Raw genomic sequence first — 56,319 nt, 5'->3', positions numbered from 1 at the left:
CAACACATTGGTATCGGTGGTGTCTTCGTTGCCTTCCACGGTCAAGCGGAAGCGCTGGTCTTCGCTCGGTGCATAGACCAGCTTGCTGAGCAGGCTGCGGCCGTCGCGGTCCTGCGGATTGGACGCGGTACGGGTGTCGTTGTCGCTGCGCACCGTGCCCTTGTTGTCCGTTTCCTGGCCCTGGTGGTGGTTGACGTTGACCAGGCCGCTCCAGTGGTCGCCACCAAAGGCGGCGGTGGCACCGCCGAGCAGGCCCTTCCACTCACCGTCGTAGCCGAACTTCAGTCCGAAGTAGCTGTTCTTGCCGTCCTTGAGGTAGTCGGCCGGGTCCTTGGTGACGAACGCCACCACGCCGCCCAGCGCATCGGAGCCGTACAGCGAGCTGGCCGGGCCGCGCACGATCTCCACGCGCTTGAGCGTATCGAGGTCGGTGAAGTTGCGGTTGGAACTGGCGAACGAACCGATGTCGAACCGGGTCGGCATGACGATGCCGTCGGTCTGGATGCGCACGCGGTTGCCGTCCAGGCCACGGATGCGGAAACCATCCAGGCCGAAGCGGGTCGCGCTGCGGGTGACCGACAGGCCCGGCTCGTAGCGCACCAGATCCTTGATGTCCTGCACCAGGTGCCGGTCCATCTGCTCACGGTCGATGACGTCCACGGTGGCCGCCACGTCACTCACGGCCCGCTCGGTGCGGGTCGCGGTGACCTGCACCCGGTCAAATTCGCGCGCGTCGGGCGCAGCGGCGGCAGCAGCGTGGGCGGACAGCGGCAACGCCATCCAGACAGCAAGACACAGGGCGGTATGGCGGGTCATCGGGTTCATTCGGTCAGGCAGGGGAACCCCCGGTTACCGGCACACCCGGAAGGTGCACGCGGTAGACCGAGGGGGAGAGAGCGGGAGCGGACGGGTCGCCCACCCTGTCGGCGCTGCCGGCAGGAGGGAGGGAGGCGGGCGACCAGGCCGCGATTACTTGGTCAGGATCAGCTTGTCGTTGCTGGTGTGCCGCAGGCGATAGAAGCGGTCGCCGTGCTGGATCAGAATTTCACGACGGCCCTTGAGCAGGGCTTCACTGTCGATGACCTCTTCCGGCGGAACGACGCGGACCGGTCGATCGCGGAGGGTCAGCGTTTCGGGGCGCAGCAGTACAGGTTGAGCATTCATGAGCATCTGGACTCGTGCGAGGGACGAGTTAAATGATAATGATTCTCAGTTGACAATCAACAACCATTCTCAATTTCATTGATGAGATTAATGATCGAATTCTGAAATTCTATAGATTTCATCTATTGAAAGATGGGGGCACACGGCTTCTGTAGAGTCGAGCCACGCTCGACTGCTCTCGCGCCGTCGCCTGGAAATGCCCGCGCTACGTGCGGAGTCGAGCATGGCTCGACTCTACAAAGGCCCGACCAACCTGGAGTCGAGCGTGGCTCGACTCTCCAAAGGGTTGTCAGGCGAAGACGGCTTCGACCTGGGCCCAGCCGGCCGCGTCGACCTGCTCCAGCACGTCCAGTGCCTGCAGGTTCTGCAGCAGCTGGCTGACCCGGCTGGCGCCGAGGATCACGCTGGAAACGTTCGGGTTGCGCAGGCACCAGGCAATCGCCAGCGTCGCCGGGGCATGGCCCAGCGCGCGTGCCACCTCGCTGAAGCGCCGCACCTGGCCCAGGCGGGCCCCGGCGTCGGCCCCCAGCACCAGGTCCTGCAACCACTCCATGCCTTCCCGCCCCAGCCGCGCATCGGCCGGGATGCCCTGGTCGTACTTGCCAGTGAGCAGGCCCGAGGCGAGCGGCGAGAAGATGGTGGTGCCCAGGCCGGCACCCGCATACAGCGGCGCGTACTCGACCTCGACCCGCTCGCGGTGCAACAGGTTGTACTGCGGCTGCTCCATCGACGGGCCCTGCAGGTTGCGCGCCTCGGCGATGTCCAGCGCCTGCTGGATCTGCGCCGCCGACCACTCCGAAGTGCCCCAGTAGAGGATCTTGCCCTGCCGTACCAGGGTATCCATGGCGTGCACGGTCTCGGCGATCGGCGCGTCCGGATCCGGGCGGTGGCAGTAATAAAGATCCAGGTAGTCCACCCGCAGGCGCTTGAGCGCGGCATGGCAGGCGTCGGTCACGTGCTTGCGCGACAAGCCGCGCTGGGTCGGCCGCGGGTCCTTGGCACTGCCGAAGAACACCTTGCTGGACACGCAGAAACCGTCGCGCGGCAGTCGCAGGTCGGTGATCACGTCGCCCATGACCTGTTCGGCACGGCCGTTGGCATAACCCTCGGCGTTGTCGAAGAAGTTGACGCCATGATCCCAGGCGGCGGCCACCAGGTTGCGGGCCTCGTCGCGCGGGATCTGGTCACCGAAGGTCACCCAGGCGCCGAAGGACAAGGCGGAAATCGGCAGGCCGGTAGAGCCCAGGCGACGGTATTGCATGCGAATCTCCTGCTGCGGGCCCGCATCCGGGCCGGGATCGAACCCCATTCTACCCGCCGCCGCCAGCCGCAAGCCCTTGCCGTTGCTGGCCTGATCGGTACCGTTGGCCGCGCACAGGCTGCTTTTTCTTGCCCCGGCCCCTGCCCTGCACTAGGCTTCCCGTTTTTCGCGACGCCCCAGGGGAGTCACTCACATGGTCGAAGGTTTGGGCAGGATCGGCTTCGGCCTGTTCGGGTTGGCGGTGCTGATCGGCATCACCTGGTTGTTTTCCAATAACAAGCGCGCGGTTGACTGGAAGCTGGTTGCCACCGGTATCAGCCTGCAGATCGCCTTTGCGGCGCTGGTGATCCTGGTCCCGGGCGGGCGCGACGTGTTCGACGCGCTGGGCAAGGGCTTCGTCAAGATCCTCAGCTACGTCAACGAGGGCTCGGGCTTCATCTTCGGCTCGTTGATGGACACCAAGAACTACGGCTTCATCTTCGCCTTCCAGGTGTTGCCGACCATCATCTTCTTCTCTGCGCTGATGGGGGTGATGTACCACCTCAACATCATGCAGGGCATCGTGCGCGTGATGGCCTGGTCCATCACCAAGGTGATGCGCGTGTCCGGTGCTGAAACCACCAGCGTCTGCGCCAGCGTCTTCATCGGCCAGACCGAGGCGCCGCTGACCGTGCGCCCGTACATCGCCAGGATGACCCAGTCCGAGCTGCTGACCATGATGATCGGCGGCATGGCCCACATCGCCGGCGGCGTGCTGGCGGCCTACGTGGGCATGCTCGGCGGTGGCGACCCGGCGCAGCAGGCCTTCTACGCCAAGCACCTGCTGGCGGCCAGCATCATGGCCGCCCCGGCCACGCTGGTCGTGGCCAAGCTGCTGATCCCGGAAACCGGCACCCCGCTGACCCGCGGCACGGTGAAGATGGAAGTCGAGAAGACCTCCAGCAACATCATCGACGCGGCCGCCGCCGGCGCCGGTGACGGCCTGAAGCTGGCGCTGAACATCGGTGCGATGCTGCTGGCCTTCATCGCCCTGATCGCGCTGCTGAACGCCCCGCTGACCTGGATCGGCGATGTGACCGGCCTGGCCGCTGCCATCGGCAAGCCGACCAACCTGTCGACCATCTTCGGTTACGTGCTGGCCCCGATCGCCTGGGTGATCGGCACCCCGTGGGCCGATGCCACCACCGTCGGTTCGCTGATCGGCCAGAAGGTCGTGATCAACGAGTTCGTGGCCTACACCGAGCTGTCGCAGATCGTGAACGGCCAGATCGCCGGCGTGAGCCTGTCCGAGGAAGGTCGCCTGATCGCCACCTACGCGCTGTGCGGCTTCGCCAACTTCAGCTCGATCGCGATCCAGATCGGCGGCATCGGCGGCCTGGCCCCGGAACGTCGCCACGATCTGGCCAAGTTCGGCCTGCGCGCGGTGTTGGGCGGTACCATTGCCACCTTCATGACGGCGACCATCGCCGGCGTGCTGACGCACTTCAGTTGAACCCTTGGTTGAGAAAAGATTCCCTATGAGCAGCAGTGTCGTTGTCGTCGGTTCCTTCAATGTCGATCACGTGTGGCGGTGCGAGTCGCTGCCGGCACCGGGTGCGACCATTGCCGGCCGTTACAGCACCGGCCCCGGTGGCAAGGGCTTCAACCAGGCCGTGGCGGCCTGCCGCGCCGGTGCCGACACGCACTTCGTATGCGCGCTGGGCGACGACGCCGGTGGTGCCACCGCCCGTGAGCTGGCCGCGCAGGATGGATTCGCGCTGATCGCCGAGGCCAGCAGCGAGCCGACCGGCACCGCCGGCATCTACGTCGATGCCCGTGGCCGCAACACCATCGTGATCGGACCGGGTGCCAACGCCGCGCTGAGCACCGACTTCCTGCAACAGCAGCAGGCCCTGCTGACCGGCGCCAAGGTGGTGCTGGTGCAGCTGGAATCGCCGGTGCAGACCATCGAAGCGGCACTGGCCACGGCCCGCGAGGCCGGCGTCACCACCGTGCTCAACACCGCACCGGCCGACGCCCCTTCGACCATCGGCCTGCTCAAGCTGGCCGATGTGATCACCCCGAACGAGACCGAGTTCGCCGCCCTGCTCGGCCGCCATGTCGGTGAGCGCGTGGATGCCAACGACGTCGCCGCGCTGGATGGTGCCAGCCTGCATGCGCTGTGCCGCAAGCTGGTCGGCAACGGCACCGTGGTGGTGACCCTGGGTTCGGTGGGTGTGTTCGTGTCGCATGCCGACGAGAACCTGCGCGGCGATACCCAGCCGTACTACCGCGTGGGTGCCGAACAGGTGCAGGCGATCGACACCACCGGTGCCGGTGACGCCTTCAACGGTGCGCTGGCAGCGTCGCTGGCGCAGGTGGCCGACGCCCCGTTCGCCCGCCACGTGCGCTTCGCCAACCAGTTCGCCGGTCGTTCGACCGAGAAGGAAGGCGCTGCGGCGGCGATGCCGCGCTTCACCCCGGCCGACGTGGAAGTGAAGTAGATCCACGCCATGCGTGGATGGGAAGGCCCGGGTGCGCTGGCATCCGGGCCTTTCTTTTGCCCATTGTCCAGCTCTGCGACCGCCTGCCGCATTGCCCTCACCCCGCCCCTCGCCGAACATCCGCGCAGCTTCTCTGCACGGGCAGGACATGAACGGATTCCCCTGGTTGCTGGTTGCCGCCGCCGGCAGTGCCATCGCAGCCTTGCTGCATATCGGCTGCATTGCCTTTGGGGCACCCTGGTACCGGTGGTTCGGCGCTGGCCAGCGCATGGTCCGGCTGGCACAGGCGGGGCATTGGTGGCCACCACTGATGACCGCCGGCATTACTGCCGTGCTGGTGGCCTGGACGCTGTACGCGCTGGCAGCCGCAGGCTGGCATTCGCCGCTGCCGGCCAGCCGTCCGGTGCTGTCGGGCATCGCCCTGCTGTTGCTGGTGCGCGCGGCGATGGGCTTCGGGCTGGCGCTGCTCCGGCCCGGCTACAACGGCCGGTACTTCTGGGTAGTCAGTTCACTGGCCTGCCTCAGCCTGGGGCTGGCCTTCGCGTTGGGTACCCGCCAGGCCTGGCAGAGCCTGGGGTAGCCGCCTACCATCGCCCGCCCTTGGGGGCGGCGGAAGCAACCGTCAAGCATCTGTTGATGCCGGTACGGCATGAGCTGGGTGCGGATCGGCCTGAACCGGAACGCCCCCGACACGGCCGTACCGCCGCCCGCGCCCTACAATGGGCGCATGCAGATCGGCCCGTACACCATTGCCCCCAACGTCGTGCTGGCGCCCATGGCCGGCGTTACCGACAAGCCTTTCCGCCTGCTGTGCAAACGGCTGGGCGCGGGACTGGCCGCCTCGGAAATGACCATCAGCGACCCGCGCTTCTGGACCACGCGCAAGTCGATCCATCGCATGGACCATGACGGCGAGCCGGCACCGATCAGCGTGCAGATCGCCGGCACAGAGCCGCAGCAGTTGGCCGAAGCCGCCCGCTACAACGTGGACCACGGCGCGCAGATCATCGACATCAACATGGGCTGCCCGGCCAAGAAGGTGTGCAACGCCTGGGCCGGTTCGGCACTGATGCGCGACGAACAGCTGGTGGCGCGCATCCTCGAAGCGGTGGTCAACGCGGTGGACGTGCCGGTTACCCTGAAGATCCGTACCGGTTGGGACTGCGACCACCGCAACGGCCCTCTGATCGCCCGCATCGCCGAGGACAGCGGCATCGCCGCACTGGCTGTGCACGGCCGCACCCGCGACCAGCACTACACCGGCCAGGCCGAGTACGCCACGATCGGCGAGATCAAGGCCGCACTGCGCATTCCGGTGATCGCCAACGGCGATATCGATTCGCCGCAGAAGGCCGCCTACGTCCTGAAGGAAACCGGCGTGGATGCAGTGATGATCGGCCGCTCGGCACAGGGCCGGCCATGGATCTTCCGCGAGGTGGCGCATTACCTGGCCACCGGCGAGGAACTGCCGCCGCCGTCACTGGCGGAAGTGCGCGACATCCTGCTCGGCCACCTGCATGCACTGCATGCGTTTTATGGCGAGCCGCAGGGCGTGCGCATCGCGCGCAAGCACCTGGGCTGGTACGCCAAGGATCGACCGGAGAATGCCGCCTTCCGCGCGGTGGTCAACCGTGCCGAAGACCCGCAGAGCCAGATCGCGCTGACCACCGAGTACTTCGACCGCCTGATCGCCGGGGAACCGGCGTTGTCTTCGGCGGCCTGAGCGCGCCAGCCCCTCGTAACCCGCCCGACTGCCTTGATCCGTAGAGTCGAGCTTGCTCGACTGGCTTTCTGAACAGTCGAGCACGCTCGACTCTACGCGCCCCTTCCATTGATCACGCTCGACGCTACAAGAGCCCGCCCCCATGACCCCGCCGATTTCCTCCCCGACCTACCTGCACGGATTCTCCGGCACCGAGCAGCAGCGCCTGATGACCCAGGCACGGCTGCTGGAATCGAGCATCTTCGGCCAGATCGACTACAGCGGCGCGCGTCGCCTGCTGGAAGTCGGCAGCGGCGTCGGCGCGCAGACCGAAATCCTGCTGCGCCGCTTCCCCGATCTGCACGTGACCGGCGTGGACCTGAGCGAAACACAGCTGGCCACCGCGCGCGAGAACCTGGCGCGCACACCGTGGTGCAGCGACCGCTACACCCTGCAGCAGGCCGACGCCGGCGAGCTGCCGTTCGAAGCACGCAGCTTCGACGCGGCGTTCCTGTGCTGGGTGCTGGAGCACGTGCCGTCACCAGCACGCGTATTGAGCGAAGTGCGCCGCGTGCTGGCCCCGGGTTCGCCGGTCTACATCACCGAAGTGATGAATGCCTCGTTCCTGCTCGACCCGTATTCGCCGCATATCTGGCGCTACTGGATGGCGTTCAACGATTTCCAGTACGACCACGGGGGCGACCCGTTCGTCGGCGCCAAGCTGGGCAACCTGCTGCTGGCTGGCGGCTTCCGCGATGTGCACACCGAGATCAAGACCATCCATCTGGACAACCGCGAACCGGCACGCCGCAAGACGATGATCGCGTTCTGGGAACAGCTGCTGCTGTCGGCTGCCGACCAGCTGCTGCAGGCCGGATCGGTGGACGAAGAAACCGTGGAAGGCATGCGTCGCGAGTTCCGTCTGGTGCAGAACGACCCGAATGCGGTGTTCTTCTATTCGTTCGTGCAGGGCCGCGCCACGGTGTATTGATTCGGTGGAGCCACGTCATGCGTGGCTGCCTTCGCCGATGCCCCCGCCATCCACGCATGGCGTGGATCTACGGATGCGACACTGCACCGCCGATGGAGGCAGTAGAGCCACGCCATGCGTGGCTGCCTTCCGATGCCCGCACCATCCACGCATGGCGTGGATCTACGGATGCGACACTGCACTGCCGATTGAGGCAGTAGAGCCACGCCATGCGTGGCTGTCTTCGCCAATGTCCGCGCCATCCACTCATGGCGTGGATCTACGGATCAATGCACGGCGCTGTGGTCGGCCGCACCCGGCTGTGCTGCCGGCTCCTGCCAGATCCGCTGCCACATCGCGGCCAACCGGCGTCCGACGTCGGCGCGTGCAGCCGGGCTGCTGTAATCCACCCGCACCTGCTCGGGCGTGATCGCCCGCCACTGCCCATCAGCCTGCTCGGCCACCGTGAAGTTGAAGGTGTAGTCCGGTTCCAGCCCCATACGCAGGTCGCTCAGCACCAGCCGGCCGTCCACCACCTGCGCACGCATGAAGCCACGATTGAACCACGTCAGCTGCTGCACCGCCGGGATGGCCTGCGCTTCGCGCAAGGCCTGCACATTGGATGCGTGGCCTTCGAACTGCATCGGCCCGTGGTCGGCCACCAGCGAGCGGTCGCCCACCACGTAGCCGTTCGGCGTCATTGCCACCACGCGCCACAGCAGGGTGTTGAATGGCATCGGCACCGAGAAGCGCGGCGCATCGCCCAGGCCCATCGCCACCAGGCTCTGCTGGGCAGCACGGTCGACCTGCGCCTTGGCGATCAGGCCCCAACCCAGGTACGCACTGCTGACCAGCAACGCCACACCCAGCACCTTGCCAGCCCAGGGGCGGGCGCGACCAAACCAGGCCAGCACGCAGCCCAGCAGCAGCCATACCGTGTAGCCGAGATCGATGATGAAGACACTGGAACCCATGGTCGGGTGTGGGCGCAGCGGCCACCACAGCTGGGTGCCGTAGACGGTGAACGCATCCAGCATGGGATGGGTGACCAGCGCCAGCTGGATCGCCCAGAACCAGCGCACCGGTGACTGGGCGACGCGGCCATTGCCGAAGCGCTTGAACAACCACCAGATCAGTGCCGCCACCCAAGGCAGCACCAGCAGCGAGTGGCTGAAGCTGCGGTGCTCGATCATGTTCGCCACCGGGTCGGCGGCGGTGAAACCGAGCCACAGGGCGTCGAGGTCCGGCAGGGTGCCGAGCGCGGCACCGGCCAGCAGGGCCGCACGGCGATGTCCGGGCGGGGCGATGACAGCAGCGACGGCGCCGCCGAGCACGATCTGGGTCAGGGAATCCATGGGCCGATGCTAGCGGCTTGCGGGCGTGCCGTCTTGATGGCACAGCCGCTCGCGCTCTTTTGTAGAGTCGAGCCATGCTCGACTGCTGTACGCGGGGCAGTCTGAGAAGAGCAGTCGAGCATGACTCGACTCTACAAGAGTGGGTCAAGCCGCTTGCTTGATGCGCGCGCCCGGCAGTTCCACCAGGGTCTGGCCATTGTGGTCGAGCAGGCGCAGCGCGCCATCATGGTCTTCGGCCAGCGCGGTCAGGCTCTCCACCCAGTCGCCGTCGTTGGCATAGACCAGGCCATCGTGCTCGATCAGCGCGGCGCGGTGGATGTGGCCACAGACGATGCCATCCAGTCCGCGCCGCCGCACGTCGTCCAGCCCGGCCTGCACGAAGCGCTCGATGTAGCGTTCGGCCGCACCGCTGCGCTTCTTCAGGAACTCCGACAGCGACCAGTAGCGCATCCCCAGCCGCCGCCGCACCGCATTCAACGCCTGGTTGCCGGTCAGGATGCGGTAGTACAGCCAGTCACCGAACTTTTCCTGCAGGCCACCGAAGTGGGTCACGCCGTCGTACTCGTCCCCATGCGCAACGAGCAGGCGACGGCCATCGGCGGTCACATGGATGGCGCGACGGCGCACCTGCATCGCTGGGAGCATCAGCCCGCACACGTGCCGCAGTGACGCGTCATGGTTGCCGGGGATGTAGACGATCTCGGTCCCGGCACGGCGCAGCGCGTGCAGGGCCTGGATGACTTCGCTGTGCGACTGGCGCCAGTTGGCGCGGCGATGCGCCATCCACCACAGGTCGATGATGTCGCCCACCAGGTACAACCGTTCGCAGCGCAGCTGCGAGAGGAACCGCGCCAGCTCGGTGGCATGGCAATGACGTGACCCCAGGTGCACGTCGGAGACGAACACTGCGCGCCGGTGCGGCGACAGGTTCGCCAGCGCGCTCATGCCGGCGTCCCCGCGTCGCGCAGGTAGCGTTTGCGCTTGTTCGGCCTGATCGCGCACAGGTCCACTTCAATCAGGCCGTCGATCGAATCACTGAAGTCCGGGTCGACACCGAAGGCAAGGAAACGGGCGCCACCGGGTTCGCACAGATCGGTGTACTGGCGATACAGCGTCGGCACGCCGGTGCCGAGTGCGGCCAGGTTGGCCTTGAGCACATCGAACGCGGCACCTGCATCCAGCTCGCCGAAACTTGGCGGCGCGGCGAAGTACTGGAACGGGCGGTTCGATTCGGCCAGGCCGGCGGTACCGCTGTAGTAGCGCTGGTAGTACGCCACCAGCTGCTCGCGTGCATCGCGTGGCAGCGCTGCGCTGATCGACACGGCGCCGAACAGGTAGCGGATGCCGGGCCGGCACTGCAGGTAGGCGCCGATGCCCTGCCACAGGTAGTCCAGGCTGCGGCTGCCCCAGTAATCAGGCACCACGAAGCTGCGGCCCAGTTCCAGGCCTTCGGCGATGTGGGTGATGGCGTCGTCGGAATAGCGGAACAGCGACGCGCTGTAGAGCCCGGACAGGCCGTGCCGGGCCAGCGCGTGGGCACCACGCATGATCCGGTAGGCGCCGGCGATGCGCTGCGCGGCGGCGTCCCATATCACGATGTGTTCGTACCGCGGGTCGTAATCATCCAGATCGCGGCTGCGCCCGGTGCCCTCGCCTACCTGGCGGAAGGTCAGCTCGCGCAGGCGCCCCAGCTCCAGCAGCAGCGGCGAATCGGCGGTACAGGTCGCCAGCAGGATCTGCTTGCCGTCGGCGGTCTGGCCCAGCTGGGTCTCCGCGGCGATGCCTGCGGCCACCTGTGAAGGCGGCACCGGGGACGCCAGCGGCTCGGGGCCTGCTACAGCAGCTGCATCGCCCGCCGCCCCATTACGGCCCAGCGCATACAGCGCGCGGCGCACCGCCAGCAGCTGTGCGCCCGGGTCGCCGCCCTTGCCCAGCTGCATCGGCTCACCGATGCTCAGCCGCAGCGGACGGCCACGACGGGTGAACATCTCGCGCGCCAGCAGCGCGGTGCCCGCCGGCTTGAACAGGGTCGAGGCGCCGTAGAACAGCGCCGAGTTGCGCGCCTCCACCCGCACCGGCAGCACCGGCGCGCCAGCGGCACGGGCAAAGCGGACGAAACCGCGCTGCCACCGGCCATCACGGATGCCGCGCAGCGACAGCCGCGAGACCTCGCCGGCCGGGAACACAATCACGCACTGCTCGGCGGCCAGCGCCTCTTCGACGGCATGCAGGCTGCCACGCTGGGCCTTGCCACCGAGGATGCGTACCGGCAGCAGCAGGTCCTGCAGTGGCGCGATTGCCCCCAACAGGTCGTTGGCCACGATCCGCACGTCACGGCGGATGCGGCCGACCGCGTCCAGCAGGGCGAGGGCATCCAGTGCCCCGGAGGGATGGTTGGCGACGATCAGCAGGCGGCCGGTGGCCGGGATCCTGGTCAGCGCGGCCGGGTCCACCTGGTACTGGCCGTCGATGAACTCCAGGCCGGCGGCGACGAAGCCGAAGCCACGCAGGCCTGAGCTGCGCTGCAGGAAGGCTTCGATCTGGTCCAACCGCGACCAGCGACCGACGCTGCGCAGCAGTGGCCGCGCCAGTTGGCCCCGGCGGCCATGGAACCAATCGGGGAAGCGTTGCTGGAGACGCTGTTCAAGTTCCTGCATGGCGGATCCACTCATGCCCGGCGGCCGGATTGGCCGACAGCCTGCGCCCGGCAGGCGGCAGCCAGATGGCGGTTTTTGGGCAGAACGATGACGGCCGCACAGCCGCTGCCGGGCGTTGTGGCCCGCGCAGTCGGGGCCGGTAGCCGCGCGCTGCGTTGTCACGCTGGTGGAACACTGGACCTCGAGGCTGAGCCCCAATCCCGGCCGGACGGCCCCTGCCGGGCCTACGCGGGCTTAACCACCGGCAACCGGTACAGGTTCACAATGCACAGGCGGCGCACCCCGTGTATCATTCGCGCCCATCTTTCCATCCGAATCAAGGGATATTACGCCTGATGTCCAGCTATCTCTTCACCTCCGAGTCGGTCTCCGAAGGCCATCCGGACAAGGTTGCCGACCAGATCTCCGATGCGGTGCTGGACGCGATCCTGACCCAGGACCAGCGCGCCCGCGTGGCCTGCGAGACCATGGTCAAGACCGGTGTTGCCATTGTGGCCGGTGAAATCACCACCAGCGCCTGGATCGACCTGGAAGCGCTGACCCGCAAGGTCATCACGGACATCGGCTACGACAGCTCCGACGTCGGCTTCGACGGCGCCACCTGCGGCGTGCTGAACCTGATCGGCAAGCAGTCGCCGCACATCGCCCAGGGCGTGGATCGCAAGAAGCCGGAAGAAATGGGCGCTGGCGACCAGGGCCTGATGTTCGGCTATGCCACCAACGAGACCGACAGCTACATGCCGGCCGCGATCCACCTGTCGCACCGCCTGGTCGAGCAGCAGGCCAAGATCCGCAAGAAGAAGAACTCGCCGCTGTCGTGGCTGCGCCCGGACGCCAAGAGCCAGGTCACCCTGCGCTATGAAAACGGCGTGGTCTCGGCCATCGACGCCGTTGTCCTGTCGACCCAGCATGCCCCGGGCATCAAGCAGAAGGACCTCATCGAGGCCGTCCGCGAAGAGATCATCAAGCCGGTGCTGCCGGCCAAGTGGCTGCACAAGGGCACCAAGTTCCACATCAACCCGACCGGCAAGTTCGAGATCGGCGGCCCGGTGGGCGACTGCGGCCTGACCGGCCGCAAGATCATCGTCGACACCTACGGCGGCTGGGCCCGTCACGGTGGTGGCGCCTTCTCCGGCAAGGACCCGTCCAAGGTCGATCGTTCGGCTGCCTACGCGGCCCGCTACGTCGCCAAGAACGTGGTTGCCGCCGGCCTGGCCGACCGTTGCGAAGTGCAGGTCTCCTACGCCATCGGCGTGGCTGAGCCGACCTCGATCTCGGTCACCACCTTCGGCACCGGCAAGATCAGCGACGACAAGATCGAGAAGCTGATCCGCAAGCACTTCGACCTGCGCCCGTACGGCATCATCAAGATGCTGGACCTGGTGCACCCGATGTACCAGCAGACCGCGGCTTACGGCCACTTCGGCCGCAAGCCGAAGGAGTTCAGCTACCTCAACGGCGAAGGCGAGACCGTCAACGCCACGGCCTTCTCCTGGGAGAAGACCGACCGCGCCGCCGCCCTGCGCGCCGATGCGAAGCTGAAGTAAGAAACACGAAGGGCCGCGCAAGCGGCCCTTCTGCTTCTGGTAGAGCCGGCCGCTGGCCGGCTTTTTCATGGCCTCCGGGAACAATCGCGTGGTTGCCGGCCAGCGGCCGGCACTACCGGTTGCCGATACAATCGCCCCATGTCGACCGAACTGAAAACCCACCAGCTGTCCATGACCGTGCTGATGTCGCCGGAGATGGCCAATTTCTCCGGCAAGGTCCACGGCGGCGCCATCCTGCGCCTGCTCGACCAGGTCGCCTACGCCTGCGCCAGCCGTTACGCCGGCAGCTACGTGGTCACCCTGTCGGTGGACCAGGTGATGTTCCGCCAGCCCATCGCGGTGGGCGAGCTGGTCACCTTCCTGGCCTCGGTGAATTACACCGGCACCTCGTCGATGGAGATCGGCATCAAGGTGGTGGCCGAGGACATCCTCAAGCGCAGCGTGCGCCATGCCAACAGCTGCTTCTTCACCATGGTGGCCGTGGATGAGGAAGGCCGGCCAACGCCGGTGCCGTCATTGCAGCCGGTCACGTCGGACGAGAAGCGCCGCCAGGCGGCCGCATTGATCCGCCGCCAGCTGCGCCAGGAAATGGAGCAGCGCCATCTGGAACTGCTGGCGTCGAACCCGCCGTCGCCGGAAGAGTGAGGTAGTGCCGGCCGCTGGCCGGCAACCTCGCGCGTGTTGCCAGACATCATGAGGTTGCCGGCCAGCGGCCGGCACTACCTTTTCGAATTCGCCGGGCCATGCCCGGCGGATGCGGATCAACCGGTGTTCTGCACACCCTGCGAAACACCGTTCACGCAGGCCACCAGTGCGCGCAGCAGGTCGTCATCCTCGCGCCCGCTGGCTCGCCAGCGCTGCAGCAGATCCACCTGCAGCACGCTGATCGGATCGACGTAGGGATTGCGCAGGCGGATCGAAAGCGACAGCCGCGCATCGTGGTCGAGCAGCGTCCGCTGGTCCATCAGCGCCAGCAGCCAGTGCCGGGTGAGTTCCAGTTCGCGCTGCACCTGCGGGAAGAAACGCCCGTGCAGGTCGCCCGACAACAGCGAGAACTGCTCGGCAATGGTGATATCACCTTTGGACAGCACCATCGCGATGTCATCGAGGAAGGTACGGAAGAACGGCCAGTCACGTGCCATCTCGCGCAGGGTCTGCTCGTGACCAGCATCGACCGCCGCCTGCAGGCCGCTGCCCACGCCGTACCAGCCGGGAATGACGGCACGCGCCTGGCTCCAGGCGAACACCCACGGAATCGCGCGCAGGTTGCCCAACGCCGCGTCCTGGCCGAGCCGGCGCGACGGACGCGAACCCAGCGTCATCCGCTCGATCACGTCGATCGGCGTGGCCGTGCGGAAGTAGTCCATGAAGCCAGACTGGCCGACGAAGGCGCGGTACACCTCGCTGCTGGAGCCAGCGACCACATCCATCACCGGTCGCCACTCATCCTCGCGGGGTTCGGCAGCCCGCGGGCGGAGGCTGGCGCGCAAAACCGCACCCGTAGCCTGTTCCAGCGAGCGCAGCGCCAGCGCACGGATGCCGTATTTGCGATGGATCACCTCGCCCTGCTCGGTCACCCGCAGGCGGCCATCGATGCTGCCGCGCGGCGACGCATCCACCGCGTGCGTGGTCTTGCCACCACCACGGCTGATCGAACCACCACGGCCATGGAAGAAGGTCAAGCGGATGCCGGCCTCGGCTGCCACCTCCAGCAGTTCCACCTGCGCACGCTGCAGGCCCCAGCGCGAAGCGGCGATGCCACCGTCCTTGCTGCTGTCCGAATAGCCCAGCATCACCATCTGCACGTCGTCGCGTGCGTGCAGATGCGCACGGTACACCGGGTCGGCCAGCAGGTCGCGCAGGGTCGCGGTGCCACGCTTGAGGTCATCGACCGTCTCGAACAGGGGTGCGATATCCAGCGGTACCGCGCCGTTGTCATCAACCAGACCACCACGGCGCGCCAGTGCCAGCACCGCCAGCACGTCGCTGCGGTCGTGTGCCATCGAGATGATGTAGCTGCCCAGTGCATCACCACCATGGCGCGCACGCGCATCGGCCAACGCCGCGAACACCGCATCCAAACGCTGGTTGCCTTCGTCCTCGCCCTTCGGCAAAGGCACCTCGCCACCGGCATGCGGCGCCAGCAGGCGCGCGCGACCCAACACATCCAGGCCCTCCCACGCAGCGTCGCCGCCCAGCACCGCGGCCAACGCGCGCGCGTGCACGCTCGATTCCTGGCGCACGTCCAACCGCGCAAGATGGAAGCCGAACGTTTTCACCCGCCACAGCAGGCGCTGCACCGCGAAACCGCCAGCATGTTCGCCACGATTGGCGCGCAGGCTGTCGAGGATCAGCTGCAGGTCGTCGATCAGTTCGTCCGGACCAGCGTAAGCGCCTGCGCCATCATCCAGCGTGGCCTGCAGGCGCGCGCGCATGCGGTCGTTGAGCAACCGGTACGGCATGTCGGCATGGCGCGGGCGCGACTGCACCTGCGGCAGCAACTGCTGGTAATGCGCTACGCGCGCCTGCAGCGCATTGCTCACGCCCACCCGCTCGGTGGACTGGCTGAGCAGGCTGGCCAGCTGCAACAGTTCCTTCTGGTAACGGCCCAGTACCGCCTGCCGCTGCGCATCCAGCGTATTGCGGATGGTATGGGCATCCACGTTCGGGTTGCCGTCCATGTCGCCGCCCACCCAGGTGCCGAAACGCAGCAGGCGCGGCAGCGGCAGTTCTTCGCCATAGGTATCGCGCAACGCCTGCTGCAGCGATTCGTACAGCACCGGAATCACCCGGTACAGCACCTGCACCAGATAGAAGCCGACGTGCTCGCGTTCGTCATCGACGGTGGGCCGCACCGGCGAGGAATCGGTGGTCTGCCACGAAGCGGTCAATGCCATGCGGAAGCGCGCGGCATCGGCGGCGGCTTCACCCGGTGTGCGCTGGCCATCGAGATTGTCGACCAGGCTGGCCACCATCAGCTGCTCCTTCTCCAGCAGCGCGCGGCGCACTGCTTCGGTCGGGTGTGCGGTGAACACCGGTTCAATGTCGATGCGTGGCAGCCACTGCGCCAGCTCGTCCAGGCCCACGCCCTGCGCCTTCAGGTGCTGCAGTGCATCCTGCAGGCCATCGGGCTGCGCCCCTGCGGTACCGGCGCGCTGGTAGTCACGGCGACGGCGGATGCGATGCACGCGCTCGGCGATGTTGACCACCTGGAAGTAGGTGCTGAAGGCCCGCACCATGGTTTCGGCCTGCTGCGGCGTGCGCCCGGCCAGGCCATCGGCCAGCTCCGACAACGGCGCCTGGTTCTCGCGGCGGGCGATGGCGCGGGTGCGCACGTCCTCGACATCGTCAAGGAACGCGGCGGAGACCTGTTCAACCAGCAGGTCGCCAACCAGCGCGCCGAGCCGGCGCACGTCATCGCGAAGCGGAAGATCGGGGGAAGCAAACTCGATGCTGCTGCGGTACTCGTTCATCGGCGACGCACAGGCCTCGGTCAACGGATCCAGACCCCAAGCCTAAACCAGAACGGGCATCGTGCTGCGATGCAAAAATGGTTTCATCTGGTAGTGCCGGCCGCTGGCCGGCAACCTCATGGACTCACGCGACCTGAGGTTGCCGGCCAGCGGCCGGCACTACCGGGTCACGTCAGCGCTTCTTCTTCGCCTTGCCCTGCTCGGCCGGGCCGATGGTCTGTTCCAGCCAGCGCTCGCTTTCGGCCAGCATGGTCATGATCGACTCGCGTGCACGGTAGGCATGCGATTCGTTCGGCAGCATCACCAGACGCGCGGTGCCACCCAGGCCCTTCACTGCGGCGAACATGCGCTCGCTCTGCATCGGGAACGTGCCGGAGTTGTTGTCGTCCACGCCGTGGATGAAGAGGATCGGATCCTTGATCCTGTCGGCGTAGTTGAACGGCGCCATCTTCTGGTAGACGTCCTGCGCCTGCCAGTAGTTGCGCTCCTCGGCCTGGAAGCCGAACGGCGTGAGCGTGCGGTTGTAGGCGCCGCTGCGCGCGATGCCCGCCTTGAACAGGCGCGTGTGCGCCAGCAGGTTGGCGGTCATGAACGCACCGTAGGAATGGCCACCAATGGCGATGTGATCGCGATCGGTCACGCCACGGCGCACCACTTCATCCACGGCTGCCTGCGCGTTGGCCACCAGCTGTTCGATGTAGGTGTCGTTCGGCTCCTTGTCGCCTTCGCCGATGATCGGCATCGACGGGCTGGCCAGCACCACATAGCCCTTGGCCAGGAACGCCTGCGGGCCCCAGTAGCTGACCGCATTGAAGCGGTACGGCGAATCGGTCACCTGGCTGGCCGCAGCCGCACTCTTGAACTCGCCCGGGTAGGCCCACATCAGCAGCGGCCGCGGGCCGTCGCGCTTCGGGTCGTAGCCCGGCGGCAGCAGCAGGGTCGCGGTCAGGTCGACGCCATCCTTGCGCTTGTAGCGGATCTGCTCCTTCTGCACGCCCTTCAACTGCGGCAGCGGATGCGCGAAGTGGGTCAGCGCACGCGGCGCAGCACCGGCATCGGCCAGCGACTGCACGTAGAAGTTGGCCGGCTCATCCGGGCTCTCGCGGCTCAGCAGCAGCGAGCTGGCCTGGTCGTCCAGCAACGCCACCGGCAGCGCATAGCTCGGCGCCTGCGAGTGGAACAGGCGGGTGGCCTTGCCCGTGGCAACGTCGAAGCGGTCCACGAACGGACGATCGCCTTCCGGCGATGCACCGGCACCGGCCAGATACAGGCTGCTGCCATCGGCGCTGGTCTGCAGCAGCGAGCGGCCGCGGTCGTCGCTGGACAACAGCGGCCGGCCCGGATCGGAATAGCGGTCCTGCCCGTCGCGATCCCACAGCAGGCGCGGCTCGGCGCCGGCATTGTCCGGGGCGATCAGCCAGGTCCTGGTCTTGCGCGTCTTCCACCACGACTCGGTCAGCAGGGCCAGGTCGCCACGGCCCCAGTTGATGCCCACCAGACGGCTGCCGAGCTGGGCCAACGTGACCGGCGGCTTGTCGAACGGCGCAGCCTGCATCAGCACCGCATCGCGCACCTTGGCGTCCCTGTTCGGGTCGCCGCCGTCCTGGGCTTCGGCCCAGACCAGCGTTGCGTCGGCATCACCACGCCAGCTGATATCGCGCACGCCGGTCACTTCAGCGTCGTTGCCGGTCGGCAAACCTTCCACCAGCGGACGCACGGCCACGGTGTGCACCAGCTTGCCGCTGGCACGGTCGATCACTTCAATGCGACGCGGGAAACTGCTCACCGGCACCACGTAGGAATACGGCCGCTGCACCGGCTGGCGCAGCACGAAGCGGCCATCCGGCGACACCGCAAAGCCCATGAAGATGCCAGCTGCGCCGATCGCGCGGGTGTTGCCATCCAGGCTGACTTCCATCGGCTGGGTGGTGGCGTAGTAATCGAACTGGCGCGCGTCGGCCTCGTTCTTCAGCAGGTCCTGGTAGGTACGGATCGACACCACGCCGCCGCCCTGGCTGGTCTGCTGCACGGCCGGGCCGGTCGGAATGCCGTCAGCGGACGGGGCCGCACCAAGGTTGGCCGGACGGGTGAACACCACCAGGCCGCGGCTGTCCGGCAGCCACTGGTAGCCACTGCCGATCACCGTGTTCAGGCCGGCGACCAGACGACGGGCGCTGCCGCCGGCCACATCCACCAGCCACAGTTCATTGGCGCCGCTGGCGGCGTCGACCTGGTTGAAGGCCAGCCACTTCTGGTCCGGCGACCACATCACGCTGGCGATCGACAGCTTGGCCGGCAGGCCGCTGATCTGCCGTTCCTTGCCGTCGGCCACGTTCATCAGCCACAGCTTCTCGCCGAAGCTGAAGCGGCTGTCGGAGAAGGTGCGCGGGTTGATGCGCAGGCCGGCCAGCTTCAGTTCCGGCTGCGCCACCACCTGGATCGACGGTAGCGACGGCATCTGCATCATCGCGGCGACATCGCGGCGTGGCGACAGGTACAGCGAGGGCGCGCGCGGCGCGTCCACCACCGCCTGCAGCGCCGCCGAAGGCAGTTCGTAGCCGTTGACGCCCTGGGCCTGTACCTGGGCGGGCTGCGGGGACGCAGCCCAGGCCAGCGGGGCCACCGCCAGCAGTCCCATCGACAGGACCAGGCCGGTCCAGCGCCGTGTGCGGCGCGCGTGCATGCTCATCGTTCCACCTGTGTGATGCGTGAAAACACCGACCTTAACAGGCCGTGCACGCGGCCCCATCTGCCGATGGTTGGGTCATCCGGATGTCACGCCGGGGCCGCGATATAATGGGGGTTCTCCCCTGCCGAGGGGCGCTGCGACCGGATCCCACGAGGCCCGGCCAGGCTCGGTAAGGTGGCTTTGTAACAACGGCGCCCGGCTAGATGCGAGCACCCGCTCGCCCACAACCGGAGCACACGAATGAACGCTGTTGCCAAGACCTTCTCCACCGAAGGTGATTACAAGATCCGCGACATCACGCTGGCCGACTGGGGCCGCAAGGAACTGGACATCGCCGAGCACGAAATGCCGGGCCTGATGTCGATCCGCCGCAAGTACCAGGCCGAGCTGCCGCTGAAGGGCGTGCGCGTGACCGGCTCGCTGCACATGACCATCCAGACCGCCGTGCTGATCGAGACCCTGAAGGACATCGGCGCCGACGTGCGCTGGGCCTCGTGCAACATCTTCTCGACCCAGGACCACGCGGCCGCCGCCATTGCGGCCACCGGCACCCCGGTGTTCGCCTGGAAGGGCGAAACCCTGGAAGAGTACTGGGACTGCACCCTGGACGCGCTGACCTTCACCCTGGCCGACGGCACCCTGACCGGCCCGGAGCTGGTGGTCGACGACGGTGGTGACGTGACCCTGCTGATCCACAAGGGCTACGAGCTGGAAAACGGCAGCGACTGGGTCAACACCGCCTCTGCCTCGCACGAAGAACAGGTCATCAAGAACCTGCTCAAGCGCGTCGCCAAGGAGCGCCCTGGTTACTGGGGCCGCGTGGTCAAGGACTGGAAGGGCGTCTCCGAAGAGACCACCACCGGCGTGCACCGCCTGTACCAGCTGGCCCAGGCCGGCACCCTGCTGATCCCGGCGATCAACGTCAACGACTCGGTCACCAAGAGCAAGTTCGACAACCTGTACGGCTGCCGCGAGTCGCTGGCCGATGGCCTGAAGCGCGCGATGGACGTGATGCTGGCCGGCAAGGTGGCCGTGGTCTGCGGCTACGGCGACGTCGGCAAGGGCTGTGCGGCCTCGCTGCGTGCCTACGGCGCGCGCGTCATCGTCACCGAGATCGACCCGATCTGCGCCCTGCAGGCGGCGATGGAAGGCTATGAAGTCAACACCATCGAATCGACCCTGGGCCGTGCCGACCTGTACGTCACCACCACCGGCAACAAGGACATCATCCGCATCGAGCACCTGAGCGCGATGAAGGACCAGGCCATCGTCTGCAACATCGGCCACTTCGACAACGAGATCCAGGTCGATGCGCTGGTGTCGTTCGCCGGCATCAAGCACGTCAACATCAAGCCGCAGGTGGACAAGTACATCTTCCCGAACGGCAACGCGATCTTCCTGCTGGCCGAAGGCCGCCTGGTGAACCTGGGCTGCGCCACCGGCCACCCGAGCTTCGTGATGTCCAACAGCTTCGCCAACCAGACCCTGGCACAGATCGACCTGTGGGCGAACAAGGACAGCTACGAGAAGAAGGTCTACCTGCTGCCGAAGAAGCTGGACGAAGAAGTGGCCCGCCTGCACCTGGAAAAGATCGGCGTGAAGCTGACCACCCTGAGCCAGGAACAGGCCGACTACATCGGCGTGCCGGTGGAAGGCCCGTTCAAGCCGGACCACTACCGCTACTGATGCCTGCGCGGTGCCGGCCAGCGGCCGGCACTACCGGTGCATGCAACACACGGAACGGGCGCCTTCGGGCGCCCGTTCTGCGTCTGCCTGCAGCCGTACACCACGTATCCACGCATGGCGTGGATCTACTGATCGTCCGGCCCCAGTAGATCCACGCCATGCGTGGATATCCCCCAGCCAACCCACAGTAGATCCACGCCATGCGTGGATATCCCCCAGCCAACCCACAGTAGATCCACGCCATGCGTGGATGTTCCCCACCGGAGCGGGAACAATAGCCTCGGTCAAGGCAACACCCCTGCCCCGCGCTAGGATGCCCCCATGACTCCGGCCATCAACCTGCTCAAGCGCGAGAAGATCGCCCACACCGTGCGCAGCTACGTGCACGATGCTCACGCCGAATCGTATGGCGGCGAAGCCGTCGACAAGCTCGGCCTCGACCCGGCCCAGGTGTTCAAGACCCTGCTGGCCAGTACCGAAACCCACGAACTGCTGGTGGCAATCGTGCCGGTCGCCGGCCAGCTCGACCTGAAGGCGCTGGCCGAAGCGGCCGGCTGCAAGAAGTGCGAAATGGCCGCGGCCGATGCCGCACAGCGCGCGACCGGTTACCTGGTCGGTGGCATCAGCCCACTCGGGCAGAAGAAGCGCCTGCGCACCTTCCTGGACGCCAGCGCGCAGGCATTGCCCGCGCTGCATGTCAGCGCCGGTCGCCGCGGCCTGGAAGTGGAACTGGCACCAGCCGACCTGCTGCGGCTGACTGCCGGCCACTACGCTGCCATCGGCAAGTCACGCTGATGCGCTGGCCGTGGTCTGCAGCACCGATACCCCGGCTCGACGATGCACAGGCCGATGTGCTGCTGCAGGACCTGTTGTCGCGCGATGCAACGCGCATCAACGATGCCACGCGTACGGTCGCTCGGCTGTTCAGCGCCTCATCGTTGGACGCGCTGGTCGCGCATGTGGATACGATCGAACGCAGCTGCCAAGGCATCGCCCTTGGCGGCATGCTGATCAGCAACCAGGTGCACCTGAAGGCGGCCCTGCAACGGCTGCGCTACTGGCAGGCACGCGAAGGCTGCCTGTGCGCGCTCTACCCATCCTATGTGTTCTTCAGCCCCGAGCCGCTGCTGGAACAAGGTCACGTGCAGCTGCGTGCACGGGGCGAAGCGGAGGACGGCTGGGGCGAATGCTACCGGCTGACATGCACCTGCTGCGCGCAGCAATGGAGCGCGACCGAGCGCGAATACCACTACACCTGGTGGGAGTGGAAGCCCGAGCCCGCCCTGCAGACGCCTTAGTTGAGCTTGAACGTGACCGTGCCGCGTATCAGGCTCATGCTTGGTGCCTTGCCTGCCGCTTCACGCTCGTAGCGCCAGTCACGCGCGTGCTTGAGCGCCGCCGCATCGAGCAGCGGGTAGCCGCTGGATCGGGACAGGATGATCGCCTGGGTCTTGCCCTGCGCATCCAGCAGCAGCATCAGCTCGACACCTCCCTGCTGGGCCTCGCGCATGGCGGCCGCAGGATACGTCGGGACCGACGAAAGTCGCCGCTGGTGCCAGCCTCCTTCCCGGGCAATCAACGGCGTGCTGGAAGAGAGTGGGCAACGTGCAGGCATCTGCAGGTCAAAGCCTGCAGCCCCTTGCGAAGGCCGGGTGGTGGCTGGCGCACCACAGGCGATCGCAGACACGCTCTGCAGCAACGACTGCTGACGCGAAAGCGCTGCAGCGTCATCCGCTTCCACATGGAACGTGCAGCGCCCCGACGTTGCCTGCGCCTGCAGTGAACCCACGCCGGCATCGCGGATCGGCGTCACGTCGGACAAAGCACCACAGGCAGCGCCTGCATCGTATTTTGCTGCAGAGCCCTCACACGCGGCCAGCAGGCCTGCGGCGACCCATGCGAACGGCATCCAACTGCGAACATCCATCCCTGTGCTCCCTGCGTTGATCCACCGCCATGGTAGCGTCCCGCTGCAATCTTCCCTGTTCACATGCCGACTGTCCGGCCGCAGCGTGGGCTCACGGCCGCCAGTTGGCGTTGTTCTCCCAGAACGCGACGGAGCGCTGATAAGCCTCGCGATCCAGCGGCACACCGGAACCGCCCTCCTCCACGCCCAGTGCATTGCGCATCATGGTGATCGGCGCCATCGGTACTTCTTCGGGTTCGGCGGTGTAGATACAGCCGACGATGCCCCAGTCGGCCTCGATCGGTGAACCCTCCTTCGCCAGCTGCCCGGCGCTGTACAGGATCACCACCAGATAGTTCGCGCGCGGCGACTCCACGCCCTCGAACCAGCGCACCAGTACCGGCAGTTCCTCGCGGTTGCGCGCCTCGTAGCCGCTGCGCAGCTGGTGGCGGTTGGCCTCGGTGACCGGCACCGTCAGGCAGCGCGTGCTGGTCCAGTTCTCGTAGACGAACAGTTTGCAGAACGGCGCGTAGCCGTCGAGCACCTTCAGCGGCGCGTGCGCATTGAGGTGTGCCTCGAACTGCTCGGCAGTACAGTCCTGGATGGTGTTGCCACGCGGCACGCGCGGGAACAGGCGGGGACGGGCGAAATCGGTGAGGACGATGGACATGGCATGCACGAACGGGAACAGGCCCTCAGGGTAACCGTCGATGCGCTTGAAGTCTGCTTCACATTTGCCGGCCACAGTGCGCGCACATCTCCCGGAGAGTCCTGCATGAACCGCTTCCGCTCCCCCCTGCTGTCCGGCCTGCTGGCCGTCCTTCTCCTCCCTGCCATGGCCCCATCTTCCACGTCTGCCGCACCATCGCGCGTGCTGCTCGTCGTCAGCAGCGAAGGCCGGGACCAAGGGAAGACCCGTCCTGGCTTCGAGATGGACGAATTCGCCCAGGCCTGGCTCATCCTCAAGCAGAACGGCTTCGACATCGACGTGGCAAGTCCGCGTGGCGGCGCCGTCGAGGCTGACAAGTACAACCCCTCCGAGGCCTTCAACGCAGCTGTCCTTGCCGATTCCCAGGCCATGGGCAAGCTTGCCGCGACCGTACCCACTGCACAACTGCGTGCCAGCGACTACCAGGGCGTCCTGGTGATCGGCGGCAAGGGTGCCATGTTCGACCTTCCGGCCGACAAGGCCCTGCATGCCACGATTGCCGGAATCTGGCAGCAGGGAGGACTGGTCGCGGCGGTATGCCATGGTCCGGCCGCACTGGCGGGTGTTCGCCTTCCCGATGGCCGGGCCATGGTGGAAGGCCGCGCCATGACCGGATTCACGGAAGAGGAAGAAGCACTGTTCGGCAAACGTTGGGCGAAGGAATTCGCGTTCCAGCTTGAACCGCGCATGCGCGAGCTGGGCGCACGCTGGCAGGAGGCACCGCTGATGATGCCCAAGGTCGTAGTCGATGGACGCCTGCTGACCGGTCAGAACCCGTTCTCGACCGCCGCACTGGCTGACGCCTTCGTGCGCGCCAGCGGGCGTGTGCCACTGGCACGCCAGGCATGGCGCGATGAGCGCAGCATGGCGCTGGTGGAGCAGCACCTGCAGCAGCGTGATGGTCAGGCGGCGCAGATACTGGCGCAGCGCCCGTCCGACCATCACGTCGAGCTGATCGGCATGCTGGGTTTCTACCAGCTGAAAGCAGCAAAGGACGCCACTGCAACCGCCGACGCGCTGTCCATCATGCAGCTGGCCAGCCCGCATATGGACGAGCCGAGGCTGCAGGTCGCGATGGCAGAAGCGCACTGGCGCCTGGGCCGGACCGATCTGGCCCGTTCGCAGGTACTGGCTGTGCTGGAAAAGCAGCCCGGTCTGGACGAAGCTAACGCTCTCCTGGCCCGCATGCAGCCCTGACCATGGACGCCGAGCGCCTGCGCCTGCTGTTGATTGAAGACAACCTGCCGTTGGCCTCGGCCATCATCGACATGCTGCAGGCGCATGGCCATCTGGTCGATTTCGCCGCTGGCGGACACGTCGGGCTGCAGTTGGCGCTGGCGTCACCGCCGGATGTGCTGCTGCTCGATATCGGGTTGCCGGGCACCGATGGTACGACGGTCTGCCGTCGGTTGCGCGAGTGCAGTGATCGGCACGTCCCCATCCTGATGCTGACCGCACGCGATGCGATCGACGACAAGCTGCAGGGCTTCGCTGCGGGCGCGGATGACTATCTGGTCAAGCCCTTCGACGATGCCGAGCTGCTCGCCCGCTGTCTCGCCCTCGCCCGCCGCCATCGCGTGGGTCAACCGAACCTCCTGCAGATTGGGCCGCTGAGCATCGACCGCCGCAGCGGCCAGGCCTGGCGCGCGGGATTGCTGCTGGAGCTGGCACAGGTTCCGCAGCGCATCCTGCTCGTACTGGCCGAGGCCTGGCCGCGAACCGTCACCCGCAGCGAGCTCGTTCAACGCCTGTGGGGGGATGAAGCACCTCCTTCCGATCCGCTGCGCTCGCATCTGTACCTGTTGCGGCAGGTACTGGACAGGCCGTTCGAAGGCGAGATGCTGCGCACCGTCCACGGTGTCGGCTTCCGTCTGGAAGCTTCGCCATGAAACCGCGGCCCACCCAGCACCTGCGCCGTCGACTGCTGATCACATTCACAGCCTTCGCGCTGTTCACCGCCATGGTGTTCGGCACCTACTCGCTGGTGTTCATGTATGTGGTGGAAGACAGCATCTTCAACGCCCAACTGGACCGTGAAGCACGGGCTCAGCTCGCCCGGCACGCGCTCGAAGGGGACTGGCGTACACCTGCCGATGCCGCAATCCAGCTGCATCGTTCACCCTCTACCTTCCCCGACGATCTGCGCAGCGAGTTCGCAAAGGAACCGTGGCGCTCGGAGTTCGCGGGTGTCGATGGTCGGCACTACCATCTCAAGCGGATCGATCCCCCGGCCGGCGCCCGCCCTGCTTGGCTTGTGTCGGAGGTCAGTGCGCAACTGGTGGTCCGGCCGATCCGCGATCGGGTCGTAATGCTGCTTGCCGGCACAGCACTGCTGGTCCTGATCGCGGCGATCTTCCTCGGCATCTGGCTCGCCCATCGCAGCACACGCTCGCTCTATGCGCTGGTCGAGGAGGTTGAAGCGCTGCAGCCGGAACCAGGCCCCGGCGTGCGCCTGGCAGCACGTTTCGACGATGACGAGATTGGCGTGCTCGCGCGCGCCCTGGATGGATTGTCCGCACGCGTCGCTGCCTTCGTTGCCCGCGAACACGCGTTCACGCGCGATGCCAGCCACGAACTGCGCACACCCTTGAGCGTTATCTCCAGTGCGGCAGGCCAGTTGGCCAGCGAGTCGGGCCTGTCCGAGCGTGGCCGCCAGCATGTGCAGCATATCCGTCTTTCGGCACTGCAGCTGCAGCAGGCCATTGCGGCGCTGCTGGCGCTGGCTCGCGAGGAAACCGCCAGCCACGGCGCTCCGCCGGTCAAACTTGTGCCGCTGCTGGAACGGGTGATCATCGAGCAGTCTCCGTTGCTGGCTGCACGGCCGGTCGAGGTACAGCTGACCGTGCCCGACGGGGCCACGCTGCGCGCGCCCGAGGCGGCCCTGCGCGTAGTCCTGGCCAATCTGGTCGGCAATGCGTTCGCGCATACCGCGCAGGGCCAGGTCCTGATTGCATGGCAGGACGCTCAGCTGCTGGTGCACAACACGGCAGGTGCTTCACCCTTCCTTGGCAACTGGCCCGAGCCGCGGCCATTCGACAAGCGTGATGGCAGCGAGGGCAACGGCCTGGGCCTGGATATCATGCGGCGACTGTGCAGCCACTACGGGCTCGAACTGGTCATCCAGCACGGCGGTGGCGGGGTGATGGCCCGCTTGAGGGGGCAGCCAGCCGAGGCATGAAGCGCCTCCGGCGGTCCAGCCCGGTCAGTGCCGAGCTGTAGCGGCAACTACAACGCCATCCGCTCGCGCAGTTCACGCGCCTGCCGCCGCGACACCTCCACCTCGCTGCCGTCATCCAGCGCCAGGTCATAACCATCAGCGATGCTGGGCGTCACGCCTCGGATGCGGCGCAGGTTGACCAGCGTGTTGCGGTTGGCACGGAAGAACAGATCCGGCGGCAGGCGTGCTTCCAGCGCGCTCAGGCTGCGGGTCAACAGGGCGTTCTGGTCGCGGAACCACAGCCGCGTGTAGTTGCCATCCACCACCAGCCTGCGGATCTCGGAGACCGCCACGAACCAGCAGCGCTCACCCTCGCGCACGAACACCTGGTCCTGCGCACCCAGTGTGCTGCGCGGCTCCGGCGTTTCGCCCACCACCACCTCGCGCTGGCGCGCCCGCTGCAACGCTTCCAGCAAGCGCGGTGCCTCGACCGGCTTCACCAGATAGTCCAGCGCGTTGGCCTGGAACGCGCGCACCGCGTAGGTGTCGTAGGCAGTAACGAAGATCACCGCCGGCACCGTCTCCAGCCCATCCAGAACATCGAAGCCACTGCCGGAGGGCATCTGCACATCCAGCAGCACCAGGTCCGGGGCCAGCGTGGCGATCGCCTCGCGCGCGGCCGGCACATCGTCGGCCTCGCCCACGCACTGCACCCACGGCAGCGCCGACAACAGCGTGCGCAGCTCCTGCCGCGCCAGCCGCGCATCATCAACGATCAACACGCGCAGCACGCCATTCATTGCGGAATCTCCAGCAGGGCCCGCATGCGGTCGCCGACCGGCTGCAGGATGAAACGACCTTGCGTACCGAGCTGCGCACGCAGGTAGGCCAGGCCGACGCCATGCCCAGGGGTGGGCTCGTTGGCGCTGCCCAGCGGATTATCCACCTGCAGGCGCAGCACGTCATTGTCCAGCGTGGCACGGATCTGCACCTCGCCGCCGCCGGGGCGGCTGGCGATGCCGTGCTTGATCGCGTTCTCCACCAGCAGCTGTAGTGCCATCGCCGGCAACTGCGCCTGCATGGCATCGGCATCGATCTGCTGCCGCACCTGCAGGCGCTGTTCGAAGTGGATCGCCTCGATGGCCAGGTAGTCGTCCACCACCGCCAGTTCCTCGGCCAGCGTGACCTGCTCGCTGCGGTTGTGCGCCAGCGCCTGGCGCAGCGTGCGCGACAGACGGGTGACCATGTCGCGCGCACGCTCAGGATCTTCCAGGATCAGCGCGCGCAGGTTGTTCAGCGCATTGAACATGAAGTGCGGGTTGAGCCGTGCACGCAGCGCATCGCGTTCCAGCGCACTGCGCTCGGCTTCGGCGCGCAGGCGGGCCAGTTCCGCCCCGCGTATCCGGCGCAGGCTGTGCAGGCTTGCCCAAAGCGCTGCCCACAGGGCCAGCATCACCGCAGTGGTGTACCAGTAGAGCAGCAGCGCCTTGGGGCTGAAGTCGGCCGTCTGCCGCCCCAGGCTCACCCAGTTCCAGGCCAGCGCCGAGTGCAGCGCGATGTTCACCAGCAGCTGCGCCACTGCCGCGCCCAATGCCACCGACAGCGCCAGCCGCAGCAACAGCCCGGCCGTTCCGCGCGCCCACCAGTCTGCACGCAGCGCCAGCGCGCGGATGGCACCGCTGCATCCGAACAGGGCCAACGCCAGGCCCAGCGTGATCAACACGCCTGCGCTTCCGGCATCGCTGAAATAGGCTTGGCGCAGGCCGATTCCGGCAACGCCATAGAGCGCCCATACCAGCGCATTGAGCAGCCAGAAGCGTACCGTCGAGGAGGAATCCGGCATGTCCATTCCGAGGCGTGTTGAAACTCAGTGGTGGCGGTCGAGGAAGGCCTGCACCTGTTCCTGCAACCAGCGCGGATCATCCCACATCAGGAAGTGGAAACCCTGCGCGCTCATCGCGATCTGTACGCCCTGCAGTTTCGCGTACTGCGACTGGAACACCGCCCGGGTGCCGTCCTCGGTGCCACCCATCGGCTGGTAGCCGGCCCAGCTGCCCAGCACCAGCGTCGGTGCGGTGATCGAGGCAATGCTGTCACGCAGGTCAGTGGTCATCACCGCATGCATGGCATCGGCCGTGGTCTGGCGATCGCTGTCTTCGCCCCAGCGGCCCAGTTCGGCCTGGCGCTGAGTATCGCGGGTCATCCCCGGCAGGCCCGCCTTCAACTGCGCCTGCCATTGCGCGGCGTCGGCGGCCAGCATGCCCTTGCGCAGCTGGTCGACCACCGGCCGCACGCTGTCAGCGGTGGCCTTCGGGTCACGCGCGGCCGGCAGGAATGGCAGGGCGTCAACCACCACCAGCGCGCTGACCGCCTTCGGCTCGGCCTGCGCCATCTGCAGGCCCAGCAGGCCACCGAGGCTGTGGCCAACCACCACCACCGGCCCCAGATGCTGGTCATGCAGGTAGGCCAGCAGCTGCCCGCGCATCGCCGGCAGGAACTCGACCGGGCGCGGATCGGCCGCGAGCGCACCGGCAAAGCCGGGCAGCTGCACCAGATGGCACTGCACATCCTTCAGGGCCAGGCAGGTCTCGCGCCACACCTCGGCGCTGCTGTTGAGGCCGGGAATCATCAGCAGCGGGCGGCCCTTGCCGACCACCTCGACCTGCACCTTGCCCGCCGCCGGGGCGCTGGCGGCGTGCGCCGAGCCGGAGCCGAGCACGGCCATCGCCATGCCGATCATCGCCAGCCGGGCCAGGGCCTTCATTGCATACCAGAGTGCCAGGAAGATCTTCATCGTCTGCTCCTTCGTCAGGTGGGTGGTGCCGGAATGGGCTCAGCGTGCCGCCGGCCACGGCACCCGGGGGGCGATTTCGGAGCAGCGGCCGATCGCCGGGGCGAACGGTCGCAGGCGGCTGACGATGTTCGCCCGCAGAAATTGACAACATCCATCTTGATGAAGCGATATACTGATCCGCACCCGCCGCTGCCGCCCGTGCCATGACCGCCATCAGCTTCGAGTTCTATCCGCCCAAGACCGACGAACAGCGCAGCCAGCTGGACCGTGCCGCGGCCAGGCTGAAGGACTACGGTCCCGAGTACGTGTCGTGTACCTTCGGCGCCGGTGGCTCGACCCTGAGCTATACCTCCGAGACCGTGCGCCACCTCAACCAGCACCATGGCTTCGATGCCGCACCGCATCTGTCCTGCGTCGGCGGCACCCGTCAGGAAATCCGCGAGTTGCTCAAGCTGTACCGCGCCATCGGCTGCCGCCGCCTGGTCGCGCTGCGCGGCGATCTGCCGTCGGGCATGGGTTTCCCCGGTGACATGCGCTATGCCGCCGAACTGATCGACTTCATCCGCGCCGAGCACGGTGATGCGTTCCATATCGAAGTGGGCGCGTACCCCGAAACGCACCCGCAGGCTTCCGACGCACTGGCCGACCTGAAGCATTTCAAGGCCAAGATCGACGCCGGTGCCGATGCGGCGATCACCCAGTACTTCTTCAACCCCGATGCCTACTTCCATTTCGTCGACGAAGTGCGGCGGCTGGGCGTGCAGGTACCGATCACGCCCGGCATCATGCCGATCGCCAACTTCAGCCAGCTGCGCCGCTTCTCCGAACAGTGCGGTGCGGAGATCCCGCGCTGGATCAGCCGCAAGATGCAGGCCTATGGCGATGATGCAGAGTCGGTGCGTGCATTCGGCACTGAAGTGGTGGCCAAGCTGTGCCAGCGCCTGATCGAAGGCGGCGCACCCGGCCTGCACTTCTACACCTTGAACCTGGCCAAGCCGACCACTTCGGTGCTGAAGCTGCTGCAGGGCTGAAAGCACGGCGCGCAAGCGTGATCGGCGCTACCCTGCGAGGATGATCCGGCTTTCCTTCCTGCTGTTGCTGCTGCCGCTGTGCGTGCTGTCGAGCGTCGCCCACGCACAGTCCACACGCCTGAACCGCTGCACCGATGCCCAGGGCCAAAGCGTCTACACCGACCGGCCCTGCGACAGCCTGGGCGCGCGGTCGCGGTTGCCACCGCCTGCGCCCGCCGGCAATACCCTGCAGCGCGACACCCTGGGGGCACGCTGCCCGCGGCGGCTGAGTGAACTGGTGGACGCGCTGCGCGTCGGCATCGTCAGCAACGATGTGAATCGGCTGTCCTCACTGTATCTGTGGGGCGCGGTTTCCGATGCGGGCGCGCAGCGCATCCTCGGCCAGCTGGAATCGTTGGCGCGGCGGCCCCTGGTGGACGTGGTGCCGGTGTATCCGTCACAGGCGCTGCCGCAATCGCAGGATGAGGATCAGAGCCCTGCCGCGTTGGGATCCGACCCTGTGGCCTCTGTGGCGCGGCATCCCATCGGCCTGCGCCTGGAGCAGACCCTGCCCGGCAGCGCGTCGCGCGCTTCGACGGTGCTGGGGTTGCGACGGCAATACGGGTGTTTCTGGATCACGCTGTGATCGCGAGCATCCATCCACGCATGGCGTGGATCTACTGCCTCCATCCCACACGGTAGCGCCGGGCCATGCCCGGCGAGCGAAGCAGCTTTACTCCGGCCACAGCGTGCGGATGGCGGCGATGCCCTGCCCACCATGGCGACGCGCTTCGGCGATGTGACCGCGGCCCATGCCGCCCAGGGCGTAGATTGGCAGTGACACCTGCGCGCGCAGCTCGGCGAACGCGTTCCAGCCCAGCGGCACGGCATCGGGATGGCTGGCCGTGGCCTGCACCGGGCCCAGCACGGCGAAGTCGCAGCCCAACCGCTGTGCGGCCTGCAGCTGCTGCAGGTCATGGCAGGACGCGGCCACCAGCTGGCCTTCGGGCAGCGGACGCTGCGACAGCTCCAGCAGCTGCTCGCTGCCCAGGTGCACCCCAACGCCCAGTACGCGCGCGCGTTCGATATCGCGGTTGAGCAGCCACTGCACCCCGCTGCGACGATGCGCGCGCACGGCCTGTTCGACCATCGCCTGGCGCTGCGGATGCGCCGTCGGCAACCGCAGCTGGATGCGCTGCTGGCCCGCGTCCACCGCGCGCTGCAGCTGTTCATGCCAATGCTGCATGCCGCCCTCATCATCGGCCGGCGCCGGGGTGATCAGGTAGCTGTCGGGCTGGCGCAGCGCGGCCACCACCGGCAGATCGGCCGGTGGCATCGAATAGCGACCCAGTTTATCCGGCGCTACCCAGGTAATGGCCTGGCCCTCGCGGCCACGTGGCGTCCCCTTCCAGCTGCGCACGTGGCGCACTTCCAGGGTCAGGTGCTTGTCCGGGTAGCGCTGCGGCACATCCATCAGCCATTCGCCGACATCGGCTTCGATGCCCAGTTCCTCGCGCAGCTCGCGAACCAACGCCTGCTCGGAGGTCTCGCCGGATTCGCGCTTGCCGCCGGGGAACTCCCACAGGCCGGCCATGTCGCGGTTCTCGGTACGACGGTTGAGCAGCACGCGGCCACGGGCGTCGGTGATGACGGCGGCCACGACGTGGATCGATCGGGTGGGGGGAGCCATGGGGGAAGCATGCCCAGAACAGGGCGGCCCGCGCAATCTCGGATCGGGCCGGATCAGCCCCGCGAAACAGCCGCCATGAAAAAAGAGCCCCGCTTTCGCGGGGCTTTTCGGGGTCAGCTCAGCTGGCCGTGGCAGTGCTTGTACTTCTTGCCACTGCCGCACGGGCATGGATCGTTGCGGCCGATCTTCGGCTCATCGCGCTGCGCCTGTGCAATGCCCTGCTGGGCAGCCTGCACCTGCGCGGCTTCCTCGTCGGCGCTGTAGCCGCCCACGTCCTGGTGCTGGAACTGCGACTGGCTCAGGCGCGCTTCGGCCTGCTGGCGTTCGGCCGCTTCCAGCGCCTGCACTTCCTCGTCGCTGCGGATGCGCACGCGCGACAGCAGGGTCACCACTTCGCGCTTGACGTTCTCCAGCATGTCCGAGAACAGCTCGAAGGCTTCCTTCTTGTATTCCTGCTTCGGCTGCTTCTGCGCGTAACCACGCAGGTAGATGCCCTGGCGCAGGTAGTCCATGCGCGCCAGGTGCTCCTTCCAGCTCTGGTCCAGCACGGTCAGCATCACGTGCTTCTCCAGCGCGCGCATGGTTTCCTCACCGACACCGGCTTCCTTCTCGGCAAAGTGCTGGTTGACGCGCTCCTGCACCTTGGCAGCGATGGCTTCGGCGTCCAGCTCTTCGTGCGACTTGACCAGGTCGGTCAGCGACATCTGCAGGCCGAAGTCCGACTCCAGGGTCGCTTCCAGGCCACGCAGGTCCCACTGCTCGTCGATCGAGTTCGGCGGCACGAAGCGGGCCACCACGTCGAAGATCACGTCGTCGCGGATGCCGTCGACGTTGTCCTTCACCGACTCGGCGTCCAGCAGTTCATCGCGCTGTGCGTAGATCACCTTGCGCTGGTCGTTGTTGACGTCGTCGAAGTCCAGCAGGTTCTTGCGGATGTCGAAGTTGTGGGCCTCGACCTTGCGCTGCGCCTTCTCGATCTGGCGGCTGACCAGGCGGTCCTCGATGACGTCGTCTTCCTTCATGCCCATCATGCGCATGGCCTTCTGCACCCAGTCGGAGGCGAAGATGCGCATCAGGTTGTCTTCCAGCGACAGGTAGAAGCGGGACGAACCCGGGTCACCCTGGCGGCCCGAACGGCCACGCAGCTGGTTGTCGATACGGCGCGATTCGTGGCGCTCGGTGCCGACGATGTGCAGGCCGCCGGCAGCCTTGACGGCCTCGTGGCGCTTCTGCCAATCGGCCTTGACCGCGGCCTTCTGTTCGTCGGTCGCGCCTTCGCCCAGCTCGTGGATTTCCGCTTCCAGCGAACCGCCCAGCACGATGTCGGTACCACGACCGGCCATGTTGGTGGCGATGGTGACCGCGGCCGGACGACCGGCATTGGCGACGATGGTCGCTTCGCGGTCATGCTGCTTGGCGTTGAGCACTTCGTGCTTCACGCCGGCCTTGCGCAGGTGCTCGGACAGCATTTCCGAGGTTTCGATCGAGGTGGTACCCACCAGCACCGGCTGGCCACGCTTGGCGCACTCTTCGATGTCGGCCAGCACCGCATTGAACTTGCCCTTGCGGTTCAGGAACACCTGGTCCGGGCTGTCCTTGCGGATGGTCGGGCGGTTGGTCGGGATCACCACCACTTCCAGGCCGTAGATGCTCTGGAACTCGAAGGCTTCGGTATCGGCCGTACCGGTCATGCCGGACAGCTTCTTGTACATGCGGAACAGGTTCTGGAAGGTGATGCTCGCCAGCGTCTGGTTCTCGCGCTGGACCGGCACGCCTTCCTTCGCTTCCACCGCCTGGTGCAGGCCATCGGACCAGCGGCGACCGGACAGGGTGCGGCCGGTGAACTCATCGACGATGACCACTTCGCCATCGCGCACGATGTAGTCCACGTCACGCTGGTAGATCGCGTGCGCGCGCAGCGCGGCGTTCAGGTGGTGGACCACGGTCAGGTTCTGCGGCGCGTACAGGCCTTCGGTCTCGCCGTCGAGGATGCCGGCCTCGACCAGCAGCTGCTCGGCGTGCTCCATGCCCGCTTCGGACAGGTGCACCTGCTTGCCCTTCTCATCGACCCAGAAGTCGCCTTCGCCGTCTTCCGCTTCCTGCTTGACCAGGTTCGGTACGACGCGGTTGACGCGGATGTACAGCTCCGGGGAATCGTCGGCCGGTCCGGAGATGATCAGCGGGGTACGCGCTTCGTCGATCAGGATGGAGTCGACTTCGTCGACGATGGCGTAGTGCAGGCCGCGCTGGTAGCGGTCGGCCTTGGACAGCGCCATGTTGTCGCGCAGGTAGTCGAAGCCGAATTCGTTGTTGGTGCCGTAGGTGATGTCCGAGGCATAGGCTTCGCGCTTGTCGCTGTGCGGCATGCCCGGGTACACCACGCCCACGCTCAGGCCCAGCCAGTTGTACAGCTTGCCCATCTGCGCGGCGTCGCGGCGGGCCAGGTAGTCGTTCACGGTGACCACGTGCACGCCCTTGCCTTCCAGCGCGTTGAGGTACACCGGCAGGGTCGCCACCAGGGTCTTGCCTTCACCGGTGCGCATTTCTGCGATCTTGCCCAGGTGAAGCACCATGCCGCCGATCAGCTGCACGTCGTAGTGGCGCATGCCCAGCACGCGGCGACCGGCTTCGCGGCAGACCGCGAACGCTTCCGGCAGCACCTTGTCCAGGGCTTCACCGTCGGCGATGCGCTGCTTGAACTCCGGCGTCTTGGCCTGAAGCTGCTCGTCGGAAAGCTTCTCGATCTCCGGCTCCAGCGCATTGATCTTGGCGACGATGCGGTTGAGCTGGCGCAGCTGTCGTTCGTTACGACTGCCAAATACGCGGGTAAGCAGGCTGTTGATCATTGAAGGAACCGGGTTGGATGGACACGACGCCCGGCCTCCCCCTTGGGATCCGTCCGCCGCAAACGAAACAGGGCGCCTGGCGCCCTGTCGATGGCAACACCCATTGTAGCTTGGGACGGCCGCAAGGGGTTTCAACCCTTTGGCGGCAATGGCATCCGAACATTCCCGGTAGTGCCGGCCGCTGGCCGGGTACGCGATGCTGCCGAAGATCATGAGGTTGCCGGCCAGCGGCCGGCACTACCAGATCAACGGAATCGGGCCAGGGCCCTTCCGCGGCGCGGAAGGGATCCGACCCGGGCATCAGCCGCGGCTGACGCGGCCGACCGGCGTGTTGCCGCCGTCGCCGAGGAACTTGCGCGGGTTGACCACGTTGCCGTTCTCCCACACCTCGAAGTGCACGTGGGCGCCGGTCGAACGACCGGTGGAACCGGCCTTGGCCACTTCCTGCCCGGCACGCACCAGGTCGCCGACCTTCACCACCAGGCGCGAATTGTGCGCGTAGCGGGTGACGTAGCCGTTACCGTGGTCGACGTCGACCACGTTACCGTAGCCGCCCTTCACGCCGGAGAAGCTGACCACGCCTTCGGCCACGGCCATCACCGGGTCACCGACCCTGGCGTGGAAGTCCATGCCCTTGTGGGTGGCGGCACCGCGGCCGAACGGGTCGGCACGGGTGCCGAAACCGGAGGTCACGTAGCTGTTGCGGATCGGCATGCGCGACGGCACGGCGTTCTGCTGCAGCTGGTGGTCGAACATCAGCGATTCCATCACCGACAACTGGCGGCCTGAAGCAGCGAAGCGCTGCTCCAGCACCTGTAAGTCGGCGTTGACGTCCTTGACCGGGATGTCGCTGGTCGGGCCGCCGGCGTCGCCGTCACCGAGACCGGGGGTCTCGTTGAAGTCGAACTCGCCGTCTTCCAGCTTGCCCATCTGGGTCAGCCGTTCGCCGAGGGCGTTGAGGCGGGTGGCCTGGGCCTGCAGCTCGCCGAGGCGGGCCGCCAGCGCGTTGACCTGGGTCTGCGCATCGCGCTTGACCTTGGCCAGCTCTGCATCCTGGCGCTCGACCTTGGCCTGCAGGCGGGAATCATTCAGCGCGCTGGCGCCAATGCCGCCGGCAAGGCCGATAATGCAGCCTACCCCGAGCACGCTGCCCAGCAGGGCGCGGGGGCGGTCCTCGAAATAGAACCGCAAACGCGCGATCGGCGACGCTTTGGCCTGTCCTTCACGCGTTTTGATTACGATCTTTTTGAATGCCATCAGTGAGTTTTCATGTCTGAGCCGAAATCCAGCGTTCGCCCCGCGTCAGTGCCGAAGCCGGCGCTGGATGCGGTGATGGCGGACAAAAGCGGGAACCCGCTGCGGCGTGCCTTGTGGCTCGACGCGCTGGACCGTCAGTTGCGCCCCCAGTTGCCGCCACCTCTGCGCAGCCGTTGCCGGCTGGCCAATGTGGACGGGGAACACCTCGTTTTTCTCGTCGAGTCCCCGGTCTGGCATGCCAAGTTGCGGCTTGCCGAAGCCCAGTTGCTCGACGCGGCCCGTTCCATCGGGCTGAAGGCCACCAGGGTGACCATCAAGACTGCGTCTCCCACTCCCACGCGCTCCCCAGCGCTCGACAACCGGAATGGACCCCACGCAGTTTCAGCCGCCACGCACAAAGGGCTACGCGACGCCTTGGCTTGCCTGCAGGACGTTCCTTCGAAGCCGAAGAAGCGGTCCTGACGACAACGGAGCATCCGGCTCCGCTCCCCGTCGCGCGTGTCACCACGGCGTGAAACAATTCGGGGGCCGGGTCGCATCCTAGCTGCCATCCGGGGGCCTGTCGTTAGATTGTTGTTAAAACCGCGTTAAATTCAGGCTTCCGATCCAACAGGTTCACAAAACCGTGACCTCGAACCGGCCTTGACTCGCGTCAAGCATGCTGAATGCGCCGGACACGCCTGAAACGACAACGCCGCCCTGGAAGGCGGCGTTTTTGTCTTTCAATTCAACGATCTACAGGAATCAAGCGTAGGCCGGGGTAGCGTATTCCACCGGGTCCGGGGTGGCCGGCGAGTCGAAGCTGACCCATTCCCAGGCGGTGGCGTCGGCCATCAGCGCCCGCACCAGCTTGTTGTTGAGGGCGTGACCGGACTTGAAGCCTTCGTAGGCACCCAGCACCTGGCCACCGGCCAGATAGAGGTCGCCGATCGCGTCGAGGATCTTGTGGCGCACGAACTCGTCGGCGTAGCGCAGGCCGTCTTCGTTGAGCACGCGGAACTCGTCCAGCACGATGGCGTTGTCCATCGAACCGCCCAGGCCCAGGTTGCGCTCGCGCATGTATTCCAGGTCGCGCATGAAACCGAAGGTGCGCGCGCGGGAGATTTCCTTGGTATAGGCCAGCGTCGAGAACTCGATTTCCTGGCGCGACTGCTTGGCCGGGATCATCGGGTGATCGAACTGGATGGTGAAGCCCAGCTTGTAGCCCTCGTACGGGCTGAAGCGGGCCACCTTGTCGCCCTCGGTCACTTCCACGGTCTTCAGCACGCGGATGAAGCGCTTGGGCGCGTCCTGTTCCACGATGCCCGCCGACTGCAGCAGGAACACGAACGGGCCGGCCGAACCGTCCATGATCGGCAGCTCGGCCGAGGACAGTTCGACGATGATGTTGTCCACACCCAGGCCGGCCAGCGCCGACATCAGGTGTTCGACGGTCTGGATCTTGGCGTCGTTGCAGGTCAGGCCGGTGCACAGGGTCACTTCGGTGACCAGTTCGGCCTTGGCCGGCACTTCCACCACCGGGTCCAGATCCACGCGACGGAACACGATCCCATGGTTGACCGGTGCCGGGCGCAGGGTCATGTAGACCTTGTCACCGCTGTGCAGGCCAACGCCGGTGGCGCGGATCGTGTTCTTGAGGGTGCGTTGCTGGATCATGGGGGATGGGCCGGAAGTGACACATTAGATTAACACGCGCCCTCCCCTACCCTGGCTGAAACGCCAGTGAAGGCTGCCGGCAGGACGCACCGGCACGCCGCGGGGACGCGCGTGAAGCAGGGCAGCCGGACCCATCCTGGCCCGGCGCCCGCGTTTTCAGGACATGGTGGCGCAACCCGGGGAGGACAAGCCCCGGGCGCCCCGCTTAGTCCGCCTGGCGGCGCAGGAACGCCGGGATGTCCAGGTAATCGTTCGGCAGTTCCGCCGCCGCCGGGGCCGAAGCGGCCGGGGCCGAGGGAGCGGAGGCTGCCGCGGTATCGCTGCTGGCGCGACGCAGGCCCAGACCCATGCCGCCCACGGCCTTGGACACGGCGTCGCCGCCGTTGTCGAAGTCACCGAATTCCGGCTGGCCGGTGGTGGCGTTGCGGACCAGCTTGATCGGCGCACGCTCGCCCGGACGCTGGGACTTGCTGGCCGAGACGCGGTTCAGGCCGGTGGCGACCACGGTCACGCGCACTTCGTCCTGCATGTCCGGGTCGAGCACGGTACCGACCACCACGGTGGCGTCTTCGGAAGCGAAGCCGTCGATGGTGCGGCCGATCTCGTCGAACTCGGCCATGGTGAAGTCGGCGCCGGCGGTGATGTTGACCAGGATGCCGTTGGCACCGGCCAGGTTCACATCGTCCAGCAGCGGGTTCTGGATCGCGGCTTCGGCCGCGGCCTGGGCGCGGTCATCACCACGGGCGGTGCCGGTACCCATCATCGCCAGGCCCATTTCGGACATGACGGTGCGCACGTCGGCGAAGTCGACGTTGATCAGGCCCGGACGCACGATCAGGTCGGCGATGCCCTGCACGGCGCCCTGCAGCACGTCGTTGGCGGCACGGAAGGCTTGGATCATGGTCGCGTTGCGACCCAGCACGGTGATCAGCTTCTCGTTCGGGATGGTGATCAGCGAGTCGCAGTGCTGGCTCAGTTCCTCGATGCCCTTCAGCGCCACCTGCATGCGGCGACGGCCTTCGAACGGGAACGGCTTGGTGACCACGGCCACGGTCAGGATGCCCATTTCCTTGGCCAGCTGTGCCACCACCGGCGCAGCGCCGGTGCCGGTACCACCGCCCATGCCGGCGGTGATGAACACCATGTCCGCACCCTGCAGGGCGTCCATGATGCGCTCACGGTCTTCCAGCGCGGCCTGACGGCCGACTTCCGGGTTCGCGCCTGCGCCCAGGCCCTTGGTCACGTTGGTACCCAGCTGCAGCTGCAGCTTGGCACCGCAATTCTTGATGGCCTGCGAGTCGGTGTTGGCGGTGATGAATTCCACGCCGTCCACCGCCGAGTTGACCATGTGCGCCACGGCATTGCCGCCGCCGCCGCCCACGCCAACCACCTTGATCACCGCATTGGGTGCCATCTTTTCGATCAGTTCAAAATGCGCCATGTCCGTGTCCTCGTTGTATCCGCTTTGGCTGGCATGGGCATTCGGGCGTCCTGCCGTCCTGCTGCATGCCGACGTTGCGGCTGTGTGGGTTGTGTGTTGCCGGTGTTGCGTTTTGCTACGGGTACTGCGGGTGCTGCGCCCGGGCGATGCCCGGTGTTACGGGTTCCGCGTCAGAACTCGCCGCGGAACCAGGTCTTGAGTTTCTTGAACATGCTTCCAGCGCGCCCGGTCGGCAGCGACGGCCGCCGCGGGTGCTCGATCTGGCTGCCCATCAGCAGCAGGCCCACGCCGGTGGCATGCACCGGGTTGCCCACCACTTCGCCCAGGCCGGTGACGTGCTGCGGGATGCCCACGCGAACCGGCATCTGCAGCATTTCCTCGGCCAGTTCGACCACGCCTTCCATCTTCGAAGCGCCACCGGTCAGCACCATGCCGGCGCGTACCAGTTCCTCGAAGCCGGAGCGGCGCAGTTCGGCCTGCACCATCTCGAAGATTTCCTCGTAGCGGCCCTGCACGGCCTGCGCCAGCGAATGGCGCGGCATGCGGCGCGGCGGGCGGTCGCCCACCGACGGCACCTGGATGCTTTCCTCGGCGGTGGCCAGCTGGGCCAGGGCGCAGGCATAGCGCACCTTGATCTGCTCGGCTTCCGGGGTCGGCGTGCGCAGCATGTGCGCGATGTCATTGGTGACGTGGTCGCCGGCGATCGGCAGCGAAGCCGTGTGGCAGATCGCGCCCTGCACGAACACCGCGATATCGGTGGTGCCGGCGCCCATGTCGACCAGCACCACGCCCAGCTCGCGCTCGTCAGCGGTCAGCACCGCCACGCTGGAGGCCAGCGAGGACAGCACCAGGTCGTCCACCTGCAGGCCGCAGCGCTGGACGCACTTGCTGATGTTGGCCGCAGCCGACTGCGCGCACACCACCAGGTGGGCATGCACTTCCAGGCGCACGCCGGTCATGCCGACCGGGTTGCGGATGCCTTCCTGCGAATCGTCCAGGACGTACTCGCGCGGGATCGCGTGCAGGATCTTCTGGTCGGCCGGAATCGCCACGGCCTTGGCCGCATCGAGCACGCGATCCAGGTCGCCCCAGGTCACTTCGCCGTCGCGGATCGGCACGATGCCGGGCGAATTCTTGCACTGCACGTGGTTGCCGGAGATCGAGGCATACACCGAGCGGATCTCGCATCCGGCCATCAGCTCGGCTTCTTCCACCGCGCGCTGGATCGACTGCACGGTCGATTCGATGTCCACCACCACGCCACGCTTGAGCCCGCGCGACTCGTGCGAGCCGATGCCGATCACTTCGATCGGGTTGCCCGGCGAGTACTCGCCCACCAGCGCCACCACCTTGGAGGTGCCGATGTCCAGGCCAACGATCAGCGATTTGTCACCCTTGCGATTCATGTCCTTTCCTGCGTCCTGCTGGCTGGGGTCGCCGGCGTTTTCGCCGGCGTGGCCGGGGTACCCCAGCTCAGCGTGAAACCATTGGTGTAACGGAGGTCGGCGCGCTCGATCGGCGCGTCCTGACGGTTGAGCTGCGGCAGCACCTTGACGAAGCGCTGCATGCGCGAGCGCGCGTCGTCGCGGCCGACCACCACTTCGGTACCGTTGCTCAGCACCAGCGACCAGCTGCCGCGCGCATCCATCGTCACCCGGCGCACGTCGACGCCGGCCGGTGCGAACAATGCACGCGAGTCGCTGTACAGCTTCATCACTTCTTCGGTCTGGCTGTCGGGGCCGTCCAGTTCGGGCAGCGCCAGATCGGCCAGCTTCTTCGGCGTGGGGAACAACTTGCCCTGCTCGGAAACCAGGCGGTCGTTGCCCCAGCGCGCGAACGGCTTGTGCTCGACCAGGGTCACTTCCAGCACGTCCGGCCACTGCTTGCGCACCTGCGCGCTTTCCACCCACGGCAGCTGCTCCAGGGCGTCCTGCGCGTCCTGCAGCTTGACCGCGAAGAAGCCCGCATGCGCGTACGGCAGCAGCACCTGCTGCAACTGCTCGGCCGGCACCCGCTTGAACTCACCATGCACGCGCAGCTTCGCCAGCGGCCAGCGCTCGGCGCCGACCCAGCCATTGACCACGGCCACCACCGGCAGTGCAACCACCGACAGCGCCAACAGCCAGACAAAGATGCGCAGCACCGCGTTCATGCGTGCGAGGCCTCCAGGGTCTGTTCCAGCACGCGCCACACCAGCTCTTCGAAGCTGATGCCGGCCTGGCCTGCGGCCTTGGGCACCAGCGAATGGCTGGTCATGCCCGGCGCGGTATTCACTTCCAGCAGGAAGAAGCGGCCGCTGCTGCGATCGCGCATCACGTCCACGCGGCCCCAGCCACGGCAGCCAGCAGCGCGGAACGCGGCCAGCGCGATGCGGCGGATCTCTTCTTCGTCGTCACCGTCCAGGCCTGGGCACAGGTACTGGGTGTCCTCGGCGATGTACTTGGCGTTGTAGTCGTACCACTGGCCCTTGGGCACGATGCGGATCGACGGCAGTGCGACATCGCCGAGGATGGCCACGGTCAGTTCGTCGCCCACCACCATCTGTTCCATCAGCAGCTGGCCGTCGTAGCGCGCGGCCAGCGCCACGGCTTCATCGAGGCCGGCGTCATCGGTGACCCGGCTGATACCCACGCTGGAGCCTTCATTGGCCGGCTTCACCACTACCGGCAGGCCCAGTTCGGCTGCCAGTGCATGCACCGTGGTCGCGTCCACCTTCCGGTACTGCGGGGTGGGCAGGCCCAGCGACAGCCACACCTGCTTGGTGCGGATCTTGTCCATGCTCAGCGCCGAGCCCAGCACGTTCGAGCCGGTGTACGGCACGCCGAAGGCGTCCATCAGGCCCTGCACGATGCCGTCCTCACCGCCACCGTTGTGGCCATGCAGGATGTTGAACACGCGATCGATGCCACCGGCGGCGAGCGCCTTGGCCAGCGCCGGAATGCCATCCACCGCGAACGCATCGACGCCGCGCGACTGCAGCGCTTCCAGTACGTTGCGGCCGGAGTCCAGCGACACCTCGCGTTCGCTGGAGCTGCCGCCGAGCAGCACGGCGACGCGGCCGAACACGGCCGGGTCGGTCACGCGCAGCGGCGGGAAGGTCAGCGCGCTCACGCCTCGCCCTCCCCCTTGAAGCCTTCCACCGCGATATGGGTGGCCACGGCACCGATGTCGCCGGCACCCATCATCAGCAGCAGGTCACCGTCCTGCAGCACGTCCGGCAGCACGCTGGCCAGCTCGGCGGCCTTGCCCACCACCACCGGCTCGCTGCGGCCACGCGCTCGGATGGCGCGGGCCAACGCATGCGAATCGGCACCGGCAATCGGTTCCTCGCCGGCCGGGTAGACCTCGCTCAGCACCAGTGCATCGACGCTGGACAGCACCGCGGCGAACTTGTCGAACTGGTCGCGGGTACGGCTGTAGCGGTGCGGCTGGAAGGCCACCACCAGGCGCTTGTCGGCCCAGCCACCACGGGCCGCGGCGAACACCGCTTCCAGCTCGCTCGGGTGATGACCGTAGTCGTCGATGATGCGGACCTTGGCGCCGCTGGCGGTGGTCACTTCGCCCAGATCGTTGAAGCGACGGCCGACACCGGCGAAGCCTTCCAGTGCACGCGCGATCGCGTCCGGTGCCACGCCCAGCTGCCAGCCCACCGCAGCGGCGGCCAGCGCGTTGAGTACGTTGTGCTTGCCCGGCAGCGCCAGCACCACTTCCTGGCTGGTGCCCTGCGGCAGGCGCAGGGTGAAGCGCATGCGCGAGCCTTCCTGCACCACGTTCTCGGCGCGCACGTCGGCCTGCGGGCTCATGCCGTAGCTCATCACGTGGCGCGGGGTCTTGGCAGCCAGAGCCGCGACTTCTGGATCGTCGATGCACAGCACCGCCAGGCCGTAGAACGGCAGGCGCTGCAGGAACTCGGCGAACGCCGCCTGCACGCGGGCAAAGTCGTTGCCGTAGTTCTCCAGGTGATCGGCGTCAATGTTGGTGATGATCGACATCAGCGGGTTCAGGCGCAGGAAGCTGCCATCGCTTTCGTCGGCCTCGGCCACCAGCCACTGTCCACCGCCCAGCTTGGCGTTGGCGCCGGCAGCCAGCAGCTGGCCACCGATCACGAACGTCGGGTCGAGCCCGCCTTCGCTCAGCACCGCAGCGGTGAGGCTGGTGGTGGTGGTCTTGCCATGGGTACCGGCCACAGCGATGCCGCGGCGGAAGCGCATCAGCTCGGCCAGCATCGCCGCACGCGGCATGATCGGAATACGCTGGCTGCGCGCTTCCATCAGTTCCGGGTTGTCTTCGCGGATGGCACTGGAGACCACCACACAGTCGGTACCCAGCACGTTGGCAGCGGAGTGGCCGCGCATGATGCGCGCACCCAGGCTGGCCAGGCGGCGGGTCGCCACGTTGTCGGCGTTGTCCGAGCCGGACACTTCATAGCCCAGCGTCAGCATCACTTCGGCGATACCGCTCATGCCGGTGCCGCCGATGCCGACGAAATGCACGCGCGGGAACGCGCGCACCAGGTCGTTGGTGTCGTGCAGGCGACGGATCATGCGCGGCCTCGCGCAGGGCAGGCGCGGTGGCATGCCTTCTTCATACGGCTTCCTCAAGAATGATATCGGCGATGCGCTCGGCGGCATCGACCTTGGCCAGGGCACGCGCGGCTTGCGCCATCTGCATGCGGCGGGCGGGATTTTCGGACAGATCGCGCAGCAGTGCGGCAATGCCGTCAGCCAGCGTTCCGTCCTGCTTCAGCAAAACCGCCGCGCCGCGCTCGACCAGGTACTCCGCGTTGCGGGTCTGGTGATCGTCGACGGCGGCGGGGAATGGCACCAGCACGCTGCCGACACCCACCGCGCACAGCTCGGCCAGAGTGGAAGCGCCGGCACGGCACACCACCAGATCGGCCCAGGCGAAGGCCTCGGCCATGTCGGCGATGAACGGCGTGATTTCAGCCTGCACACCGGCCTTGGCATATGCCTCGACCGCTTCGGCATGCATTTTTTCGCCACTCTGGTGGCGTACCTGCACCGGCACCGTGGCACCCAGCGCAGCGATGGCCTGCGGCACGCCGGTGTTGAGCGCACGCGCGCCCTGGCTGCCACCGACCACCAGCACGCGCAGCGGACCCTGGCGGTCGGCGAAGCGCTGTTCCGGCGGTGCGATGGCGGCGATTTCGGCACGCACCGGGTTGCCGATGAACTCCTCGCGCTTGGCGAAGGTGCCCGGGAAACCGGTCAACAGGCGGCGCGCATAACGCGACAGGATGCGGTTGGTCAGGCCCGGCGCACGGTTCTGCTCATGCACGATCAACGGCAGCCCATGCAGGCGCGTGGCCATGCCGCCCGGACCGGAGGCAAAGCCACCGAAGGCGACCACCGCACGCGGCTGGCGCTTGCGGATGATCATGCCGGCCGCGCGCAGCGCGCGCATCAGCCGCCACGGCGCGCCCAGCAGGGCCAGCTTGCCTTTGCCGCGCAGACCGGTGATGGCCAGGGTGTCGATCGGAATGTCGTGCTGCGGCACCAGGCGGGTTTCCATCGCACCATCGGCGCCCATCCAGGTGACCGGTATCCCGCGCGCGCGCAGCACGCGGGCCACGGCCAGGCCGGGGAAGATGTGACCGCCGGTGCCACCGGCCAGAATCATCACCGGGCGCACGTTATTGGTGGCTGCGCTCATGACAGCCTCCCGAAGGTCGGTTCGATGCGCGACTGCAGGCGGCTGGTACCGCGTGCGGCGTTCGCTGCAGCGGCAGCCGTCGGCTCGGCGCTCATCGGCGCGCTGGCCGCAGCCGGTGCGGCCGGCGCGTCCACGGGTGCATCGGCCACGGCCTCGTCGCCACCACCGATGCGCACGGCCTGGCGACGCTCGGCGCGCTTGAGTTCATAGGACACGCGCAGCAGCAGGCCCATCGCCACACAGGTCATCAGCACCGACGAACCGCCGGAGGAGATCAGCGGCAGGGTCAGGCCCTTGGTCGGCAGGATGCCCAGGTTCACGCCGATCGAGACGAAGGTCTGCATGCTGATCCACAGGCCGATGCCGAAGGCGATGTAACCGGAGAAGTGGCGCTTCATTTCCACGCAGCGCATGCCCAGCCAGAACGTGCGGCCGACCAGCAGCGCGTACAGGGCCACGATCACGCAGGTGCCGAGGAAGCCGAACTCCTCCGCGGTGACCGAGAAGATGAAGTCGGTATGTGCTTCCGGCAGGTAGTACAGCTTCTGCACCGAGTTGCCCAGGCCAACGCCGGTCCACTCGCCGCGGCCCACGGCCATCAGCGCGTTGGACAGCTGGTAGCCGTCGCCCTGCTGGTCGGCCCACGGGTCGAGGAAGGAGGTAATGCGGCGCATGCGGTACGGCTCGATGATCGCCAGCGCGCTCATGCCGACCAGGCCGATGATCACCGGCATCGACATGCGCGGCATGTTCACACCGCCCAGCACCAGCATGCCGGCGGTGATCGCCAGCAGCAGGGTCGAGGAACCGAAGTCCGGCTGCAGCAGCAGCAACAGCACCAGCGCACCGGCCACGCCCAGAGGCTTGAGCATCGCCGGCCAGGTCGCGTTGACCTCGTCGCGGAAGCGCACCAGGTAGCTGGACAGCCAGACGATATAGAGCACCTTCACCGCTTCCACTGTCTGGAACTTGGAGATGCCCAGATTGATCCAGCGGCGTGCGCCGTTGACCGTGCTGCCCAGGCCCGGTGCGAACACCGCCAGCAGCAGCACGAAGCAGCCCAGCAGCAGCATCTGGTTGTACTGCTCGATGGACTTCAGTTCAGTGCGGGCGGCAACGACCGCCAGCACGATACCCACCGCCAGGAAGATCAGGTGGCGGTTGAGGTAGTAGAACGGGCTGCTCATCAGAGCGATCGAGCTGGACGCCACCATCACCACGCCGATGCCCGTGAGCGCGATGATCGCGCCCAGCAGCCACTTGTCGTAGCTGCCTTCGATGGCCTCAAGGCGTGTTGCCTGGCGGGACAGGTCGTTCATCTCAGCGCACCTTCAACGTGGCCAGGCCGATCAGCACGAGCACGACGGAGATGATCCAGAAGCGCACGATCACGCGCGGCTCCGGCCAACCCTTCAGTTCGAAGTGGTGGTGGATCGGCGCCATGCGGAACACGCGCTTGCCGGTCAGCTTGAACGAGGCGACCTGGATCATCACCGACAGCGTTTCGATGACGAACACGCCGCCCATGATCACCAGCACCAGCTCCTGGCGGGTGATCACTGCGATCGTACCCAGCACCGCACCCAGCGCCAGCGCGCCGATGTCGCCCATGAACACCATGGCCGGATAGGTGTTGAACCACAGGAACCCCAGGCCCGCACCGGCGATGGCCGCGCAGATGATGACCAGCTCGCCGGCGCCCGGGATCTGCGGGATCTGCAGGTAGTTGGCGAACACCACGTTGCCCGAGGCGTAGGCGAACACGCCCAGTGCGCAGGCCACCAGCACGGTCGGCATGATCGCCAGGCCGTCCAGGCCGTCGGTCAGGTTCACCGCGTTGGAGAAGCCGACGATCCAGAAGTAGGCGATGGCCACGAATCCGATGCCGGCCAGCGGCAGCGCGATCGACTTGAACATCGGGATGTAGAAGGTCAGCGCGGCCGGCACGTCGGCCGTGTAGAACAGGAACAGGCCCGCGGCCAGGCCGAAGATCGACTGCAGCAGGTACTTCCAGCGCGACTTCAGGCCGTTCGGGTCGCGGCGGACGATCTTGATCCAGTCGTCATACCAGCCGATGGCGCCGAAGCACAGCATCACCGCCAGCACCAGCCACACGTAGCGGTTGCGCAGGTCGGCCCACATCAGCACCGACAGGGTGATGGTGAGCAGGATCAGCGAACCGCCCATGGTCGGCGTACCGGCCTTGGAGAAATGGGTCTGCGGACCGTCCTTGCGGATCGGCTGGCCGCCCTTGAACTGGGCAAGCTTGCGGATCATCGCCGGGCCGAGCCACAGCGACAGGAACAGGGCCGTCAACGCGGCAAGGATGGCGCGGAACGTCTGGTAGTTGAACAGCCCGAACAGGCTCTCCAACTGCTGCAACCATCGAGCCAGTTCATACAACATGCGGGGATTCCTCTCCTTGCGCCAGCAGCGCTTTGACAATCGTGTCCATGGCGCTGCCACGGGAACCCTTGACCAGGCAGCGCACGCCGGCGTGCAGCTCGTCCTTCAGCGCCTGCGACAGCGCGTCATGGGTGGCGAAATGACGGCCGCCTTCACCGAAGGCGGTGGCGGCAGCGGCGCTGAGCGGGCCCAGCGCATACAGGCGCTTGAGGCCAGCAGCGCGCGCGCGGAGCCCTGCCTGCGCGTGCAGCGCTTCGGCGTCCGGACCCAGCTCGCGCATGTCGCCCAGCACCAGCCAACCCTCTTCCGGTGCGGCGGCAAGGGCGTCGATGGCCGCGGCCAGCGAACCGGGGTTGGCGTTGTAGCTGTCGTCCACCAGCACCGCGCCGTTGCGCAGCTGATGGGCGATCTGGCGGCCCGGCACCGGCTGTGCTTCGGCCAGGCCGGCCGCGATCAGCGCCAGATCGACACCGGCGGCCAGCGCCAGGCTGGCAGCGGCCAGCGCATTGCTGACGTTGTGGCGACCCGGCAGGCCCAGCACCACGCGGGCTTCGCCGCCCGGTGCGACCAGGGTGAACTGGCTGCCCTGCGCGCCGGCGCGGATGTCGCGCGCGGTGATGTCCGCGGTGTGCTCCAGGCCATAGCGCAGTACGCGGCAGCGCGGCGGGGTGCCGACGAAGTGCTGTTCGAACCAGCGGCCGTAGGCATCGTCGACGTTGATCACGGCCACGCCATCGGCCGGCAGCGCGGCATAGATCGCGCCCTTGGTCACTGCCACGCCGAGCAGGCTGCCCATCCGTTCCAGGTGCGCCGGGGCGATGTTGTTGACCAGCGCATAGCGCGGGCGGGCGATGTCGGTCAGGTAGGCGATGTCACCCGGCTTGCCCGCGCCCATCTCGTAGACAGCGTAGTCGGCATCTTCCGGGGCATCGATCACTGCCAGCGGCAGGCCGATCTCGTTGTTGCGGTTGCCCGGGTTGGCGTAGACCACCTTGTGCGCATGACGGGCCACCTGCTGCAGGATTGCCAGCAGCAGGCTCTTCACGCTGGTCTTGCCGTTGCTGCCGGTGATCGCGAACACCTCGGTATCGCGGTCGCGCTGCATGCCGGTGGCGATCTTCGCCAGCGCCAGCTCGCAGTCGGCCACCAGCACCTGCGGCAGTTCGATCGGCAGCAGGCGCTCGACCAGCAGCGCGCTGGCACCGCGCGCCTGCGCGTCGGCGGCAAAGTCATGGCCATCGAAACGCTCACCGCGCAGCGCCACATACAGGCTGCCCGGGCCGAGGCTGCGGGTGTCATTGCTGACCGCATCGATGGCCACGTCGTCGCCGTGGATCTCGCCGCCGGCCCAGTGTGCGATCAGCGAAAGCAGAGTGCGCTTCATGCGATGCCCTCCCCGGCCTGCGCGCTGAGCACACCGGCCTTGGCGGCCAACGCAGCGGCGGCCACTTCGGTGTCGTCGAAGTCATGGCGCACGCCATTCACTTCCTGGTACGGCTCGTGGCCCTTGCCAGCGATCAGGATGATGTCGCCGGCACCGGCACGCTTCACCGCCAGGCCGATCGCACGCGCGCGGCTGCGCTGCACGGTCACGGCATCGGCGTTCTGGAAGCCGGCCAGGATGTCGGCCACGATCACGTCGCCATCCTCGCCACGCGGGTTGTCGTCGGTGACGATGACCTGGTTGGCAAGGCGCTCGGCGATCGCCGCCATCTGCGGGCGCTTGCCGGTATCACGCTCGCCACCGCAGCCGAACACGCAGAACAGCGTGCCCTGCAGGTGGCCGTGCAGGCTGTCCAGCGCCTGTTCCAGTGCGTCCGGGGTATGTGCGTAATCGACCACCACGGTCGGCAGGCCGTCTTCGCCGCCCAGGCGGTTCATGCGGCCACGGATCGGCTGCAGCGCCGACAACACCTCGGCAATGCGCGGCAGCGGCTGACCCTGCGCGTGCAGGGTGCCGGCCACGGCCAGCAGGTTGTCCACGTTGAAGCGGCCCAGCAGCGGCGACTGCACCGCCGCGCGCTGGCCGTCGATGACCAGTTCGAAGGCGATGCCACGGCCATCCAGCTGCAGCGCCTCGGCGCGCACGCTGGCATCGGTGGCACCGCGCGAGCTCAGGCCGATCGGCTGCACACCGGCCGGCAGGCCGGCGAACAGCTGGCGACCGAACGCGTCGTCAAGATTGATCACCGCGGCCTTCAGGCCCGGACGATGGAACAGCCGCGCCTTGGCCGCGCCGTAGCTGGCCATGTCGCCGTGGTAGTCCAGATGGTCGCGGGTGAGATTGGTAAACACCGCCACGTCGTAGTGCACCGCATCCACGCGGCCCTGGTCCAGCGCATGCGAGCTGACTTCCATCGCCACCGCGCGCGCACCGGCATCACGCAGCTGCGCCAGCAACGCATGCATCTGCAGCACCAGCGGCGTAGTGAAGCCGGTCGGCTCAACCGAACCATAAAGTCCGGCGCCCAACGTGCCGATACTGCCACTGGGCGTTCCGAGCAGGTGCCAGGCCTGGGCCAGCAGCTGCACGGTGGAGGTCTTGCCGTTGGTGCCGGTCACGCCCACCATCGCCATCGCCCGCGACGGTGCGCCATGGAACTGGTCGGCCATCGCACCCATGCGCGCGCGCAGGCCCGGCACAGCGATCGCATCGTCCGGTGCCGGCAGTTCGACCGGTGCCGGCGGTTCGAACAGGATGGCGCCAGCGCCGGCCGCACGGGCCTGCTCGACAAAGCCCAGGCCATGCGCGCCGAAACCGGCGATGGCGACGAAGGCATTGCCGGGGCGCACGGCGCGGCTGTCCAGCACCAGGCCGGTCAGAACGGGATCGTGGCCCGCCAGGGCCACATCCGGAAGCAACTGCGAAAGCAACATCGAAGGACTCATTGCGTGCCTCCCGTAGCGGGCGGCGTCTGGGCTTGCGCGCTGGGCAGCGCAGCATCGAATTCAGCGGCGGCATCCACCGGCAGCGCGGCCTCGGCCGGCGGCGCGGGCAGGATCGAGGCCGAATGGCCGACCTTGCCGGACTGCTGTGCGGCCAGCCACGACTGCAGGTCGTCCAGCGGCACGTCCATCAGGCGCAGGGTGCCTTCCATCACGTTGTGGTAGACCGGCGCCGACACCAGGCCGCCATAGAACTTGCCGGCCTGCGGATCGTTGATGACGATGACAGTGGCGAAGCGCGGATTGGTGGCCGGCACCACGCCGGCGAACAGCGCGTTGTAATGGCCGCGCTCGTAACCACCCGGGCCGGTCTTGCGCGCGGTACCGGTCTTGCCGGCCACGCGGTAACCCAGCACCGCCGCCTGCTTGGCGCCGCCCTGGGTAACAACCGTTTCCATCATCGCCACCACCTGCCTGGCGACGCTCTCATCGATGATCTGATGCGCTTCGTTGCGCTGGCCTTTGACAAAGGTCGGCGCGATCAATTTGCCGCCATTGGCCAGCGCCGAATAGGCGGTGGCGATCTGCAGCGGGGTCACATTCAGGCCGTAGCCGTAGGACATGGTGGTCTTGGTGGCACCGTCCCAGTTGGCCGGGCGCCGCACCACACCACCGGATTCACCCGGGAAGCCGCTGTGCGGCACCGAGCCATAGCCGAAGCGGCGCACGCCGTCATAGAACACCTGGTCCGGCATCTTCGCCGCGACCTTGGCCGCGCCGATGTTGGAACTGCGGGTGATCACACCAGTCACGTTCAATACGCCGTTGTTGCGCGGCACGTCGCGGATGGTGAAGCGCGCCACCTGCATGTAGCCCGGATTGGTGTCGATGACGGTGTCCTTGGTCACCGCACCTGCCTGCAATGCGGTGGCGATGGTCAGCGGCTTCATCGTCGAACCCGGCTCGACCAGGTCGGTCACCGCACGGTTACGGCGGGTATCAGGAGCCGCACCACCCACCGAATTCGGGTTGTAGGTCGGCAGGTTGACCATGGCCAGGATCTCGCCGGTGGTCACATCCATGATCACCATCGAACCGCCGGCCGCCTTGTTGGCCACCAGCGCGTTGCGCAGTTCCTTGAACGCCAGGTACTGGATGCGGCGGTCGATGCTGAGGGTCAGGTCCTTGCCCGGTTCGGCGGCGCGCAGCAGATCGCTCTCGACGGTCTCGCCCTTGCGGTTGCGGATCACCCGCTTGGCGCCGGCCTTGCCACGCAACCATTCGTCGAACGCCAGCTCCAGGCCTTCCTGGCCGCGGTCGTCGATGTTGGTGAAGCCCAGCACGTGCGCCATCGCCTCACCCTGCGGGTAGAAGCGGCGGAACTCGCGCTGCGCGGCCACGCCTGGAATCTTCAGCGCGACCACCTTCTCTGCCTCGTCCGGATTGATCCGGCGGCGCAGGTACATGAATTCCTTGTCCGACTTCTGCGACAGGCGGCTGCTCAGTTCATCCACCGACATGCCGACCGCCTGGGCCAGTTCCGGGATGCGCTCGGGCGAACGCAGCAGGTCCTGCGGGTTGACCCAGATCGAGGCGACCGGGGTCGACACCGCCAGCGGCTCGCCGTTGCGGTCGGTGATCATGCCGCGCGAGGTCTTGATCGGCAGCTCGCGCAGGTAGCGGGCTTCGCCCTGGCGCTGGTAGAAATCGCTGTTGATGATCTGCACGTAGGCCGCGCGGCCGACCAGCGACACCGAGCACAGGCCGAGCGCCAGGGCAACCCAACGCAGGCGCTGGCGCAGGTTGAAGGCGTTGCGGGGGCGGTTGCGGCCGGTCTTGCTCATGGGCGCACCACCACGATGTCGGCGGCCTCGGGGAACTTCATGCCGAGCTTCTCGCGGGCGATGCGATCCACACGGTTGGCTTCGGCCAGGGTGGCCTGTTCCAGCTGCAGGCGGCCGAATTCCAGATTGATGTCATCGCGCTTGCGCTCAGCGCGCGACAGCTCGATGAACGTCTGCCGGTGACGGTGACGCACGAACACGACGCCGATCGCCGAGGCCACGGTCGAGGCCAACAGGATGATCAGCAGCAGCCGGCTCATGCATCAGCCTCCCGCTTCTGGGCCACGCGCAGCACGGCGCTGCGGGCACGCGGGTTGGCCGCCAGTTCTTCGTCGGTGGCCTTGATGGCGCCACCGATCAGATCCAGGGTCGGCACGAACACCTCCGCCTCGGGCAGGCGGCGGTTGGCCGGCGGCGCCTTGGCCAGGCGGTTCATGTACTGCTTGACGATGCGGTCTTCCAGCGAGTGGAAGCTGATGATCGCCAGACGACCGCCGGGCTTGAGCCGCTCCACCGCCGCATCGAGGCCGGCTTCCAGATCGGCCAGCTCGCGGTTGATGTGGATGCGGATCGCCTGGAAGCTGCGCGTGGCCGGATGGATCTTGTCCTTGCCACGTGGCATCACCGAGGCGATCAACTCGGCCAGCTCGGCGGTACGGGAGAACGGCTGCTTCTCGCGGCGGGCCACGATGGCGCGCGCGATACGGCGGCTCTGGCGCTCTTCGCCGTAGGTCCACAGCACGTCGGCAATCTCGCGTTCTTCAACGCGGTTGATCCACTGCGCTGCACTTTCACCGCTGTCCGGGTCCATGCGCATGTCCAGCGGGCCGTCCTTGCCGAAGCTGAAGCCACGTTCGGCCACGTCCAGCTGCGGCGACGACACGCCCAAGTCGAACAGCACGCCGTCCAGGCCTTCAGCCGTCGCATCCCACTGCAGCAGCTGGGCGAAGCTGCCACGGAAGATGGACACGCGCGGGTCCGGCGCGAAATCGCGCTCGGCTACGGCGATGGCTTCCGGATCCTTGTCCATGACCAGCAGGCGCCCCTCGGGACCGAGCTGGGTGAGCACGCCACGTGCATGACCGCCACGACCGAACGTGCCATCCAGATAACGTCCGTTTTCGATCACCCTCAGGCCTTCAAGGACCTGGGTGTACAGGACCGGCAGGTGCACCGCCGGCGACTGCGACACCGGAAGGTGACCGGCCTGCGCTTCTGGGCGCATCCGGGCACCCCGGCTCACAACTTCAGGTCGAGCAACCCATCACCCAGATCCTCGTCAGACAATGTCTGCTGGATCAGGGCCCGATGCGCCTGCTCGCTCCACAATTCGAACTTGTCGCCCATACCGAGCAATACCGCCTTCTTCTCAATGCCCACCGCACCGCGGTGGCTGGCGGGGATGCTGATGCGACCGTTGCCGTCCAGCTCAAGATGGGCGGCCGAGCCGACCAGCTTCTGCTGCAACAGGCGCACGACGCGCTGGGTGTTGGGCTTGGACATCACGTCGTCGCGGACCCGCTCCCATTCCGACTCTGCATACAGCCACAGGCAGCCGGCTTCGAACGGGTTGTAGGTCAGCACGAGACGGTTGTTGCTGGCGCGCGCGACGAGGTCGCGGTAAGCGGTGGGAACCGCCATGCGCCCTTTATCGTCAACTGTGATGGCCGTCTCGCCCTGGAACACGACGCGTGCACCTATCCTTCGCCCGGTGAAACATTGAACCACGAAAACCCACAAAACACCCGGATTTCCCTCTGATGCCCACCTTAGCAGCGGCCAAAGGGTTGTCAACAACTTTTCAGCGGGGAAATCGCCAGCCACATCAATGGCTTGCAACAACCTTTAGAGAATTGTTCAAGGCTTATCCACAAGTTGCTGATCCGTCTCAATTTTTGAGATTGAACGGAAGTTCAGGGCTGTGGACAGCGCGTGAAACATCGGCCGCGCATTCATCCAAAACGGGCTGGAAGCGGCGCCAGACTGCGCAAACCGTGCACAATGAGGCCATGTGCCTGCTCGCTCTTGGCTGGATGCACCACCCGCGCTGGCGGCTGGTGATGACCGGCAACCGTGATGAGTTCCACGCCCGCCCGACGGCGGCGCTGGCCCCCTGGCAAGATGAGACCTCCGTCATCGGGGGGCGCGACCTGCGCTCCGGCGGCGGCTGGGCGGGCGTCGGTGCCGCAGGCCGGATGGCGGTGGTCACCAATGTGCGTGATCCGCTGGCCTCCCAGACCGGTCCTTCACGGGGCGCGCTGGTGGCCGACTTCCTGCGCGGCCGCGACCCGGCCGCCGTGCATATCGACCGACTGGCAACCGTGGCCGGCGCCTATGCGCCCTTCAACCTGTTGCTGGCCGACGGCCACAGCCTGGAGTTCCTGGGCAACCACCCCGCCGAGCGGCAGCGCCTGGGCCCGGGCGTGCATGGCATGTCCAACGGTGCGCTGGACGCGCCCTGGCCGAAGACCCGGCGGCTGATGGCGGCCCTTGAAGCCTGGCTGCAGGAAGACCGGGTCAGATCCCTTTCGCAAAGCGAAAAGGATCTGACCCCGGACCTGACCCCGCTCTGGGCCGCCCTGGCCGACGAACATCGCCCCGCCGACAGCGACCTGCCCGACACCGGCATCGGCCTGGAACGCGAGCGCTGGCTGAGTCCGGCGTTCATCCGCGGCGACGACTACGGCACCCGCGCCAGCACCGTGCTGCTGATCGACGCCGATGGCCACGGCCAGATCCACGAGCGCCGCTTTGGCCCACAGGGCGCAGCCAACGGACAGAGTCACGTCATTTTCTGACCGGGTCGTGCCGGCCGCTGGCGGGAATTCCTTTCCAGCAGGGTAGTGCCGGCCGCTGGCCGGCAACCTCTGGATCTTTGGATGCGCCATGAAGCTGCCGGCCGGCGGCCGGCACTACCGGGCATCGCGTTGTCGCGATCCACGCGACGGCAGTCGTCATCGCAACGGGCTCGAAACGTCATTCAGCTTCCAACCGCGACCGCGATCCGCCCACGCCACAGGGGCTCCGGCGTCGCAGTCCGCCCACTGTGCCCTTTTCGCAATCGGCACTGTGTCTATAAATGTCGCCCCTGACCCCCCAGGGTGGTGGCGCCCGGCACCCCGCCGCGCGATCGACCGCCCCCCCCATGGAGGCCCCATGCGCCGCATCCTCATCCTGATCGTCACTCACCTGCTCACCCTCGGCCTTGGCTTCGGCTTGGGCGTGTACTTCCTGCCGATCCTGATTGCCCCCGATGACCCGCCGGTCGCACAGGTGCAGGCCGCCATGACTGATGCCCCCTACCGCACCACCTTTCGCCGCGACCTCAAGGGCAGCGATGCAGTGCATTGGGCGGAAGGCAAAGTCAGCGTCAGCCCGCGCCAGGTCGCCTTCGACGGCAAGATGGGGCCGGGCCCGGATTACAAGGTGTACCTGGTCCGCGACTTCGTCGACAACAAGGCCGACTTCCTGAAGATCAAGGCACAGGCGAAACGCATCGGTGAAGTGAAGACCTTCAACCGCTTCCTGGTCGATGTACCCGATGACGTCAACGTGGACGACTACACCACGGTCGTGGTGTGGTGCGAGCGCTTCTCGCAGTTCATCTCCGCCGGGCAGTACCGCACGCCGGGTTGAGGAACACGCGGCGTCGAGGTAGTGCCGGCCGCTGGCCGGCACTCTGTCCGCCCTGCAGGCATCGTGACGCTGCCGACCAGCGGCCGGCACTACCGATGCGCGGTTCACGCATATGGAAGAAGGAGGCGGAGCCGGCCGATAAGCCGGGTTCTGTCGTGGACAGTCATTCCTCTAGGCGTTACGTCACCGCAACGCTCAAGCAACCTACCCGGATCCAACGCGGGCCGCGCCAAAGGATCCCTATTTGGTCTTGCTCCAGGTGGGGTTTGCCGTGCCGGTCTGTTGCCAGACTCGCGGTGCGCTCTTACCGCACCATTTCACCCTTACCGGCCTTCCGAAGAAGACGTAGGCGGTATCTTTCTGTTGCACTTTCCGTCGGCTTGCGCCGCCCAGGCGTTACCTGGCACCTTGCCCTATGGAG

Annotated in this window: 48 protein-coding genes, 1 other RNA gene, 1 pseudogene and 1 riboswitch (2 of these 51 cut by a window edge); of the genes and pseudogenes, 18 read left to right on the top strand and 32 right to left on the bottom strand. The window is 66.9% G+C overall.

Features of this window, described 5'->3' with window-relative positions; all coding sequences use genetic code 11:
* The 3 genes from ACZK4Z_RS03475 to ACZK4Z_RS03465 form a co-directional block, all read right to left on the bottom strand.
* Positions 1-816: the 5' portion of a TonB-dependent hemoglobin/transferrin/lactoferrin family receptor gene (locus ACZK4Z_RS03475; protein ID WP_428993080.1), read on the bottom strand. It extends 1,428 nt beyond the left edge of the window; only the first 816 of its 2,244 coding nucleotides appear in the window; it begins with the start codon at positions 814-816; the stop codon falls past the left edge of the window.
* Between the two features lie 153 nt (positions 817-969).
* On the bottom strand, positions 970-1,164 hold the full coding sequence (hemP, locus tag ACZK4Z_RS03470; protein WP_005412278.1) for a hemin uptake protein HemP: 195 nt from the start codon (positions 1,162-1,164) through the stop codon (positions 970-972).
* A gap of 289 nt (positions 1,165-1,453) precedes the next feature.
* Positions 1,454-2,425, bottom strand: coding sequence for an aldo/keto reductase (locus ACZK4Z_RS03465; RefSeq protein ID WP_125895536.1), 972 nt, complete (start codon positions 2,423-2,425; stop codon positions 1,454-1,456).
* Between the two features lie 193 nt (positions 2,426-2,618).
* Between ACZK4Z_RS03465 and ACZK4Z_RS03460 the strand changes: the two genes are divergently transcribed.
* From ACZK4Z_RS03460 to ACZK4Z_RS03440, 5 genes are all read left to right on the top strand, one after another.
* The gene (locus ACZK4Z_RS03460) at positions 2,619-3,917 is read left to right on the top strand and encodes a NupC/NupG family nucleoside CNT transporter (RefSeq protein WP_125895535.1); all 1,299 of its coding nucleotides are present in this window, start codon (positions 2,619-2,621) and stop codon (positions 3,915-3,917) included.
* Between the two features lie 25 nt (positions 3,918-3,942).
* Entirely contained in the window at positions 3,943-4,908 is a 966-nt protein-coding gene (locus tag ACZK4Z_RS03455) for a ribokinase (protein WP_032129936.1), read from the top strand.
* 148 nt (positions 4,909-5,056) lie between these two features.
* Positions 5,057-5,488, top strand: coding sequence for a hypothetical protein (locus ACZK4Z_RS03450; protein ID WP_125895534.1), 432 nt, complete (start codon positions 5,057-5,059; stop codon positions 5,486-5,488).
* A gap of 147 nt (positions 5,489-5,635) precedes the next feature.
* Positions 5,636-6,631 (top strand): tRNA dihydrouridine synthase DusB, encoded by a 996-nt coding sequence (gene dusB, locus ACZK4Z_RS03445; protein WP_125895533.1) that lies wholly within the window; start codon positions 5,636-5,638, stop codon positions 6,629-6,631.
* Between the two features lie 142 nt (positions 6,632-6,773).
* Positions 6,774-7,601: a class I SAM-dependent methyltransferase gene (locus ACZK4Z_RS03440; RefSeq protein ID WP_032129690.1), complete on the top strand. Its 828-nt coding sequence runs from the start codon at positions 6,774-6,776 to the stop codon at positions 7,599-7,601.
* Between the two features lie 266 nt (positions 7,602-7,867).
* On the opposite strand, the gene ACZK4Z_RS03435 is transcribed toward ACZK4Z_RS03440, so the two are convergent.
* The 3 genes from ACZK4Z_RS03435 to olsF form a co-directional block, all read right to left on the bottom strand.
* Complete coding sequence (locus tag ACZK4Z_RS03435) at positions 7,868-8,935, bottom strand: metal-dependent hydrolase (protein ID WP_125895532.1); 1,068 nt, start codon at positions 8,933-8,935, stop codon at positions 7,868-7,870.
* 144 nt (positions 8,936-9,079) lie between these two features.
* Positions 9,080-9,880: a UDP-2,3-diacylglucosamine diphosphatase gene (locus ACZK4Z_RS03430; RefSeq protein WP_125895531.1), complete on the bottom strand. Its 801-nt coding sequence runs from the start codon at positions 9,878-9,880 to the stop codon at positions 9,080-9,082.
* Positions 9,877-11,592 (bottom strand): bifunctional ornithine lipid synthase OlsF, encoded by a 1,716-nt coding sequence (gene olsF, locus ACZK4Z_RS03425; RefSeq protein ID WP_125895530.1) that lies wholly within the window; start codon positions 11,590-11,592, stop codon positions 9,877-9,879. The genes ACZK4Z_RS03430 and olsF overlap by 4 nt, the downstream gene beginning before the upstream one ends.
* Positions 11,593-11,927: 335 nt before the next feature.
* Here olsF and metK point away from each other — a divergent pair, with 335 nt between their 5' ends.
* A complete protein-coding gene (metK, locus tag ACZK4Z_RS03420; RefSeq protein ID WP_010481882.1) occupies positions 11,928-13,139 on the top strand; it encodes a methionine adenosyltransferase in 1,212 nt (403 codons plus the stop codon).
* Between the two features lie 138 nt (positions 13,140-13,277).
* Positions 13,278-13,784, top strand: coding sequence for an acyl-CoA thioesterase (locus tag ACZK4Z_RS03415; protein ID WP_049399791.1), 507 nt, complete (start codon positions 13,278-13,280; stop codon positions 13,782-13,784).
* A 116-nt stretch (positions 13,785-13,900) separates the two neighbouring features.
* Here the strand turns inward: ACZK4Z_RS03415 and ppc are convergent, their stop codons facing one another.
* Positions 13,901-16,612, bottom strand: coding sequence for a phosphoenolpyruvate carboxylase (gene ppc / locus ACZK4Z_RS03410; protein WP_125895991.1), 2,712 nt, complete (start codon positions 16,610-16,612; stop codon positions 13,901-13,903).
* Between the two features lie 172 nt (positions 16,613-16,784).
* On the bottom strand, positions 16,785-19,301 hold the full coding sequence (locus ACZK4Z_RS03405) for a S9 family peptidase (protein WP_125895354.1): 2,517 nt from the start codon (positions 19,299-19,301) through the stop codon (positions 16,785-16,787).
* Between the two features lie 120 nt (positions 19,302-19,421).
* Positions 19,422-19,505: riboswitch (S-adenosyl-L-homocysteine riboswitch) on the top strand.
* A gap of 36 nt (positions 19,506-19,541) precedes the next feature.
* On the opposite strand from ACZK4Z_RS03405, the gene ahcY reads away from it, so the two are divergent.
* From ahcY to ACZK4Z_RS03390, 3 genes are all read left to right on the top strand, one after another.
* Entirely contained in the window at positions 19,542-20,987 is a 1,446-nt protein-coding gene (ahcY, locus tag ACZK4Z_RS03400; RefSeq protein ID WP_014036003.1) for an adenosylhomocysteinase, read from the top strand.
* Positions 20,988-21,308: 321 nt separating this feature from the next.
* The gene (ybaK, locus tag ACZK4Z_RS03395; protein WP_049399794.1) at positions 21,309-21,782 is read left to right on the top strand and encodes a Cys-tRNA(Pro) deacylase; all 474 of its coding nucleotides are present in this window, start codon (positions 21,309-21,311) and stop codon (positions 21,780-21,782) included.
* Positions 21,782-22,285, top strand: coding sequence for a hypothetical protein (locus tag ACZK4Z_RS03390; RefSeq protein WP_125895353.1), 504 nt, complete (start codon positions 21,782-21,784; stop codon positions 22,283-22,285). Before ybaK ends, ACZK4Z_RS03390 begins: the two co-directional genes overlap by 1 nt.
* Here ACZK4Z_RS03390 and ACZK4Z_RS03385 read toward each other — a convergent pair.
* Both ACZK4Z_RS03385 and ACZK4Z_RS03380 read right to left on the bottom strand, forming a co-directional pair.
* Positions 22,282-22,914 (bottom strand): energy transducer TonB, encoded by a 633-nt coding sequence (locus ACZK4Z_RS03385; RefSeq protein WP_149908791.1) that lies wholly within the window; start codon positions 22,912-22,914, stop codon positions 22,282-22,284. The two genes, ACZK4Z_RS03390 and ACZK4Z_RS03385, sit on opposite strands and share 4 nt — an antisense overlap.
* A 91-nt stretch (positions 22,915-23,005) precedes the next feature.
* A complete protein-coding gene (locus ACZK4Z_RS03380) occupies positions 23,006-23,563 on the bottom strand; it encodes a DUF3228 family protein (RefSeq protein ID WP_049425078.1) in 558 nt (185 codons plus the stop codon).
* 105 nt (positions 23,564-23,668) lie between these two features.
* On the opposite strand from ACZK4Z_RS03380, the gene ACZK4Z_RS03375 reads away from it, so the two are divergent.
* Genes ACZK4Z_RS03375 through ACZK4Z_RS03365 form a run of 3 tightly spaced genes read left to right on the top strand, consistent with a single transcriptional unit; the run spans position 23,669 to position 26,780 of the window.
* Positions 23,669-24,799 (top strand): type 1 glutamine amidotransferase domain-containing protein, encoded by a 1,131-nt coding sequence (locus tag ACZK4Z_RS03375; RefSeq protein ID WP_125895351.1) that lies wholly within the window; start codon positions 23,669-23,671, stop codon positions 24,797-24,799.
* Between the two features lie 2 nt (positions 24,800-24,801).
* Entirely contained in the window at positions 24,802-25,491 is a 690-nt protein-coding gene (locus ACZK4Z_RS03370) for a response regulator transcription factor (RefSeq protein WP_032129701.1), read from the top strand.
* Positions 25,488-26,780 (top strand): sensor histidine kinase, encoded by a 1,293-nt coding sequence (locus ACZK4Z_RS03365; RefSeq protein WP_125895350.1) that lies wholly within the window; start codon positions 25,488-25,490, stop codon positions 26,778-26,780. The genes ACZK4Z_RS03370 and ACZK4Z_RS03365 overlap by 4 nt, the downstream gene beginning before the upstream one ends.
* Before the next feature lie 47 nt (positions 26,781-26,827).
* Here the strand turns inward: ACZK4Z_RS03365 and ACZK4Z_RS03360 are convergent, their stop codons facing one another.
* From ACZK4Z_RS03360 to ACZK4Z_RS03350, 3 genes are read right to left on the bottom strand one after another with little or no spacing between them, the layout of a single operon-like run.
* Complete coding sequence (locus ACZK4Z_RS03360; protein ID WP_478451185.1) at positions 26,828-27,559, bottom strand: LytR/AlgR family response regulator transcription factor; 732 nt, start codon at positions 27,557-27,559, stop codon at positions 26,828-26,830.
* Positions 27,556-28,602, bottom strand: a complete 1,047-nt coding sequence (locus tag ACZK4Z_RS03355) for a sensor histidine kinase (RefSeq protein WP_049399837.1) — start codon at positions 28,600-28,602, stop codon at positions 27,556-27,558. Before ACZK4Z_RS03355 ends, ACZK4Z_RS03360 begins: the two co-directional genes overlap by 4 nt.
* Positions 28,603-28,626: 24 nt before the next feature.
* Positions 28,627-29,553 (bottom strand): alpha/beta fold hydrolase, encoded by a 927-nt coding sequence (locus ACZK4Z_RS03350; protein WP_125895348.1) that lies wholly within the window; start codon positions 29,551-29,553, stop codon positions 28,627-28,629.
* A gap of 203 nt (positions 29,554-29,756) precedes the next feature.
* Between ACZK4Z_RS03350 and metF the strand changes: the two genes are divergently transcribed.
* Both metF and ACZK4Z_RS03340 read left to right on the top strand, forming a co-directional pair.
* Positions 29,757-30,584, top strand: a complete 828-nt coding sequence (gene metF / locus ACZK4Z_RS03345; protein ID WP_049399801.1) for a methylenetetrahydrofolate reductase [NAD(P)H] — start codon at positions 29,757-29,759, stop codon at positions 30,582-30,584.
* A gap of 40 nt (positions 30,585-30,624) precedes the next feature.
* Positions 30,625-31,209 (top strand): DUF4124 domain-containing protein, encoded by a 585-nt coding sequence (locus ACZK4Z_RS03340; RefSeq protein ID WP_125895347.1) that lies wholly within the window; start codon positions 30,625-30,627, stop codon positions 31,207-31,209.
* 87 nt (positions 31,210-31,296) lie between these two features.
* Here ACZK4Z_RS03340 and ACZK4Z_RS03335 read toward each other — a convergent pair whose 3' ends face one another.
* From ACZK4Z_RS03335 to ACZK4Z_RS03325, 3 genes are all read right to left on the bottom strand, one after another.
* Positions 31,297-32,253, bottom strand: coding sequence for a Nudix family hydrolase (locus ACZK4Z_RS03335; RefSeq protein WP_125895346.1), 957 nt, complete (start codon positions 32,251-32,253; stop codon positions 31,297-31,299).
* A 113-nt stretch (positions 32,254-32,366) separates the two neighbouring features.
* On the bottom strand, positions 32,367-35,099 hold the full coding sequence (gene secA, locus ACZK4Z_RS03330) for a preprotein translocase subunit SecA (protein WP_032129708.1): 2,733 nt from the start codon (positions 35,097-35,099) through the stop codon (positions 32,367-32,369).
* 300 nt (positions 35,100-35,399) lie between these two features.
* Positions 35,400-36,356 carry a M23 family metallopeptidase gene (locus ACZK4Z_RS03325; RefSeq protein ID WP_107432410.1) on the bottom strand — a complete coding sequence of 319 codons (957 nt, stop codon included), beginning with the start codon at positions 36,354-36,356 and terminating at the stop codon, positions 35,400-35,402.
* Between the two features lie 12 nt (positions 36,357-36,368).
* Here ACZK4Z_RS03325 and ACZK4Z_RS03320 point away from each other — a divergent pair, with 12 nt between their 5' ends.
* Positions 36,369-36,818, top strand: a complete 450-nt coding sequence (locus ACZK4Z_RS03320) for a DciA family protein (protein WP_005408086.1) — start codon at positions 36,369-36,371, stop codon at positions 36,816-36,818.
* Positions 36,819-37,100: 282 nt separating this feature from the next.
* Here the strand turns inward: ACZK4Z_RS03320 and lpxC are convergent, their stop codons facing one another.
* The 15 genes and pseudogenes from lpxC to ACZK4Z_RS03245 all read right to left on the bottom strand — a co-directional run bounded on the left by lpxC (position 37,101) and on the right by ACZK4Z_RS03245 (position 53,903).
* Complete coding sequence (gene lpxC / locus ACZK4Z_RS03315; protein ID WP_005408085.1) at positions 37,101-38,012, bottom strand: UDP-3-O-acyl-N-acetylglucosamine deacetylase; 912 nt, start codon at positions 38,010-38,012, stop codon at positions 37,101-37,103.
* 205 nt (positions 38,013-38,217) lie between these two features.
* Complete coding sequence (gene ftsZ / locus ACZK4Z_RS03310) at positions 38,218-39,453, bottom strand: cell division protein FtsZ (protein WP_125895345.1); 1,236 nt, start codon at positions 39,451-39,453, stop codon at positions 38,218-38,220.
* 170 nt (positions 39,454-39,623) lie between these two features.
* The gene (gene ftsA, locus ACZK4Z_RS03305; RefSeq protein WP_005408083.1) at positions 39,624-40,859 is read right to left on the bottom strand and encodes a cell division protein FtsA; all 1,236 of its coding nucleotides are present in this window, start codon (positions 40,857-40,859) and stop codon (positions 39,624-39,626) included.
* 68 nt (positions 40,860-40,927) lie between these two features.
* A pseudogene (locus ACZK4Z_RS03300) lies at positions 40,928-41,605 on the bottom strand (cell division protein FtsQ/DivIB); the annotation flags it as partial.
* Entirely contained in the window at positions 41,602-42,564 is a 963-nt protein-coding gene (locus ACZK4Z_RS03295) for a D-alanine--D-alanine ligase (protein WP_049399805.1), read from the bottom strand. The gene ACZK4Z_RS03295 and the pseudogene ACZK4Z_RS03300, both read right to left, overlap by 4 nt.
* Positions 42,561-43,997 carry a UDP-N-acetylmuramate--L-alanine ligase gene (gene murC, locus ACZK4Z_RS03290; RefSeq protein WP_012510048.1) on the bottom strand — a complete coding sequence of 479 codons (1,437 nt, stop codon included), beginning with the start codon at positions 43,995-43,997 and terminating at the stop codon, positions 42,561-42,563. The genes ACZK4Z_RS03295 and murC overlap by 4 nt, the downstream gene beginning before the upstream one ends.
* Before the next feature lie 40 nt (positions 43,998-44,037).
* Positions 44,038-45,126 carry an undecaprenyldiphospho-muramoylpentapeptide beta-N-acetylglucosaminyltransferase gene (gene murG, locus ACZK4Z_RS03285; protein ID WP_125895343.1) on the bottom strand — a complete coding sequence of 363 codons (1,089 nt, stop codon included), beginning with the start codon at positions 45,124-45,126 and terminating at the stop codon, positions 44,038-44,040.
* Positions 45,123-46,445, bottom strand: coding sequence for a putative lipid II flippase FtsW (gene ftsW, locus ACZK4Z_RS03280; protein ID WP_125895342.1), 1,323 nt, complete (start codon positions 46,443-46,445; stop codon positions 45,123-45,125). Before ftsW ends, murG begins: the two co-directional genes overlap by 4 nt.
* Before the next feature lies 1 nt (position 46,446).
* Entirely contained in the window at positions 46,447-47,532 is a 1,086-nt protein-coding gene (gene mraY / locus ACZK4Z_RS03275; RefSeq protein WP_010481929.1) for a phospho-N-acetylmuramoyl-pentapeptide-transferase, read from the bottom strand.
* On the bottom strand, positions 47,522-48,916 hold the full coding sequence (locus ACZK4Z_RS03270) for a UDP-N-acetylmuramoyl-tripeptide--D-alanyl-D-alanine ligase (RefSeq protein WP_125895341.1): 1,395 nt from the start codon (positions 48,914-48,916) through the stop codon (positions 47,522-47,524). Before ACZK4Z_RS03270 ends, mraY begins: the two co-directional genes overlap by 11 nt.
* Entirely contained in the window at positions 48,913-50,421 is a 1,509-nt protein-coding gene (locus ACZK4Z_RS03265; RefSeq protein WP_125895340.1) for a UDP-N-acetylmuramoyl-L-alanyl-D-glutamate--2,6-diaminopimelate ligase, read from the bottom strand. Before ACZK4Z_RS03265 ends, ACZK4Z_RS03270 begins: the two co-directional genes overlap by 4 nt.
* A complete protein-coding gene (locus ACZK4Z_RS03260) occupies positions 50,418-52,262 on the bottom strand; it encodes a peptidoglycan D,D-transpeptidase FtsI family protein (protein ID WP_099590097.1) in 1,845 nt (614 codons plus the stop codon). Before ACZK4Z_RS03260 ends, ACZK4Z_RS03265 begins: the two co-directional genes overlap by 4 nt.
* Positions 52,259-52,522: a cell division protein FtsL gene (ftsL, locus tag ACZK4Z_RS03255; protein ID WP_005412242.1), complete on the bottom strand. Its 264-nt coding sequence runs from the start codon at positions 52,520-52,522 to the stop codon at positions 52,259-52,261. Before ftsL ends, ACZK4Z_RS03260 begins: the two co-directional genes overlap by 4 nt.
* Positions 52,519-53,487, bottom strand: a complete 969-nt coding sequence (gene rsmH, locus ACZK4Z_RS03250) for a 16S rRNA (cytosine(1402)-N(4))-methyltransferase RsmH (protein ID WP_100434042.1) — start codon at positions 53,485-53,487, stop codon at positions 52,519-52,521. The genes ftsL and rsmH overlap by 4 nt, the downstream gene beginning before the upstream one ends.
* Positions 53,488-53,501: 14 nt before the next feature.
* The gene (locus ACZK4Z_RS03245; protein ID WP_008266948.1) at positions 53,502-53,903 is read right to left on the bottom strand and encodes a division/cell wall cluster transcriptional repressor MraZ; all 402 of its coding nucleotides are present in this window, start codon (positions 53,901-53,903) and stop codon (positions 53,502-53,504) included.
* A gap of 368 nt (positions 53,904-54,271) precedes the next feature.
* On the opposite strand from ACZK4Z_RS03245, the gene ACZK4Z_RS03240 reads away from it, so the two are divergent.
* A complete protein-coding gene (locus ACZK4Z_RS03240; RefSeq protein WP_125895339.1) occupies positions 54,272-55,060 on the top strand; it encodes an NRDE family protein in 789 nt (262 codons plus the stop codon).
* A 358-nt stretch (positions 55,061-55,418) separates the two neighbouring features.
* Positions 55,419-55,898, top strand: a complete 480-nt coding sequence (locus ACZK4Z_RS03235; RefSeq protein WP_100467800.1) for a DM13 domain-containing protein — start codon at positions 55,419-55,421, stop codon at positions 55,896-55,898.
* A gap of 123 nt (positions 55,899-56,021) precedes the next feature.
* Here the strand turns inward: ACZK4Z_RS03235 and rnpB are convergent.
* Positions 56,022-56,319, bottom strand: an RNA gene (rnpB, locus tag ACZK4Z_RS03230) — RNase P RNA component class A (it continues 54 nt past the right edge of the window).

The sequence above is a fragment of the Stenotrophomonas sp. 71799_Sma genome, assembly GCF_056482505.1.
The sequence above is the reverse complement of the archived record's forward strand: the minus strand, read 5'-3'. Positions and strand labels throughout refer to the sequence as shown.

What these genes read in the sequence shown, in the direction of transcription:
- ACZK4Z_RS03265 (WP_125895340.1), bottom strand. Translation starts at nt 50,421, where the DNA reads ATGAGTCCTTCGATGTTGCTTTCGCAGTTGCTTCCGGATGTGGCCCTG.
- ACZK4Z_RS03455 (WP_032129936.1), top strand. Translation starts at nt 3,943, where the DNA reads ATGAGCAGCAGTGTCGTTGTCGTCGGTTCCTTCAATGTCGATCACGTG.
- ftsA (WP_005408083.1), bottom strand. Translation starts at nt 40,859, where the DNA reads ATGAATCGCAAGGGTGACAAATCGCTGATCGTTGGCCTGGACATCGGC.
- ftsL (WP_005412242.1), bottom strand. Translation starts at nt 52,522, where the DNA reads ATGAGCCGGCTGCTGCTGATCATCCTGTTGGCCTCGACCGTGGCCTCG.
- murC (WP_012510048.1), bottom strand. Translation starts at nt 43,997, where the DNA reads ATGATCCGTCGCCTGCACGACACCAACGACCTGGTGCGCGCGTTCCCG.
- ACZK4Z_RS03260 (WP_099590097.1), bottom strand. Translation starts at nt 52,262, where the DNA reads ATGAGCAAGACCGGCCGCAACCGCCCCCGCAACGCCTTCAACCTGCGC.
- ybaK (WP_049399794.1), top strand. Translation starts at nt 21,309, where the DNA reads ATGACTCCGGCCATCAACCTGCTCAAGCGCGAGAAGATCGCCCACACC.
- dusB (WP_125895533.1), top strand. Translation starts at nt 5,636, where the DNA reads ATGCAGATCGGCCCGTACACCATTGCCCCCAACGTCGTGCTGGCGCCC.
- ACZK4Z_RS03390 (WP_125895353.1), top strand. Translation starts at nt 21,782, where the DNA reads ATGCGCTGGCCGTGGTCTGCAGCACCGATACCCCGGCTCGACGATGCA.
- metK (WP_010481882.1), top strand. Translation starts at nt 11,928, where the DNA reads ATGTCCAGCTATCTCTTCACCTCCGAGTCGGTCTCCGAAGGCCATCCG.
- lpxC (WP_005408085.1), bottom strand. Translation starts at nt 38,012, where the DNA reads ATGATCCAGCAACGCACCCTCAAGAACACGATCCGCGCCACCGGCGTT.
- ACZK4Z_RS03450 (WP_125895534.1), top strand. Translation starts at nt 5,057, where the DNA reads ATGAACGGATTCCCCTGGTTGCTGGTTGCCGCCGCCGGCAGTGCCATC.
- secA (WP_032129708.1), bottom strand. Translation starts at nt 35,099, where the DNA reads ATGATCAACAGCCTGCTTACCCGCGTATTTGGCAGTCGTAACGAACGA.
- ACZK4Z_RS03465 (WP_125895536.1), bottom strand. Translation starts at nt 2,425, where the DNA reads ATGCAATACCGTCGCCTGGGCTCTACCGGCCTGCCGATTTCCGCCTTG.
- ACZK4Z_RS03235 (WP_100467800.1), top strand. Translation starts at nt 55,419, where the DNA reads ATGCGCCGCATCCTCATCCTGATCGTCACTCACCTGCTCACCCTCGGC.
- ACZK4Z_RS03435 (WP_125895532.1), bottom strand. Translation starts at nt 8,935, where the DNA reads ATGGATTCCCTGACCCAGATCGTGCTCGGCGGCGCCGTCGCTGCTGTC.
- ACZK4Z_RS03430 (WP_125895531.1), bottom strand. Translation starts at nt 9,880, where the DNA reads ATGAGCGCGCTGGCGAACCTGTCGCCGCACCGGCGCGCAGTGTTCGTC.
- mraY (WP_010481929.1), bottom strand. Translation starts at nt 47,532, where the DNA reads ATGTTGTATGAACTGGCTCGATGGTTGCAGCAGTTGGAGAGCCTGTTC.
- hemP (WP_005412278.1), bottom strand. Translation starts at nt 1,164, where the DNA reads ATGAATGCTCAACCTGTACTGCTGCGCCCCGAAACGCTGACCCTCCGC.
- ACZK4Z_RS03270 (WP_125895341.1), bottom strand. Translation starts at nt 48,916, where the DNA reads ATGAAGCGCACTCTGCTTTCGCTGATCGCACACTGGGCCGGCGGCGAG.
- ftsW (WP_125895342.1), bottom strand. Translation starts at nt 46,445, where the DNA reads ATGAACGACCTGTCCCGCCAGGCAACACGCCTTGAGGCCATCGAAGGC.
- ACZK4Z_RS03325 (WP_107432410.1), bottom strand. Translation starts at nt 36,356, where the DNA reads ATGGCATTCAAAAAGATCGTAATCAAAACGCGTGAAGGACAGGCCAAA.
- ACZK4Z_RS03460 (WP_125895535.1), top strand. Translation starts at nt 2,619, where the DNA reads ATGGTCGAAGGTTTGGGCAGGATCGGCTTCGGCCTGTTCGGGTTGGCG.
- ACZK4Z_RS03350 (WP_125895348.1), bottom strand. Translation starts at nt 29,553, where the DNA reads ATGAAGATCTTCCTGGCACTCTGGTATGCAATGAAGGCCCTGGCCCGG.
- ACZK4Z_RS03415 (WP_049399791.1), top strand. Translation starts at nt 13,278, where the DNA reads ATGTCGACCGAACTGAAAACCCACCAGCTGTCCATGACCGTGCTGATG.
- ftsZ (WP_125895345.1), bottom strand. Translation starts at nt 39,453, where the DNA reads ATGGCGCATTTTGAACTGATCGAAAAGATGGCACCCAATGCGGTGATC.
- ACZK4Z_RS03375 (WP_125895351.1), top strand. Translation starts at nt 23,669, where the DNA reads ATGAACCGCTTCCGCTCCCCCCTGCTGTCCGGCCTGCTGGCCGTCCTT.
- ACZK4Z_RS03335 (WP_125895346.1), bottom strand. Translation starts at nt 32,253, where the DNA reads ATGGCTCCCCCCACCCGATCGATCCACGTCGTGGCCGCCGTCATCACC.
- ACZK4Z_RS03320 (WP_005408086.1), top strand. Translation starts at nt 36,369, where the DNA reads ATGTCTGAGCCGAAATCCAGCGTTCGCCCCGCGTCAGTGCCGAAGCCG.
- ACZK4Z_RS03240 (WP_125895339.1), top strand. Translation starts at nt 54,272, where the DNA reads ATGTGCCTGCTCGCTCTTGGCTGGATGCACCACCCGCGCTGGCGGCTG.
- ahcY (WP_014036003.1), top strand. Translation starts at nt 19,542, where the DNA reads ATGAACGCTGTTGCCAAGACCTTCTCCACCGAAGGTGATTACAAGATC.
- ACZK4Z_RS03380 (WP_049425078.1), bottom strand. Translation starts at nt 23,563, where the DNA reads ATGTCCATCGTCCTCACCGATTTCGCCCGTCCCCGCCTGTTCCCGCGC.
- ACZK4Z_RS03355 (WP_049399837.1), bottom strand. Translation starts at nt 28,602, where the DNA reads ATGCCGGATTCCTCCTCGACGGTACGCTTCTGGCTGCTCAATGCGCTG.
- olsF (WP_125895530.1), bottom strand. Translation starts at nt 11,592, where the DNA reads ATGCAGGAACTTGAACAGCGTCTCCAGCAACGCTTCCCCGATTGGTTC.
- ACZK4Z_RS03245 (WP_008266948.1), bottom strand. Translation starts at nt 53,903, where the DNA reads ATGGCGGTTCCCACCGCTTACCGCGACCTCGTCGCGCGCGCCAGCAAC.
- ppc (WP_125895991.1), bottom strand. Translation starts at nt 16,612, where the DNA reads ATGAACGAGTACCGCAGCAGCATCGAGTTTGCTTCCCCCGATCTTCCG.
- ACZK4Z_RS03340 (WP_125895347.1), top strand. Translation starts at nt 30,625, where the DNA reads ATGATCCGGCTTTCCTTCCTGCTGTTGCTGCTGCCGCTGTGCGTGCTG.
- metF (WP_049399801.1), top strand. Translation starts at nt 29,757, where the DNA reads ATGACCGCCATCAGCTTCGAGTTCTATCCGCCCAAGACCGACGAACAG.
- murG (WP_125895343.1), bottom strand. Translation starts at nt 45,126, where the DNA reads ATGAGCGCAGCCACCAATAACGTGCGCCCGGTGATGATTCTGGCCGGT.
- rsmH (WP_100434042.1), bottom strand. Translation starts at nt 53,487, where the DNA reads ATGCGCCCAGAAGCGCAGGCCGGTCACCTTCCGGTGTCGCAGTCGCCG.
- ACZK4Z_RS03405 (WP_125895354.1), bottom strand. Translation starts at nt 19,301, where the DNA reads ATGAGCATGCACGCGCGCCGCACACGGCGCTGGACCGGCCTGGTCCTG.
- ACZK4Z_RS03385 (WP_149908791.1), bottom strand. Translation starts at nt 22,914, where the DNA reads ATGGATGTTCGCAGTTGGATGCCGTTCGCATGGGTCGCCGCAGGCCTG.
- ACZK4Z_RS03360 (WP_478451185.1), bottom strand. Translation starts at nt 27,559, where the DNA reads ATGAATGGCGTGCTGCGCGTGTTGATCGTTGATGATGCGCGGCTGGCG.
- ACZK4Z_RS03370 (WP_032129701.1), top strand. Translation starts at nt 24,802, where the DNA reads ATGGACGCCGAGCGCCTGCGCCTGCTGTTGATTGAAGACAACCTGCCG.
- ACZK4Z_RS03365 (WP_125895350.1), top strand. Translation starts at nt 25,488, where the DNA reads ATGAAACCGCGGCCCACCCAGCACCTGCGCCGTCGACTGCTGATCACA.
- ACZK4Z_RS03440 (WP_032129690.1), top strand. Translation starts at nt 6,774, where the DNA reads ATGACCCCGCCGATTTCCTCCCCGACCTACCTGCACGGATTCTCCGGC.